General features: G+C 71.6%; 50 protein-coding genes and 4 tRNA genes (2 of these 54 only partly in view). 19 read left to right on the forward strand and 35 right to left on the reverse strand.

The window, feature by feature from the left end:
* The 3 genes in view from drmA to drmC are tightly spaced (each overlapping or abutting the next) and all read left to right on the forward strand, a layout consistent with a single transcriptional unit that may run on beyond the window.
* A protein-coding gene (gene drmA, locus ACGRHY_RS10525) for a DISARM system helicase DrmA (RefSeq protein ID WP_394635115.1) crosses the window boundary here: on the forward strand, positions 1-3,282 show its 3' portion. 345 nt of this gene lie to the left of the window's left edge; the window shows 3,282 of its 3,627 coding nt (coding positions 346-3,627); the start codon falls outside the window, past its left edge; its stop codon occupies positions 3,280-3,282.
* Positions 3,279-5,156 carry a DrmB family protein gene (gene drmB / locus ACGRHY_RS10530; RefSeq protein WP_394635116.1) on the forward strand — a complete coding sequence of 626 codons (1,878 nt, stop codon included), beginning with the start codon at positions 3,279-3,281 and terminating at the stop codon, positions 5,154-5,156. The genes drmA and drmB overlap by 4 nt, the downstream gene beginning before the upstream one ends.
* Positions 5,153-5,905 (forward strand): DISARM system phospholipase D-like protein DrmC, encoded by a 753-nt coding sequence (gene drmC / locus ACGRHY_RS10535; protein ID WP_394635117.1) that lies wholly within the window; start codon positions 5,153-5,155, stop codon positions 5,903-5,905. The genes drmB and drmC overlap by 4 nt, the downstream gene beginning before the upstream one ends.
* Before the next feature lie 36 nt (positions 5,906-5,941).
* On the opposite strand, the gene ACGRHY_RS10540 is transcribed toward drmC, so the two are convergent.
* Complete coding sequence (locus ACGRHY_RS10540; RefSeq protein WP_394635118.1) at positions 5,942-6,400, reverse strand: hypothetical protein; 459 nt, start codon at positions 6,398-6,400, stop codon at positions 5,942-5,944.
* Between the two features lie 388 nt (positions 6,401-6,788).
* Between ACGRHY_RS10540 and ACGRHY_RS10545 the strand changes: the two genes are divergently transcribed.
* Genes ACGRHY_RS10545 through ACGRHY_RS10555 form a run of 3 tightly spaced genes read left to right on the forward strand, consistent with a single transcriptional unit; the run spans position 6,789 to position 9,599 of the window.
* Positions 6,789-7,619, forward strand: coding sequence for a hypothetical protein (locus tag ACGRHY_RS10545; RefSeq protein WP_394635119.1), 831 nt, complete (start codon positions 6,789-6,791; stop codon positions 7,617-7,619).
* A complete protein-coding gene (locus tag ACGRHY_RS10550; RefSeq protein ID WP_394635120.1) occupies positions 7,616-8,371 on the forward strand; it encodes a DUF5819 family protein in 756 nt (251 codons plus the stop codon). Before ACGRHY_RS10545 ends, ACGRHY_RS10550 begins: the two co-directional genes overlap by 4 nt.
* Position 8,372: 1 nt before the next feature.
* Positions 8,373-9,599, forward strand: coding sequence for an HTTM domain-containing protein (locus ACGRHY_RS10555; RefSeq protein WP_394635121.1), 1,227 nt, complete (start codon positions 8,373-8,375; stop codon positions 9,597-9,599).
* A gap of 118 nt (positions 9,600-9,717) precedes the next feature.
* Here the strand turns inward: ACGRHY_RS10555 and tuf are convergent, their stop codons facing one another.
* From tuf to ACGRHY_RS10625, 14 genes are all read right to left on the reverse strand, one after another.
* Entirely contained in the window at positions 9,718-10,911 is a 1,194-nt protein-coding gene (tuf, locus tag ACGRHY_RS10560) for an elongation factor Tu (protein WP_394635122.1), read from the reverse strand.
* Between the two features lie 227 nt (positions 10,912-11,138).
* Complete coding sequence (gene fusA, locus ACGRHY_RS10565; protein WP_394635123.1) at positions 11,139-13,259, reverse strand: elongation factor G; 2,121 nt, start codon at positions 13,257-13,259, stop codon at positions 11,139-11,141.
* A 39-nt stretch (positions 13,260-13,298) separates the two neighbouring features.
* On the reverse strand, positions 13,299-13,769 hold the full coding sequence (rpsG, locus tag ACGRHY_RS10570; protein ID WP_394635124.1) for a 30S ribosomal protein S7: 471 nt from the start codon (positions 13,767-13,769) through the stop codon (positions 13,299-13,301).
* A 2-nt stretch (positions 13,770-13,771) separates the two neighbouring features.
* The gene (rpsL, locus tag ACGRHY_RS10575; RefSeq protein WP_003948652.1) at positions 13,772-14,143 is read right to left on the reverse strand and encodes a 30S ribosomal protein S12; all 372 of its coding nucleotides are present in this window, start codon (positions 14,141-14,143) and stop codon (positions 13,772-13,774) included.
* A gap of 398 nt (positions 14,144-14,541) precedes the next feature.
* On the reverse strand, positions 14,542-15,024 hold the full coding sequence (locus ACGRHY_RS10580) for a DUF1707 and DUF4190 domain-containing protein (RefSeq protein WP_394637987.1): 483 nt from the start codon (positions 15,022-15,024) through the stop codon (positions 14,542-14,544).
* 302 nt (positions 15,025-15,326) lie between these two features.
* A complete protein-coding gene (locus ACGRHY_RS10585; RefSeq protein WP_394635125.1) occupies positions 15,327-19,250 on the reverse strand; it encodes a DNA-directed RNA polymerase subunit beta' in 3,924 nt (1,307 codons plus the stop codon).
* A gap of 143 nt (positions 19,251-19,393) precedes the next feature.
* On the reverse strand, positions 19,394-22,879 hold the full coding sequence (rpoB, locus tag ACGRHY_RS10590) for a DNA-directed RNA polymerase subunit beta (RefSeq protein ID WP_394635126.1): 3,486 nt from the start codon (positions 22,877-22,879) through the stop codon (positions 19,394-19,396).
* Between the two features lie 479 nt (positions 22,880-23,358).
* Entirely contained in the window at positions 23,359-23,751 is a 393-nt protein-coding gene (gene rplL / locus ACGRHY_RS10595; RefSeq protein ID WP_394635127.1) for a 50S ribosomal protein L7/L12, read from the reverse strand.
* A 93-nt stretch (positions 23,752-23,844) separates the two neighbouring features.
* Positions 23,845-24,396: a 50S ribosomal protein L10 gene (rplJ, locus tag ACGRHY_RS10600; protein ID WP_093660556.1), complete on the reverse strand. Its 552-nt coding sequence runs from the start codon at positions 24,394-24,396 to the stop codon at positions 23,845-23,847.
* 456 nt (positions 24,397-24,852) lie between these two features.
* The gene (rplA, locus tag ACGRHY_RS10605) at positions 24,853-25,572 is read right to left on the reverse strand and encodes a 50S ribosomal protein L1 (protein ID WP_394635128.1); all 720 of its coding nucleotides are present in this window, start codon (positions 25,570-25,572) and stop codon (positions 24,853-24,855) included.
* Between the two features lie 160 nt (positions 25,573-25,732).
* A complete protein-coding gene (rplK, locus tag ACGRHY_RS10610; protein ID WP_394635129.1) occupies positions 25,733-26,170 on the reverse strand; it encodes a 50S ribosomal protein L11 in 438 nt (145 codons plus the stop codon).
* A 174-nt stretch (positions 26,171-26,344) separates the two neighbouring features.
* The gene (gene nusG, locus ACGRHY_RS10615; RefSeq protein WP_394635130.1) at positions 26,345-27,169 is read right to left on the reverse strand and encodes a transcription termination/antitermination protein NusG; all 825 of its coding nucleotides are present in this window, start codon (positions 27,167-27,169) and stop codon (positions 26,345-26,347) included.
* A gap of 75 nt (positions 27,170-27,244) precedes the next feature.
* The gene (secE, locus tag ACGRHY_RS10620; protein WP_093851483.1) at positions 27,245-27,526 is read right to left on the reverse strand and encodes a preprotein translocase subunit SecE; all 282 of its coding nucleotides are present in this window, start codon (positions 27,524-27,526) and stop codon (positions 27,245-27,247) included.
* 114 nt (positions 27,527-27,640) lie between these two features.
* Positions 27,641-27,713: transfer RNA gene (locus ACGRHY_RS10625), tRNA-Trp, on the reverse strand.
* Between the two features lie 242 nt (positions 27,714-27,955).
* Here ACGRHY_RS10625 and ACGRHY_RS10630 point away from each other — a divergent pair.
* Positions 27,956-29,194: a pyridoxal phosphate-dependent aminotransferase gene (locus ACGRHY_RS10630; protein ID WP_394635131.1), complete on the forward strand. Its 1,239-nt coding sequence runs from the start codon at positions 27,956-27,958 to the stop codon at positions 29,192-29,194.
* A 160-nt stretch (positions 29,195-29,354) separates the two neighbouring features.
* Positions 29,355-30,407 carry an adenosine deaminase gene (locus tag ACGRHY_RS10635; protein ID WP_394635132.1) on the forward strand — a complete coding sequence of 351 codons (1,053 nt, stop codon included), beginning with the start codon at positions 29,355-29,357 and terminating at the stop codon, positions 30,405-30,407.
* 19 nt (positions 30,408-30,426) lie between these two features.
* Here the strand turns inward: ACGRHY_RS10635 and ACGRHY_RS10640 are convergent, their stop codons facing one another.
* From ACGRHY_RS10640 to ACGRHY_RS10665, 6 genes are all read right to left on the reverse strand, one after another.
* Complete coding sequence (locus ACGRHY_RS10640) at positions 30,427-31,482, reverse strand: UDP-N-acetylmuramate dehydrogenase (protein WP_394635133.1); 1,056 nt, start codon at positions 31,480-31,482, stop codon at positions 30,427-30,429.
* Between the two features lie 96 nt (positions 31,483-31,578).
* Positions 31,579-32,013, reverse strand: a complete 435-nt coding sequence (locus ACGRHY_RS10645) for a MaoC family dehydratase (RefSeq protein WP_394635134.1) — start codon at positions 32,011-32,013, stop codon at positions 31,579-31,581.
* 5 nt (positions 32,014-32,018) lie between these two features.
* Positions 32,019-32,477, reverse strand: coding sequence for an FAS1-like dehydratase domain-containing protein (locus ACGRHY_RS10650; RefSeq protein ID WP_394635135.1), 459 nt, complete (start codon positions 32,475-32,477; stop codon positions 32,019-32,021).
* Positions 32,478-32,619: 142 nt separating this feature from the next.
* Positions 32,620-32,784 carry a 50S ribosomal protein L33 gene (gene rpmG, locus ACGRHY_RS10655; RefSeq protein WP_003948671.1) on the reverse strand — a complete coding sequence of 55 codons (165 nt, stop codon included), beginning with the start codon at positions 32,782-32,784 and terminating at the stop codon, positions 32,620-32,622.
* Between the two features lie 85 nt (positions 32,785-32,869).
* Positions 32,870-32,945, reverse strand: a tRNA-Met gene (locus tag ACGRHY_RS10660).
* Positions 32,946-32,992: 47 nt separating this feature from the next.
* Positions 32,993-33,065, reverse strand: a tRNA-Thr gene (locus tag ACGRHY_RS10665).
* Positions 33,066-33,287: 222 nt separating this feature from the next.
* Between ACGRHY_RS10665 and ACGRHY_RS10670 the strand changes: the two genes are divergently transcribed.
* Both ACGRHY_RS10670 and ACGRHY_RS10675 read left to right on the forward strand, forming a co-directional pair.
* The gene (locus ACGRHY_RS10670) at positions 33,288-34,709 is read left to right on the forward strand and encodes an amidohydrolase family protein (protein ID WP_394635136.1); all 1,422 of its coding nucleotides are present in this window, start codon (positions 33,288-33,290) and stop codon (positions 34,707-34,709) included.
* A gap of 48 nt (positions 34,710-34,757) precedes the next feature.
* Complete coding sequence (locus ACGRHY_RS10675; protein WP_394635137.1) at positions 34,758-35,438, forward strand: NAD(P)H-binding protein; 681 nt, start codon at positions 34,758-34,760, stop codon at positions 35,436-35,438.
* A gap of 93 nt (positions 35,439-35,531) precedes the next feature.
* Here the strand turns inward: ACGRHY_RS10675 and ACGRHY_RS10680 are convergent.
* Positions 35,532-35,613 (reverse strand) — tRNA-Tyr (locus ACGRHY_RS10680).
* Positions 35,614-35,793: 180 nt separating this feature from the next.
* On the opposite strand from ACGRHY_RS10680, the gene ACGRHY_RS10685 reads away from it, so the two are divergent.
* From ACGRHY_RS10685 to ACGRHY_RS10695, 3 genes are all read left to right on the forward strand, one after another.
* Positions 35,794-36,282, forward strand: a complete 489-nt coding sequence (locus ACGRHY_RS10685; protein ID WP_093851491.1) for a YajQ family cyclic di-GMP-binding protein — start codon at positions 35,794-35,796, stop codon at positions 36,280-36,282.
* 171 nt (positions 36,283-36,453) lie between these two features.
* On the forward strand, positions 36,454-36,846 hold the full coding sequence (locus ACGRHY_RS10690; protein WP_394635138.1) for a hypothetical protein: 393 nt from the start codon (positions 36,454-36,456) through the stop codon (positions 36,844-36,846).
* A 111-nt stretch (positions 36,847-36,957) separates the two neighbouring features.
* Positions 36,958-37,884 (forward strand): restriction endonuclease, encoded by a 927-nt coding sequence (locus tag ACGRHY_RS10695; protein WP_394635139.1) that lies wholly within the window; start codon positions 36,958-36,960, stop codon positions 37,882-37,884.
* Here the strand turns inward: ACGRHY_RS10695 and ACGRHY_RS10700 are convergent.
* The 12 genes from ACGRHY_RS10700 to ACGRHY_RS10755 all read right to left on the reverse strand — a co-directional run bounded on the left by ACGRHY_RS10700 (position 37,881) and on the right by ACGRHY_RS10755 (position 49,241).
* The gene (locus ACGRHY_RS10700; RefSeq protein WP_394635140.1) at positions 37,881-38,294 is read right to left on the reverse strand and encodes a YccF domain-containing protein; all 414 of its coding nucleotides are present in this window, start codon (positions 38,292-38,294) and stop codon (positions 37,881-37,883) included. The two genes, ACGRHY_RS10695 and ACGRHY_RS10700, sit on opposite strands and share 4 nt — an antisense overlap.
* Positions 38,291-39,154, reverse strand: coding sequence for a zinc metalloprotease HtpX (gene htpX, locus ACGRHY_RS10705; protein WP_394635141.1), 864 nt, complete (start codon positions 39,152-39,154; stop codon positions 38,291-38,293). The genes ACGRHY_RS10700 and htpX overlap by 4 nt, the downstream gene beginning before the upstream one ends.
* Positions 39,155-39,298: 144 nt before the next feature.
* Positions 39,299-40,819, reverse strand: coding sequence for an NADH-quinone oxidoreductase subunit N (locus tag ACGRHY_RS10710; RefSeq protein ID WP_394635142.1), 1,521 nt, complete (start codon positions 40,817-40,819; stop codon positions 39,299-39,301).
* Entirely contained in the window at positions 40,816-42,411 is a 1,596-nt protein-coding gene (locus ACGRHY_RS10715; RefSeq protein WP_394637988.1) for a complex I subunit 4 family protein, read from the reverse strand. Before ACGRHY_RS10715 ends, ACGRHY_RS10710 begins: the two co-directional genes overlap by 4 nt.
* A 27-nt stretch (positions 42,412-42,438) precedes the next feature.
* Complete coding sequence (locus ACGRHY_RS10720; protein WP_394635143.1) at positions 42,439-44,499, reverse strand: NADH-quinone oxidoreductase subunit 5 family protein; 2,061 nt, start codon at positions 44,497-44,499, stop codon at positions 42,439-42,441.
* The gene (nuoK, locus tag ACGRHY_RS10725; RefSeq protein WP_394635144.1) at positions 44,496-44,942 is read right to left on the reverse strand and encodes an NADH-quinone oxidoreductase subunit NuoK; all 447 of its coding nucleotides are present in this window, start codon (positions 44,940-44,942) and stop codon (positions 44,496-44,498) included. Before nuoK ends, ACGRHY_RS10720 begins: the two co-directional genes overlap by 4 nt.
* Complete coding sequence (locus tag ACGRHY_RS10730) at positions 44,942-45,586, reverse strand: NADH-quinone oxidoreductase subunit J family protein (RefSeq protein WP_394637989.1); 645 nt, start codon at positions 45,584-45,586, stop codon at positions 44,942-44,944. The genes nuoK and ACGRHY_RS10730 overlap by 1 nt, the downstream gene beginning before the upstream one ends.
* 8 nt (positions 45,587-45,594) lie before the next feature.
* Positions 45,595-46,188: a NuoI/complex I 23 kDa subunit family protein gene (locus tag ACGRHY_RS10735; protein WP_394635145.1), complete on the reverse strand. Its 594-nt coding sequence runs from the start codon at positions 46,186-46,188 to the stop codon at positions 45,595-45,597.
* The gene (locus tag ACGRHY_RS10740; RefSeq protein ID WP_394637990.1) at positions 46,188-47,150 is read right to left on the reverse strand and encodes a complex I subunit 1/NuoH family protein; all 963 of its coding nucleotides are present in this window, start codon (positions 47,148-47,150) and stop codon (positions 46,188-46,190) included. Before ACGRHY_RS10740 ends, ACGRHY_RS10735 begins: the two co-directional genes overlap by 1 nt.
* Entirely contained in the window at positions 47,147-48,226 is a 1,080-nt protein-coding gene (locus ACGRHY_RS10745) for an NADH-quinone oxidoreductase subunit C (RefSeq protein ID WP_394635146.1), read from the reverse strand. The genes ACGRHY_RS10740 and ACGRHY_RS10745 overlap by 4 nt, the downstream gene beginning before the upstream one ends.
* Positions 48,223-48,879, reverse strand: a complete 657-nt coding sequence (locus ACGRHY_RS10750) for an NADH-quinone oxidoreductase subunit B (RefSeq protein ID WP_394635147.1) — start codon at positions 48,877-48,879, stop codon at positions 48,223-48,225. Before ACGRHY_RS10750 ends, ACGRHY_RS10745 begins: the two co-directional genes overlap by 4 nt.
* Positions 48,870-49,241, reverse strand: coding sequence for an NADH-quinone oxidoreductase subunit A (locus ACGRHY_RS10755; RefSeq protein WP_206348948.1), 372 nt, complete (start codon positions 49,239-49,241; stop codon positions 48,870-48,872). Before ACGRHY_RS10755 ends, ACGRHY_RS10750 begins: the two co-directional genes overlap by 10 nt.
* A gap of 173 nt (positions 49,242-49,414) precedes the next feature.
* Here ACGRHY_RS10755 and ACGRHY_RS10760 point away from each other — a divergent pair, with 173 nt between their 5' ends.
* The 5 genes from ACGRHY_RS10760 (at position 49,415) to ACGRHY_RS10780 (ending at position 55,856) form a co-directional block, all read left to right on the forward strand.
* Positions 49,415-50,002 (forward strand): sensor histidine kinase, encoded by a 588-nt coding sequence (locus ACGRHY_RS10760; protein WP_394635148.1) that lies wholly within the window; start codon positions 49,415-49,417, stop codon positions 50,000-50,002.
* A gap of 73 nt (positions 50,003-50,075) precedes the next feature.
* Complete coding sequence (locus ACGRHY_RS10765; protein WP_394635149.1) at positions 50,076-51,986, forward strand: 2-oxoacid:acceptor oxidoreductase subunit alpha; 1,911 nt, start codon at positions 50,076-50,078, stop codon at positions 51,984-51,986.
* Entirely contained in the window at positions 51,979-53,070 is a 1,092-nt protein-coding gene (locus ACGRHY_RS10770; protein ID WP_394635150.1) for a 2-oxoacid:ferredoxin oxidoreductase subunit beta, read from the forward strand. Before ACGRHY_RS10765 ends, ACGRHY_RS10770 begins: the two co-directional genes overlap by 8 nt.
* 286 nt (positions 53,071-53,356) lie before the next feature.
* Complete coding sequence (gene rarD / locus ACGRHY_RS10775) at positions 53,357-54,334, forward strand: EamA family transporter RarD (RefSeq protein WP_394637991.1); 978 nt, start codon at positions 53,357-53,359, stop codon at positions 54,332-54,334.
* A 181-nt stretch (positions 54,335-54,515) separates the two neighbouring features.
* Positions 54,516-55,856, forward strand: a complete 1,341-nt coding sequence (locus ACGRHY_RS10780; protein WP_394637992.1) for a M28 family metallopeptidase — start codon at positions 54,516-54,518, stop codon at positions 55,854-55,856.
* A gap of 150 nt (positions 55,857-56,006) precedes the next feature.
* Here the strand turns inward: ACGRHY_RS10780 and ACGRHY_RS10785 are convergent, their stop codons facing one another.
* On the reverse strand, positions 56,007-56,603 hold the full coding sequence (locus ACGRHY_RS10785; protein ID WP_394637993.1) for a CGNR zinc finger domain-containing protein: 597 nt from the start codon (positions 56,601-56,603) through the stop codon (positions 56,007-56,009).
* A 73-nt stretch (positions 56,604-56,676) separates the two neighbouring features.
* On the opposite strand from ACGRHY_RS10785, the gene ACGRHY_RS10790 reads away from it, so the two are divergent.
* Positions 56,677-56,880: the start of a VOC family protein gene (locus tag ACGRHY_RS10790; protein ID WP_394635151.1), read on the forward strand. 309 nt of this gene lie beyond the right edge of the window; the window shows 204 of its 513 coding nt (coding positions 1-204); the start codon lies at positions 56,677-56,679; its stop codon lies off the right edge, out of view.

The raw sequence follows: 56,880 nt of genomic DNA on the forward strand, positions 1-56,880 counted from the left end.
GCCCTGGGCCTGACCTTCCGCGTCGACGGCTCGGTGGACGAACTGCGGGTGCACTGCTCGTGGGCCCGCTACGAGTCCGGCCCCTCCCACGACCCGGAACAGGCGGGCGGGGTCTGGCACCGGCGGCCCTTCTCCGGCCCCGTGACGGTGAGGCTGCGGGAGGAAGGACCCGTCGAGGCCGGGCCCGTGCTGCGCGAGGAGTTCCCCCGCGTCGTCGTCCGCGGCCGGGCCCGCAGACACGACGGGGACTGGCTCGTCTCCCTCTTCCTCGTCAACGGCCAGAACGGACAGGAGGACAGCGGGCGTCCGAGTCCGCGGAACTGGCTCTTCCAGGCCCGGATGTCCGTCCGCGGCGCTCCGGGGACCGCCCCCTTCCTCCCCCGCCGCGCCACCGGCCGGCCCGGCGGTGACACCGCCGACCGGGCCGAGCGCCGGTCGCTGGCGATGGCCTACCGCTTCCACCCGGAGTTCGCCGTCGGGCACGGCACCGGGGTGCACGTGGAGACCGTGCCCGGCGATCCGCTGCGCGCCGCGGAGATATCCACCGTCGCCGCCCCCTCCTACGAGATCCCGCACACAGACGTCCCGGACCCGCGCTCGGAGCAGGACGCGGACCTCGCCGAACTGCGCGGCCTCGTGCTGGACATGAGGGAGCTGTGCGAGAAGGACGGCCCCGCGGCACTGCAGGCCGCCCTGCGGCCCCTGGTCGAGGGATACCGGTCCTGGATCGCCCGCGCCGGGGAGAGGATCGCGGACCCCGCCGCCCGCCTCGACGGATACGGCGAGGAGGCCCGCGGAGCCCTGGAGCGCGCGGAGGAGGCCGCCGCGCGCATCGAGGAGGGCATAGCGCTCCTCGCGGAGCCGGCCGCGTTCGACGCCTTCCGGTTCGCCAACCGCGCCATGTGGCTGCAGCGCGTCCACACCCTCGCCGCCGCCGCCCGCCGCCGTGACCCCGGTCTCCCCCTGGACGCGGCCGTCGCGGCCGCGGACGTACCGGGGAACCGGAGCTGGCGGCCGTTCCAGCTCGCGTTCATCCTGCTCGGCCTCCCCTCCCTCGCCGACCCCTCCCACCCGGACCGCGCCGACGGCGAGCGCACCGAAGGCGAACGCGCCCTGGCCGACCTGCTCTGGTTCCCCACCGGCGGCGGCAAGACCGAGGCCTACCTCGGTCTCACCGCCTTCACCCTGGCCATCCGGCGGCGCAGGCCCCGCCTCGGCGGCCTGGACGCCGAGCACGGCGTGGCCGTCCTGATGCGCTACACCCTGCGGCTGCTCACCATCCAGCAGTTCCAGCGCGCAACCGCGCTGATCTGCGCCTGCGAGACGATCCGCCGCGAGGACCCGGACCGCTGGGGAGCGAACCCCTTCCGCATCGGCCTGTGGGTCGGCGGCGGCGTCACACCCAACACCACCGACCAGGCGGAGGCCTGGCTGAAGGACCGCCGCAAGGACGGAGGGCGCGGCTTCCATGGCCGCACCGGCTCCCCCCACCAGCTCACCAGCTGCCCCTGGTGCGGCACCAGGCTCGACGCCGGCCGGGACGTCGCCGTCGATCCCGCTCTCCGCCGCACCTTCGTCACCTGCCCCGACGTCTTCCACTGCCCCTTCGGCGAGGGGGCCTTCGGCGCGGCACCGGACGAACGGGGACTGCCCGTCCTCGTCGTGGACGAGGAGATCTACCGGCTGCCGCCGAGCCTGGTCATCGCCACCGTCGACAAGTTCGCCCAGCTCCCCTGGCGGGGCGAGACCCAGACCCTCTTCGGCCAGGTCGCACGCCGCTGCACCCGGCACGGCTACGTCACAGCCGACGCCGCGGACAGCGAGTGGGAGCGCGCCACCCACCCGGCCCGCGGCGGCCTCCCGGCGGCCCGCACCGTCGACGCGCCGCGCGTACGCCCCCCGGACCTGATCGTGCAGGACGAGCTGCACCTGATATCCGGCCCGCTCGGTTCCCTCGTCGGGCTGTACGAGGCCGCCGTCGACCGGCTCGCCACCTGGGAGGTCGAGCCGGGCCGCGCGGTGCGGCCGAAGGTCATCGCCTCCACCGCGACCGTCCGCCGCGCCCACCGGCAGATCAACGACCTCTTCAGGCGCCGCACCGCGGTCTTCCCGCCCCCCGGGCTCGACGCCGACGACAACTTCTTCGCCCGCCGCCGGCCCACCTCGGTCAGGCCGGGCCGCCGCTACGTCGGCATCTGCGCGCAGGGCGTGCGCACCAAGTCGGTCGCCATCCGCGTGTACGTCGCCCAGCTCGCCGCGGCCCAGCTCCTCCACGACCGCTACGGGCGCAACGAGATCACCGACCCGTACATGACCCTGGTCGGCTACTTCAACAGCCTGCGGGACCTGGGCGGCATGCGGCGCCTGGTGGAGGACGACATCTCCACCCGCCTGACCCGGACCGACCGGCGCGGCCTCGCCGGACGGCACGCCGACAACGTCGCCGAGCTGACCTCGCGCATGTCCTCGGACGCCATCCCCGGCATCCTGGAGAAACTCGAACTGCCCTTCGCCGACCGGCCCAAGGGGTCGCCCCGCCCCGTCGACGTGCTGCTGGCCACCAACATGATCGCGGTGGGCGTGGACGTCTCCCGGCTCGGTGTGATGGTCGTCAGCAACCAGCCCAAGTCCACGGCCGAGTACATCCAGGCGACCAGCCGCGTCGGCCGGCGGGCCCCCGGACTGGTCCTCACCCTCCTCAACTGGGCCCGGCCGCGCGACCTGTCGCACTACGAGACCTTCGAGTCCTTCCACGCCTCCGTCTACCAGCACGTGGAGGCCCTCTCCGTCACGCCCTTCGCCGACCGGGCCCTGGACAGGGGGCTCACCGGCGTGCTGGCCGCCCTCGTCCGCGACCTGAAGCAGGAGTACAACGGCAACCGCGGCGCGCAGTTCTTCGACACCCGCGGGGAACTGGCCGACCACGTGGTGCGCCACCTCCAGCGCCGGGCCGAGGGCGTCACCGGCGAACGGCAGGTGGGCGGCAAGGTGCACGACCACCTCGACCACCGTCTGGACCGCTGGGAGCAGCGCCGCAGGGAGCCCGGCGCCGTCCTCGGCTACCGGGCGGCGCGGCGCCGGGGCGATGTGGCCCCCCTGCTGCGGGAGCCGGACGGCACCCGCTGGCGTCTGATGACCTGCCCCACCTCGCTGCGCGAGGTCGAACCACCGGTCCGGCTGCTGTTCCTGGGCGACACCGGCCAGGAACACGCCGCGGAGCCGCCCTTCGCCCCCCGCCCGCAGGCCGGAGAACCGCACGACGACCCCCGGGAGCAGCCGTGACCACACCGGCCAACGGGCCGCTGCGCGTGGGCGAGCTCCGCCCCAGCCAGTTGCTGCACACCTACGGCATCGGCTCGGTCACCGACCTGCCCAACCTCTCCACCATGGTCCTCGGCCTCGACCACTGGGAGCTGGGGAAGGCCACGCCGCTCACCGAGGACCGGCTGCTGGCCGCCGTACGCCGGCGCCTGGGCCCTCAGGTCGCCACGCTGCGCACCCCGCCCCACCTGCCCGAGACCACCAGCCCCTTCGACGAGTGGGCCCGCGTCGGCGTCCCCGTCGCCCTCTTCCCCCGCTGGCTGCGCTGCTCCCGCGAGCGGTGCAACCGGCTGGCGCCGGCCTCCTCCGGCCTGTTCGAACTGGTCGAGAACTTCTTCCGGCCCGAGGAGACGCGCTACGTCCACAACTGCCACGGTCAGGGCCGCCGCAGGCCGACCGCGGTGCCCGCCCGCTTCCTGCTCGCCTGCCCGGCCGGGCACCTGGACGACTTCCCCTGGATGTACTTCGTCCACCGGGGTGCGCCGCACCCGGACGGCTGCACCCTGGAACTCCTCGAACGCGGCACCATGGGCGAGGCCGCCAACATCTTCGTCAGGTGCTCCTGCAAGGACGTCAAGGCGCGCTCCCTGGCCGAGGCGATGGGCGCGCGAGGGGAGCGGGAACTGCCCGCGTGCCGGGGACACCACCCCCATCTGGGCACCTTCGAGGAGTGCGGCGAGAAGGTGCGCACCATCGCGCTCGGCGCCACCAACAGCTGGTTCGCCTCCCAGCTGAGGGTCTTCAGTCTGCCCCGTGCCCGGGAGCCGCTGGCCCAGGCCGTACGCGAGCACTGGGGCCGGCTCTCCCCGCTGGCCGCCGTCCCCGCCGAAACCGCCAGGGCGCTGCTGCCCACCCAGACGTGCTGGCCCGACCTGGAGCCCTACGGCGTCGACAGGGTGTGGGAGGCGGTCGCCAGGGAGGCCGCGCACGTCGCCGCCGGACAGCCGGGACAGCCGGGCCAGCCCTCCGAGGAGGAGGAGTTCGACCTGGCCGCCCCCGAGTGGCGGGCCTTCACCAAACCCCGCCCCTACGACCTGCCCGACTTCACCACCGAGCACGAACCGGTGCCCGCCGGCGCCTCGGGCTGGCTCCACCGGGTCGTCCTCGTCCACCGGCTGCGCGAGGTCGCCGCGCTCACCGGCTTCACCCGCATCGACGCCCCCGAGTGGCTGCCCCAGAGCGACGACCCGGCCCAGGAGCGGAGGCGGATCGCCCCGCTCTCCCGCGAGGCGTCGACCTGGGTGCCGTGCGCCGAACTGCGCGGCGAGGGCGTGTTCCTGGCCTTCGACGAGAAACGGGTGGCCGCCTGGGAGGAGGACCCCGCCGTCCTCGACCGGGAGAAGGTCCTGCGCGGCGCCCACCGCACGTGGTGCCTGGCCCGCGGTATCGCCGAACCCCACTGGCCCGGCATCCGCTACGTCCTGCTGCACACCTTCGCCCACACCCTCATCCGGGAGCTGGCCCTGGAGTGCGGCTACGGGGCCTCCGGCATAGCCGAGCGCGTCTACGCCCGCACCGGGGACGAGCCCATGGCGGGCATCCTGCTCTACACCGCCGCGCCCGACAGCGAGGGCACCCTGGGCGGCCTGGTCTCACTCGGCCGGCACGAGAGCCTGGGGGCGTCCATCGAGCAGGCCCTGTCGGCCGCCCGGCTGTGCAGCTCCGACCCGATCTGCGCCGAACACGACCCCCGGATTCACGGACGCCTCCACGGCGCGGCCTGCCACGCCTGCCTCTTCGCCGCCGAGACCTCCTGCGAACGGGGCAACCACTACCTGGACCGCGCCCTCCTGGTCGAGACCCTCGCCGGCGACCCCGGAGCCTTCCTCCCGTGACGCCCGCCCTGGCCGGGCTCCTCGCCAAACTCGCCGGGCGGCTCCCGCGGGACCGGACCGGCGACTGGGCCGGGGCGCTGAGCGACGCCCGCGGCCCGGACGACCCGGCCCTCGACCGGTTCGCCGCGCAGCTCCTGGCCGCGGGGCTCGCACACCACCTGGACCGCGTACGGCGCGCCTGGCGGGAGGAGGCCCCGCAGCTCACCGGGGCGGCCCTGGCCCTGGCCCTGGAGGCATCCGCCGTCCAGTACGAGACCTGCCGTCCCGGCCGGCTCGTCGAACCGGTCGTCAGCGGCCCGGTGAGCCCGTCCGTACCGGTGCGGCTGACCAGCGGCGTGGCCGTCGACGTCATACGGTCCGCCCGGGAGACGCTGCTCGTCGCCAGCTTCGCCGCTTACGGCGTCGGGGATGTCGTGGAAGAACTGCGACGGGCCGTGCGGCGGGGCGTCACGGTCGATCTGCTGCTGGAGGAGTCCACGGCGGCCGTCCGGGCCTTCGCGCCGCTCCACGGGCACGTCCGGGTCTGGCACCGGACGGACGGCACCCTCCACGCGAAGGCGGTCGTCGCCGACCGGCACACCGCCCTGCTCGGCAGCGCGAACCTCACCGACCGGGCCCTGCGCGACAACATCGAGATCGGGGTGATCGTCCGCGGCCCGGAGGTCGTGGGCCGGATCGCCGACCACCTCCGCTGGCTCATCCGCCCCGGCGGCGGTCCCCTCCGGCCCGTCGGCACCGACGGCCTCTGACGGCTGCGCCTTACGGCACCGCCTCCGGCAGGGCCCTCACTTCACCCTGTGCTTGCAGCCCAGGACGTCCTTGCCGTCCTGGTTGTCGTCGACCTTCTCGCCGTCGACGGTGATGGTGCAGGGCGCGGGCCTGAGCATGCCGTCGTCGCCCGGGACCGAGCCGGGCACGACCGACACCAGGACACCGGCCTCCTGCTCGGCCTTGGTCAGGGAGAGCTCGACCGTCTTCTTCCACGGAAGCGTGGCCTGCTCGGTCCTGTTCCCGTCGGCGGCATAGGCGATCTGCGTCTTCCCGGTGCCCCGGACCTCAAGGGTCACCTCGCGCACCACCTCGCCGCCCTCGTCCGCACCGCCGCCCGTGCCCCCGCCGGGCTCCTCGCTCCCGGAGGCCGGCGGTGCGTGCTTCCCCTCGGCTCCCCCGTCGTCCCCGCCGCCGCATCCCGTCAGCAGCACACCGGACACGACCAGGGCCAGTCCGGCGGTCGCCCTGCGCATACCCACTCCCCCTCGCGGATCGAAAGCCGCCCGGAGCGTCTCCCGGACAGCGCCGACGATCCTAGTCAGCCGGACCGGCCAACGGCCTCGGGGGCAGTCCCGTTCACCGGCCGGAGCGGCCGTGGCGGCCCGCACGCACCGCTCGGGGGCCGCCACTTCGCGGGCCGTGGCGTCGTCCACGGTGCCGGGGACGGCATCTGATCGTTGTCGGGCACGGCCGGCGGGCGACCGCCGTTTGCGCCACCACCGGATACCCGGACGGATGGAAGCCCGCCGGACTCCGTGCGGTCCGCTTCCCCGCTCATGACGACCTATTGCTTTCATGCCTGTTTGAACCGATATTGCACAGGCGCTGTTCGCCTGTGCGGGTCAGGAAGGCGGGAGATCCATGAAAGCTGCGAAGGCCCTGCTCATCGGGTGCTCGGTGGGCACTCTGCTGCTCGGCGGCGTCACCGCCGCCGAGGCGATGGGCTGGGAGCACCCCGGCGCGAGGCAGGGCGGACAGAGCGGGCACAGCGGGCAGGACGGTCACCGGGGCGACCACGGAAACGACGGGCGCAAGCACACCGACGGCGCCGGCCTGCACCAGGACGACTCCAGGCACCACAACACCGACAACTCCAAACGCCACACGGAGGTCTCCAGGCACTCCGTCGACAACTCCCGCCGGGACATCAGGTCGAAGTCCAACCGGGTCGACGGATGCCAGGGCGTCAACAGCAAGCAGTGCACCCAGGACAACTCCAACCGCCCGGTCCTGATCGGTATGTCCGGCGGCGGTCTCATCGGCCTCATCGGCGGCTCCACCGGCATGACCACCGGCATGACCACCGGCACCGCGACCAACGGCATGACCACCGGTATGACGACCACCGGCACCACCACCAACGGCGGCGCGGCCCAGTGGTGCTCGCCGGGCTTCTGGAGGAACAACTTCCCCGAGGCATGGGGCCCGACCGGCTACACCGGCAACGAGACCTACAGCAGCGTGTTCGGCGCGCCGCCCCCGCGCTCGCCCCAGGGCATCAACCAGGACGCACCGACCGACCCGACGCTGTTCGAGGTCGTCGACAACCCGCAGTGGTACGGCGGCGGCGCCGCGAACAACGTGGCCGACCTGCTGAGCGACGCCCACCCCGACATCGATTACCAGGGCGTGCGCGTGGACAACTGCCCGCTCTCGGCCAACCAGGCGGCCGGTGGCGGAAACAACTCGTGACCGCACGTCCGCGGCAGGACACCGGCACACCGCCGGGCACGGCCTTCCCTCCCCCTCGCACGGCCACCGGCGAGGAGGAGGGTCCGATCCGCGGCGGACCGGACCACGGGGGGAGCGGCGGCGCCGACCGCCGCGCGCCGCTGTGGTCGGCGGTCGTGTCGGCGGTGGCCGCCCTCGTCCTGGCGGGCGTCACGCTGACACACCTGGCCATGCTCTTCCTGCACGTCGCCCCGCCCAACGCCGTCACCGCCCGGTACGGGGAGCGGATCGACGCCTACGTCCAGCCGGAGTTCGGCCAGGACTGGAAGCTGTTCGCGCCCAACCCGCTGCAGCGCAACGAGGTCGTCCTGGCGCGGGTGCGCACCAGGGACGAGGACGGCGCCCACCGCACCTCGGCGTGGGCGAACCTCACCGCCCGGGACATCGAGGAGATCAGGGGCAGCCTGGCCCCCAGCCACACGCACCAGAACATGCTCCGCCGCGCCTGGGACTCCTACGTCGCCACACACGGCACGAACGACCGGGACACCGGCGTCCGCGCGGAGCTGGCCACCGCCTACCTCAAGCGCGTCGTCCTCCAGCGGATCGGGCGCGAGTGGCGGGGGCGGCCGGTCGTCGCCCTTCAGGTCGGCGCCCGCTTCACGCCGGTGCCGCACCCCTGGCGGCCCGCGCAGGGAACCGGGCCGGGCTCCGTCTCACGCCGGACGCTGCCGTGGTGGCCCGTGACGGAACAAGACCACGAGGGGCTGTGAGTTGAACACCATCACGGCGACGGCCGCCGGTACCGGCGCCCCGGCCGCGCAGCGGCCCGCTTCCCCGGGCCGCCGGCCGCGTACCCGCCTCGCACGGGCCGCCGGCGCCGCACGCACCACCCTGGCCCCGTACCAGGCCGCGCTGTTCCGCATCGCCTTCGCCGCCGTCGTCACGGCCTTCCTCCTGCGGGAGTGGCCGCACCGCCGCGTGCTGTACGGCGACCGCAGCCCCCTGTCGTTCGACATGGCCCTCGCCCTCCTTCGGGAGGGCGGCGGCTTCACCGTGCTGAGCTGGTGGGGCGGGCGGACGTGGTTCGAGGCCGTCTACGCCCTGACGATCGCGGCGTCCCTCGCCGTGCTGGTCGGCTGGCGCACCCGGACCGCTTCGGTGTTCCTCCTGGTGGGCGTGGTGTCGCTGGAGAACCGCAACACCCTGGTGGGGGACGGCGGCGGCAACATCATCCGCATCATGGTGATCTACCTGGTGTTCGTCCGCTGCTCGCAGGTGTGGTCCCTGGACGCGCGCCGCGCACGCGGGCGGGGAGACCGGAACATCCCCGACCGGACGGGCGTCGCCCTGTGGTCGGTGGCGGGTCTGCTGCTGCTGTGGGCTTTCGGCCCGGGGACGCTCCTCGCGCCGGGCTGGCCGCTGCTGCTGTGGACGCTGTGGGCCGTCCACGGTCTGTGGTACACGGTGAACCGCCGGCTCCCTGGGCACCATCTGCGGACCCTGCTGGACGGCTGCGCGGCCATGGTCCACAACTGCGCGCTGCTGGTGATCGCGGTGCAGGTCTGCCTGATCTACTCCACGGCGGGCTGGTACAAGATCCAGGGCGGCCGGTGGCAGGAGGGCAGCGCCCTGCACTACGTGCTGCGCCTGGACTACTTCACGCCCTGGCCGTGGCTGTCCGGCGCCCTCGCCGCGAACGCGGTTCTCGTCGTACTGCTGGGGCACCTGACGGTCGTGCTCCAGGTGGCCTTCCCCTTCACGCTCTTCAGCCGGGTCAAGAACGTACTGCTGGTGGCGCTGATCGCCGAGCACCTGGGGATCGCGATCCTGCTCGGCATCCCCTTCCTGTCGCTGATCATGGTCGCCTGCGACGCACTGTTCCTGCCGAGCGCGCTCCTGCTCCGTCTCGGCCCGCGGTGCGCGGCCCCGCTCCGGTGGACCGCAGGACGCCTCAGGGGCCGGACGGCACGCCCTTCGGCAGGACCGGCCGGGCCCTGAGCCCGCCCCGGCGCCGGCGGGCACGGCTGCCGGGCAACGGAAAGGGCCCGTACGACTGACGTCGTACGGGCCCTTTCGCCGACCGAGAGGCCAGCGGTGCCTCAAGAGGCGGACCGGGTCACTTGACGATCTTGGTGACCTGGCCGGCGCCCACGGTCCGGCCACCCTCGCGGATGGCGAACTTCAGGCCCTCCTCCATGGCGACCGGCTGGATCAGCTCGACCTTCATCTCGGTGTTGTCGCCCGGCATGACCATCTCGGTGCCCTCGGGGAGGGTCACCACGCCGGTCACGTCCGTGGTACGGAAGTAGAACTGCGGGCGGTAGTTGTTGAAGAACGGGGTGTGGCGGCCACCCTCGTCCTTCGACAGGATGTAGGCCTGGGCCTCGAACTCGGTGTGCGGGGTGACCGAACCCGGCTTGATGATGACCTGGCCGCGCTCGACGTCCTCGCGCTTGATGCCGCGGAGCAGCAGACCGACGTTCTCACCGGCCTGGCCCTCGTCGAGCAGCTTGCGGAACATCTCGATACCGGTGACGGTGGTCGAGGTCTTCTCGGTCTTGATGCCGATGATGTCGACGTTCTCGTTGACCTTGAGGATACCGCGCTCGATACGGCCGGTGACGACCGTACCGCGACCGGTGATCGTGAAGACGTCCTCGATCGGCATCAGGAACGGCTTCTCGACGTCACGCTCGGGCTCGGGGATGGACTCGTCCACGGCCTTCATCAGCTCGAGGACGGAGTCGGCCCACTTCTGGTCGCCCTCGAGCGCCTTCAGCGCCGAGACGCGGACGACCGGAACCTCGTCACCCGGGAACTCGTACTCGGAGAGCAGCTCACGGACCTCGAGCTCGACGAGCTCCATGATCTCCTCGTCGTCCACCATGTCGGCCTTGTTCAGGGCGACGACGATGTACGGAACACCGACCTGGCGGGCCAGGAGCACGTGCTCCTTGGTCTGCGGCATCGGGCCGTCGGTGGCGGCGACCACGAGGATGGCGCCGTCCATCTGGGCGGCACCGGTGATCATGTTCTTGATGTAGTCCGCGTGACCCGGGCAGTCGACGTGGGCGTAGTGACGGGACTCCGTCTGGTACTCGACGTGCGCGATGGAGATGGTGATACCGCGCTGGCGCTCCTCGGGAGCCTTGTCGATGTTCTCGAACGCCGAGGCCTCGTTCACGTCCGGGTAGGCGTCGTGCAGCACCTTGGTGATCGCCGCGGTAAGAGTGGTCTTACCGTGGTCGATGTGACCGATGGTGCCGATGTTGACGTGCGGCTTAGTCCGCTCGAACTTCGCCTTCGCCACTGGGGTCCTCCTGTGGACTGGTGCTGTACTCCCCCGCGCTCTGCGGAGGGGTTCAGGTGGTCGTGCCGAACCGGTCAGGACCCCTGAGGGACGACCTTGACCGCTTCGTATCTGGGTGGGCGGGCTGCCGGGGCCCCGTCACCTGGCGGTGTGCGCCCGGTGACGGGAGACCCCGAAGGCCTTGTTGTGCTCCAGCCTAATGGGTGGATAGCGTCACGAAACGTGCGCTACTCGCCCTTGGCCTTCGCGATGATCTCCTCGGCGACGTTCCGGGGAACCTCGGCGTAGGAGTCGAACTGCATCGAGTAGCTCGCGCGACCGGAGGTCTTGCTGCGCAGGTCACCGACGTAACCGAACATCTCCGACAGCGGAACCAGGCCCTTGACGAGCTTGGCGCCGGCGCGGTCCTCCATGGCCTGGATCTGGCCACGGCGGGAGTTGATGTCACCGATCACATCGCCCATGTAGTCCTCGGGCGTGGTGACCTCGACGGCCATCATCGGCTCCAGCAGGGCCGGGCTGGCCTTGCGGGCGGCCTCCTTGAAGACCATGGAACCGGCGATCTTGAACGCCATCTCGGAGGAGTCGACGTCGTGGTAGGCGCCGTCCAGCAGCGTCACCCGCACGCCGGTGAGCGGGTAGCCCGCCAGCACGCCGAACTCCATGGCCTCCTGGCAGCCGGCGTCCACCGAGGGGATGTACTCCTTGGGGATGCGGCCACCGGTGACCTTGTTGACGAACTCGTAGCCGTCGCCCTCGAGGGGCTCGACCGCGATCTGCACCTTCGCGAACTGGCCGGAACCACCAGTCTGCTTCTTGTGCGTGTAGTCGACCTTCTCGACGGCCTTGCGCAGGGTCTCGCGGTAGGCCACCTGCGGCTTACCGACGTTGGCCTCGACCCTGAACTCGCGCTTCATCCGGTCGACCAGCACCTCAAGGTGCAGCTCGCCCATGCCCGCGATGATGGTCTGCCCGGTCTCCTCGTTCGTCTTGACCTGGAAGGACGGGTCCTCCTCGGCCAGACGCTGGATGGCGACACCCAGCTTCTCCTGGTCGCCCTTGGACTTCGGCTCGATGGCGACCTCGATCACCGGGGCCGGGAAGTCCATGGACTCCAGGATCACCGGAGCGGACGCGTCGCAGAGGGTCTCGCCGGTGGTGGTCTGCTTCAGACCCATGACGGCGACGATGTCGCCGGCACCCACGCTCTGGATCTCCTCACGCTTGTTCGCGTGCATCCGGTAGATCTTGCCGATGCGCTCCTTCTTGCCCTTCACCGAGTTCAGCACCTGGGTGCCGGACTCCAGCCGGCCCGAGTAGACCCGGATGAAGGTCAGCTTGCCGAGGTGCGGGTCGCTCGCGATCTTGAAGGCGAGCGCGGCCAGCGGCTCCTCGTCGGAAGGCTTGCGCTTGATGACCTCGTCGGCGTCGGAGGGGGCCTGCCCCTCGATCGCCTCGATGTCGACCGGCGAGGGCAGGTAGCGCACGACCGCGTCGAGCAGGGGCTGAACGCCCTTGTTCTTGAACGCGGTACCGGTGAACACCGGGGTGACGGTGGTGCCCTCGCCCTTGCCGGACTCGATGGTGATGCGGCGGATCGCCGAGTACAGCTGCTCCTCGGAGGGCTCCTCGCCCTCCAGGTACAGCTCCATCAGCTCCTCGTCGTTCTCGGCGACGGCCTCGAGCAGCTTGCCGCGCCACTCCTGGGCCTGCTCCGCCAGCTCGGCCGGGATGTCGACGACGTCGTACATCTCGCCCTTGGCGGCCTCCGCCGACCAGACCAGGGCCTTCATGCGGACCAGGTCCACGACGCCCTGGAAGTCGGACTCGGCGCCGATCGGGAGCTGCATGACCAGCGGCTGCGCACCCAGGCGGCTCACGATCATGTCGACGCAGCGGAAGAAGTCCGCGCCGGTGCGGTCGAGCTTGTTGACGAAGCAGATGCGCGGAACGCCGTAGCGGTCCGCCTGACGCCACACCGTCTCGGACTGGGGCTCGACACCGGCCACCCCGTCGAACACCGTCACCGCACCGTCGAGCACGCGCAGCGAGCGCTCCACCTCGACGGTGAAGTCGACGTGGCCCGGGGTGTCGATGATGTTGATGGTGTGGTCGACGTTCTCGAGCGGCCAGTGGCAGGTCGTCGCGGCCGACGTGATGGTGATGCCGCGCTCCTGCTCCTGCTCCATCCAGTCCATGGTGGCGGCGCCGTCGTGGACCTCACCGATCTTGTAGCTCACACCGGTGTAGAACAGGATCCGCTCGGTGGTGGTCGTCTTGCCCGCGTCGATGTGGGCCATGATCCCGATGTTGCGGACCCTGGCCAGGTCAAGTGAAGTGGTAGCCATAAGGCTCAGTCTTCTCTCGGTTCTCGATGGGGGAAGCGACTACCAGCGGTAGTGCGCGAAGGCCTTGTTGGACTCGGCCATCTTGTGGGTGTCCTCGCGCTTCTTCACGGCGGCGCCGAGCCCGTTGGAGGCGTCGAGCAGCTCGTTCATCAGGCGCTCGGTCATCGTCTTCTCGCGGCGCGCGCGGGCATAGCCCACGACCCAACGCAGCGCGAGAGTGGAGGAACGGCCGGGGCGGACCTCGACCGGAACCTGGTAGGTGGCGCCACCGACGCGGCGGGAGCGGACCTCGAGGGTCGGCTTCACGTTCTCGAGCGCGCGCTTGAGCGTGATGACCGGGTCGTTGCCGGTCTTCTCACGCAGACCCTCCATGGCGCCGTACACGATGCGCTCGGCGGTGGAGCGCTTGCCGTGCAGCAGCACCTTGTTGATGAGGGAGGTCACCAGAGGAGAGCCGTAGACCGGGTCGATGATGACCGGTCGCTTCGGGGCGGGGCCCTTACGAGGCATGCTTACTTCTCCTTCTTGGCGCCGTAGCGGCTGCGAGCCTGCTTGCGGTTCTTGACGCCCTGGGTGTCGAGGGAGCCGCGGATGATCTTGTAGCGAACACCCGGCAGGTCCTTCACACGGCCACCGCGCACGAGCACGATGGAGTGCTCCTGCAGGTTGTGGCCCTCACCCGGAATGTAAGCGGTGACCTCGATGCCGCTGGTCAGACGCACACGCGCGACCTTACGCAGGGCCGAGTTCGGCTTCTTGGGGGTGGTGGTGAAAACGCGCGTGCAGACGCCGCGGCGCTGGGGCGAACCCTCGAGTGCCGGCGTCTTGTTCTTCTCGACCTTGTCCTGTCGGCCCTTGCGGACCAACTGCTGGATCGTAGGCACCGTTTCTCCGGTTTCTGTGTGCCAGTCTCGGTACAACTAACCCGGGCCACTCGCCGACCCACGCGGTCGGGTGTGTCGAAGGCTGCACACTCCCGCGATGCGGGGCCCACTGGGTGAGAAGCATGCAGATTTCGGTGTCCCCGCCTCACATCCCGCGGCGTATTGGCGCACACGAGAGCGCAGGGGATACCCCAGGCACAAGGTCAGAGCGTACCTACCGCATCGGCTCCGGTCAAAACAAATGCCCATGCCACCGTAGTGGGCGCGGAGCGGGAGCGGAAGAGCACCCGAAGGCCCCCACGGCCTGCGCCGACCCGCCTCCCGCGGCTCCTTTCCCTACCTTTCCCCGCCCTTCCCCGGCCCCTTCTCGGCGCGGCGGGCGGACCCGCGAGGAACGCTCAGGCGGCCCCGGCCGCGAACACCACGATCCCCAGCAGCGCGAGCGCGACGAGCCCGATCGTCAGCCAGCCCAGGACCAGGCCGGCCATGGCCATCCCGTCACCCTTCTCCCCGGTGCGGCGGATCTCGGCGCGCGCCTTGTGCCCCAGGATCACCGCGGGGATGGCGGTGACCCCGTAGAACGGCGTGAGGACCCCGCAGACCAGGGCGCCGACCGCGGAGTTGTTCGTCTGGGGCGGGGGCGGCAGGAAGGTGCGCGGCACCGCCTGCTGGTACGGCTGCGCGTACTGCGGCGCGGGAGCGGGCACCGCCATCGGCCCCTGCGGCAGATCGGCGATGAGCGCGTGCAACTCACCGTACGTCTGCGCCTGGTGGGCACGGCCCATCCGCTGCTCGTACTCGGCATGGCTCAGCCGCCCCTCCGCGTACCCGGCCTTGAGCACGTCGACGGTGCGCTCCCGGTCCGCGTGGGACGCGCGCATCATCGGCAGCTGCGACGCCTGGTGCGCGGCCTGCGAGGGCTGCGGCAGATGCGGCGGATGCTGCCCCGCCTGCCCGGGCGGTCCACCGTATTTGCCCCGTTGCCCCGGCTGTCCCCACGGCTGGTACGACACCGGCTCCACCTCCCCACGTTCGGGCTGCCCCCATCATCCATGACGTCCGCACCCCTTGGGGAGTTCCGGGCACCCGGAACACGCCGCGCGCACCGGCGGGAACGCCGTGGGGCGGCCCCTCCGAGGAGGGGCCGCCCCACGAGCGTGTCCGGCGGACCGTACGGCCCCGCTCAGCCGTTGTACGGACCGTAGTCGTAGTCCTCCAGCGGGACCGCCTGGCCGGAGCCGGTACCGAAGGGCGAGTAGTCGATGTCGTCGTAGCCGACGGCCGAGTACATCGCGGCCTTCGCCTCCTCGGTCGGCTCGACCCGGATGTTGCGGTAGCGGGACAGGCCCGTACCGGCCGGGATGAGCTTACCGATGATGACGTTCTCCTTGAGGCCGATCAGGGAGTCCGACTTGGCGTTGATCGCCGCGTCGGTCAGGACCCTGGTCGTCTCCTGGAAGGACGCCGCCGACAGCCAGGACTCCGTGGCCAGCGAGGCCTTGGTGATGCCCATCAGCTGCGGACGGCCGGAGGCCGGCTGGCCGCCCTCCGCCACCACACGGCGGTTCTCGCCCTCGAACTTCGAGCGCTCGACCAGCTCGCCCGGCAGCAGCTCGGCGTCGCCGGACTCGATGATCGTCACACGGCGCAGCATCTGCCGGATGATGATCTCGATGTGCTTGTCGTGGATCGACACACCCTGCGAGTTGTAGACCTTCTGGACCTCGCCCACCAGGTGCACCTGCACCGCGCGCTGGCCGAGGATGCGCAGCACGTCGTGCGGGTTGGTGGCGCCGACCGTCAGCGGCTGGCCGACGTCGACGTGGTCGCCCTCGGAGACCAGCAGGCGGGCGCGCTTGGACACGCCGTAGGAGGTCTCGTCGGAGCCGTCGTCGGGGGTGACGACGATCTTCTTGGTCTTCTCGGTCTCCTCGATCCGCACACGGCCGGCGGCCTCGGAGACCGGGGCGACACCCTTGGGGGTGCGGGCCTCGAAGAGCTCGACGACACGCGGCAGACCCTGGGTGATGTCGTCACCGGCCACACCACCGGTGTGGAAGGTGCGCATCGTCAGCTGGGTGCCGGGCTCACCGATGGACTGGGCGGCGATGATGCCGACGGCCTCGCCGATGTCCACCAGCTTGCCGGTCGCCAGCGAGCGGCCGTAGCACATGGCGCAGGTGCCGACGGCGGACTCGCAGGTGAGGACCGAGCGGGTCTTGACCGTCTCCACGCCGTGCCGCACCAGCTCGTCGATGAGCACGTCGCCCAGGTCGGTCCCGGCCGGAGCCAGCACCTTGCCGTCGACGGTGACGTCCTCGGCGAGGCAGCGCGCGTACACGCTGGTCTCGGCGTCCTCCGCCTTGCGCAGAACGCCGTCCGCGCCCTTGGAGGCGATCACGAGCTTCAGGCCGCGGTCGGTGCCGCAGTCCTCCTCGCGGATGATCACGTCCTGCGAGACGTCCACCAGACGACGGGTCAGGTAACCGGAGTCGGCGGTGCGCAGCGCGGTGTCCGCCAGACCCTTGCGGGCACCGTGCGTGGAGATGAAGTACTCCAGCACGGACAGACCCTCGCGGAACGACGCCTTGATCGGCCGCGGGATCGTCTCGTTCTTGGCGTTGGACACCAGACCGCGCATACCGGCGATCTGGCGCATCTGCATCATGTTTCCGCGGGCGCCCGAGTCGACCATCATGAAGATCGGGTTGGTCTTCGGGAAGTTCTCCGCCATGGCCTCGGCGACCTCGTTGGTCGCACGGGTCCAGATGCCGATGAGCTCGTTGGAGCGCTCGTCCTTGGTGATCAGACCGCGCTCGTACTGCTTCTGGACCTTCTCGTCCAGCGCCTCGTAGTTCGCGATGATCTCCTTCTTGGCCTCGGGAACCACGACGTCGGAGATCGCGATGGTGACACCGGAACGGGTCGCCCAGTGGAAACCGGCCGACTTCAGGTTGTCCAGCGCCGCGGCGACGACGACCTTGGGGTAGCGCTCGGCGAGGTCGTTGACGATCGCGGAGAGCTGCTTCTTGCCCACGGTGTAGTCGACGAACGGGTAGTCCTCGGGCAGCAGCTCGTTGAAGAGCGCGCGGCCCAGGGTGGTGCGCAGCCGGAACGGGTCACCGGGCTGCCACTCGCCCGCGGCGAGGCCGCCGTCGGCCGCAGCGCCCTCCTCGGCGGCCGGCGGGGTCCAGCCGCGGGGCGGGACCGAGCCGACGGGGAAGCGGACGTCGATCTTCGCCTGGAGCGACAGCTCCCGGGCGTCGAACGCCATGATCGCCTCGGCGACCGAGTTGAACGACCGGCCCTCGCCCTTGACCTCGCCCTCCACCTTGTCGGTGGTGAGGAAGAACAGGCCCAGCACCATGTCCTGGGTCGGCATGGTGACGGGGCGGCCGTCGGCCGGCTTGAGGATGTTGTTCGAGGACAGCATCAGGATGCGGGCCTCGGCCTGCGCCTCCGCGGACAGCGGCAGGTGCACGGCCATCTGGTCGCCGTCGAAGTCCGCGTTGAACGCGGTGCACACCAGCGGGTGGATCTGGATGGCCTTGCCCTCGACCAGCTGCGGCTCGAAGGCCTGGATGCCCAGACGGTGCAGGGTAGGCGCACGGTTGAGCAGCACCGGGTGCTCGGCGATGACCTCTTCGAGCACGTCGTACACGACCGTGCGGCCGCGCTCGACCATGCGCTTGGCCGACTTGATGTTCTGCGCGTGGTTGAGGTCCACCAGGCGCTTCATCACGAACGGCTTGAACAGCTCCAGCGCCATGGCCTTGGGCAGACCGCACTGGTGCAGCTTGAGCTGCGGGCCGACGACGATCACCGAACGCGCCGAGTAGTCGACGCGCTTGCCCAGCAGGTTCTGGCGGAAGCGGCCCTGCTTGCCCTTGAGCATGTCGGACAGCGACTTCAGCGGACGGTTGCCGGGGCCCGTGACCGGGCGGCCGCGGCGGCCGTTGTCGAAGAGCGCGTCGACGGCCTCCTGGAGCATGCGCTTCTCGTTGTTCACGATGATCTCGGGCGCGCCGAGGTCGAGAAGCCGCTTCAGGCGGTTGTTGCGGTTGATGACGCGGCGGTACAGGTCGTTCAGGTCGCTCGTCGCGAAGCGGCCACCGTCGAGCTGCACCATCGGACGCAGGTCCGGCGGGATGACCGGCACGCAGTCCAGCACCATGCCCTTGGGGCTGTTGCGGGTCTGCAGGAAGGCGGAGACGACCTTGAGGCGCTTGAGCGCGCGGGTCTTCTTCTGGCCCTTGCCGGTCCGGATGATCTCGCGGAGCTTCTCCGCCTCCTCCTCCAGGTCGAAGGTCTCCAGCCGCTTCTGCAGCGCGGCCGCGCCCATCGAACCGTCGAAGTAGGTCCCGAAGCGGTCGCGCAGCTCGCGGTAGAGCAGCTCGTCGCCCTCCAGGTCCTGGACCTTGAGGTTCTTGAAGCGGTTCCAGACCTCGTCCAGGCGGTCGATCTCGCGCTGGGCGCGGTCGCGGATCTGCTTCATCTCGCGCTCGGCGCCCTCGCGCACCTTGCGGCGGACGTCCGCCTTGGCGCCCTCGGCCTCCAGCTCCGCGAGGTCGGCCTCCTGCTTCTTGGCCCGGGCCTCCAGGTCGGCGTCGCGGCGCTGCTCGATCTGCTGGCGCTCCACGGAGACATGGGCCTCCAGGGAGGGCAGGTCGCGCGTGCGGCGCTCCTCGTCCACCCACGTGATCATGTAGGCGGCGAAGTAGATGACCTTCTCGAGGTCCTTCGGGGCGAGGTCGAGCAGGTAGCCCAGGCGGGAGGGCACGCCCTTGAAGTACCAGATGTGGGTGACGGGGGCGGCGAGCTCGATGTGGCCCATCCGCTCACGGCGCACCTTGGCGCGGGTCACCTCGACGCCGCAGCGCTCGCAGATGATGCCCTTGAAGCGAACGCGCTTGTACTTGCCGCAGTAGCACTCCCAGTCCCGGGTCGGACCGAAGATCTTCTCGCAGAAGAGCCCGTCCTTTTCCGGCTTGAGGGTGCGGTAGTTGATGGTCTCCGGCTTCTTGACCTCGCCGTGGGACCACTGACGGATGTCGTCAGCGGTGGCCAGGCCGATTCGCAGCTCGTCGAAGAAGTTGACGTCGAGCACTCTCGTCAATCCCTCTCAGGGTTTGTGCCCCTCGCGTCGGTGGGACCGAGGAGCTCTGTGGTGGTCTGAACGGGGGTCGCGGGGAGGCCGGGGGCCGGCCCTGCCGCCTCAGGCGGGAGGGTGCGGCGGCCCCGGCCGGCCCGTCAGACCTCTTCGACGCTGCTCGGCTCGCGCCGGGACAGGTCGATGCCGAGCTCTTCCGCGGCGCGGAAGACGTCCTCGTCGGTGTCGCGCATCTCGATGGACATGCCGTCGCTGGACAGCACCTCCACGTTGAGGCACAGGGACTGCATCTCCTTGATGAGCACCTTGAAGGACTCGGGGATGCCGGGCTCGGGGATGTTCTCGCCCTTGACGATGGCCTCGTAGACCTTCACGCGGCCGGTGACGTCGTCGGACTTGATGGTCAGCAGCTCCTGGAGGGCGTACGCGGCGCCGTATGCCTCCAGCGCCCACACCTCCATCTCACCGAAGCGCTGGCCACCGAACTGAGCCTTACCGCCCAGCGGCTGCTGGGTGATCATGGAGTACGGGCCGGTCGAGCGGGCGTGCAGCTTGTCGTCGACCAGGTGGTGCAGCTTGAGGATGTACATGTAGCCGACCGAGATCGGGTCCGGGAACGGCTCGCCGGAGCGGCCGTCGTAGAGCCGGGCCTTGCCGGAGGGCAGAACCATCCGCTCGCCGTCGCGGTTGGGCAGGGTCGCGGTGAACAGACCGGCGATCTCGTCCTCGCGGGCGCCGTCGAACACCGGGGTGGCGACGTTGGTGCCGGGCTCGACGTCGTCGGCGCCGATCGAGGCGAGCCGCTTCTGCCACTCCTCGGCGATCCCCTCGACCTTCCAGCCCTGGGAGGCGAGCCAGCCCAGGTGGATCTCCAGGACCTGGCCCGGGTTCATCCGGGACGGGACGCCCAGCGGGTTGAGGATGACGTCGACCGGAGTGCCGTCCTCCATGAACGGCATGTCCTCGATCGGCAGGATCTTGGAGATGACGCCCTTGTTGCCGTGGCGGCCGGCGAGCTTGTCACCGTCGGTGATCTTGCGCTTCTGGGCCACGTAGACGCGGACGAGCTGGTTGACGCCCGGAGGCAGCTCGTCGCCCTCCTCGCGGTCGAAGACGCGGACGCCGATGACCTTGCCGGTCTCGCCGTGCGGCACCTTCAGCGAGGTGTCGCGGACCTCGCGCGCCTTCTCGCCGAAGATCGCGCGCAGCAGCCGCTCCTCCGGGGTCAGCTCGGTCTCGCCCTTCGGGGTGACCTTGCCGACCAGGATGTCGCCCGCCTCGACCTCGGCGCCGATGCGGATGATGCCGCGCTCGTCGAGGTCGGCCAGGACCTCCTCGGAGACGTTCGGGATGTCCCGGGTGATCTCCTCGGGGCCCAGCTTGGTGTCCCGCGCGTCGACCTCGTGCTCCTCGATGTGGATCGAGGAGAGGACGTCGTCCTGGACGAGGCGCTGCGACAGGATGATCGCGTCCTCGTAGTTGTGGCCCTCCCACGGCATGAACGCCACGAGCAGGTTCTTGCCGAGAGCCATCTCGCCCTGCTCGGTCGAGGGGCCGTCGGCGAGGACCTGGCCGGTCACCACGCGGGCTCCCTCGTCCACGACGACCTTCTGGTTGAAGGAGGTGCCCTGGTTGGAGCGGAAGAACTTGGCGATCCGGTAGGTGGTGTAGGTGCCGTCGTCGTTGGCCACGGTGACGTAGTCGGCGGAGACCTCCTGGACCACGCCGTCCTTCTCGGCCTTGATCACGTCGCCGGCGTCGACCGCGCAGCGGTACTCCATGCCGGTGCCGACCAGCGGGGCCTCGGCACGGATCAGCGGCACGGCCTGGCGCATCATGTTCGAGCCCATGAGCGCGCGGTTGGCGTCGTCGTGCTCCAGGAACGGGATCATGGCGGTCGCGACCGACACCATCTGGCGCGGCGAGACGTCCATGTAGTCGACCTCGTCGCCGGGGATGAGGTCGACCTCGCCGCCGCGGCGGCGGACCAGGACGCGGTCCTCGGCGAACCGCATGTCGTCGGTCAGCGGCGCGTTGGCCTGGGCGATGACGTAGCGGTCCTCCTCGTCGGCGGTCAGGTAGTGCACCTCGTCGGTGACCACGCCGTCGACGACCTTGCGGTAGGGGGTCTCCACGAAACCGAACGCGTTGACCCGGCCGTAGGAGGCCAGCGAGCCGATCAGACCGATGTTCGGGCCTTCGGGGGTCTCGATCGGGCACATGCGGCCGTAGTGCGACGGGTGCACGTCGCGGACCTCGAAGCCCGCCCGCTCACGGGACAGACCGCCGGGGCCCAGCGCGGACAGACGGCGCTTGTGGGTCAGGCCCGACAGCGGGTTCGTCTGGTCCATGAACTGCGACAGCTGGCTGGTGCCGAAGAACTCCTTGATGGAGGCGACGACCGGCCGGATGTTGATCAGGGTCTGCGGCGTGATCGCCTCGACGTCCTGGGTCGTCATCCGCTCGCGGACGACGCGCTCCATACGGGCCAGACCGGTGCGGACCTGGTTCTGGATGAGCTCGCCGACGTTGCGCAGGCGGCGGTTGCCGAAGTGGTCGATGTCGTCGGTCTCGACGACGATCGTCCGGCCGTTCTCCCCGACCGTCTCGGTCTCGCCGGCGTGCAGCTTGACCAGGTACTTGATCGTGGCGATGACGTCGTCGACGGTCAGCACGCCGGAGTCCAGCGGCTGGTCGCCGCCGAGCTTCCGGTTGATCTTGTACCGGCCGACCTTTGCCAGGTCGTAGCGCTTGGGGTTGAAGTAGAGGTTCTCCAGAAGCGTCTGCGCGGCCTCGCGCGTCGGCGGCTCGCCCGGACGCAGCTTGCGGTAGATGTCGAGCAGCGCGTCGTCCTGGCCCTGCGTGTGGTCCTTCTCCAGGGTGGCGCGCATGGACTCGTACTGGCCGAACTCCTCCAGGATCTGCTCGGTGGTCCAGCCGAGCGCCTTGAGGAGGACGGTGACGGACTGCTTGCGCTTGCGGTCGATGCGGACACCGACCATGTCGCGCTTGTCGACCTCCATCTCCAGCCAGGCGCCGCGAGACGGAATGATCTTGGCGGAGAAGATGTCCTTGTCGGACGTCTTGTCGATGTTGCTGTCGAAGTAGACACCCGGCGAGCGCACCAGCTGGGAGACCACGACACGCTCGGTGCCGTTGATGACGAAGGTGCCCTTGTTGGTCATGAGCGGGAAGTCGCCCATGAAGACCGTCTGGGACTTGATCTCGCCGGTCTCGTTGTTGGTGAACTCGGCGGTGACGAACAGGGGCGCGGCGTAGGTGAAGTCGCGTTCCTTGCACTCGTCGATCGAGTTCTTCGGCGGCTCGAAGCGGTGATCGCGGAAGGTGAGCGACATCGACCCGGAGAAGTCCTCGATCGGGGAGATCTCCTCGAAGATCTCCTCCAGACCGGACTTGGCGGGGACATCCTCACCGCGCTCCAGCGCCGCCTCGACGCGAGCCTTCCAGGCGTCGTTGCCGAGCAGCCAGTCGAAGCTCTCGGTCTGCAGTGCAAGGAGGTTCGGAACCCCGAGGGGCTCCTTGATCTTCGCAAAGGAGATACGCAGCGGGGCGGTGCTGGCGCCGTTGTTCGAATGGGCGGTCGAGGCGTTGCGCGAGGCGGCCAAGAGGGGGTCCTTCCGAGGGCTCGGACTCACTACGCGCATGCCGTGCCCCTGGTGACGGGCAGGGGGCAGTTAATAGGCAGCGCAAAGGGTCAGTGTAGCCACAAGGCCCACTGATGTCCAGTGCGGTATCCGGAGACCGGCACGCGGTACCAATCTCTCCCTCCGGAGGGGCTAGCCCCTCGTCAGTTGTTCAACGCCTGCCGCAAGGTTTCCCACATCGCCGACGATCCATGCCTCGGATTGTGGATCGGTGTGACGACGCGTCCTGAGAATTGCGCGCTGCGTTCGGTTCGTCAAGGCCCCACCCCCTCCGGAACCACAGGGAGCGTACGGCCGGACAGCGTTGATCACCATACCCGCAGGCCCTCGCCAGGCGATACGGCCATCGCGGAAACGCCCGAAGGCGACCACCCGCATGGGTGATCGCCTTCGGAAGGAGAGGAGTCAGCGGACTCCTGAAGTGACCTGGGTCACTCGGTTCACTTGACCTCGACGGAGGCGCCGGCACCCTTGAGGGACTCGGCGGCCTTGTCCGCGGCCTCCTTGTTGACCTTCTCCAGGACCGGCTTCGGGGTGCCGTCGACCAGGTCCTTGGCCTCCTTCAGGCCGAGGGAGGTCAGCTCGCGCACGACCTTGATGACCTGGATCTTCTTGTCACCGGCGCCGGTGAGGACGACGTCGAACTCGTCCTTCTCCGGCTCGGCCTCGGCGGCACCACCGGCGGCGGCACCACCGGCGGCGGCGGCGACGGCGACCGGGGCGGCGGCCTCGACGTCGAACTTCTCCTCGAAGGCCTTCACGAACTCGGAGAGCTCGATGAGGGTCATCTCGCTGAACTGCTCGAGCAGCTCGTCCTGGCTGAGCTTCGCCATGATGGCGGTCCTTCCACTAAGTCGGCTGGTGCCGGGTTGTTCATGTCGGCGGGCGTACAGGGGCCCGCTGCGACCGAGTGCGCCTGGAGCGGTTTACTCGGCCTCGGCGGGAGCCGGCGTACCGGCACCGCCCTGCTCCTGCTTGGCGCGAAGGGCGTCCGCGGTGCGGACGAACTTCGACAGCGGGGCCTGGAAGGTCGCCGCGGCCTTGGCCATGGACGCCTTCATGCCACCGGCCAGCTTGGCGAGCAGCACCTCACGGGACTCGAGGTCCGCGAGCTTCTTGATCTCGTCGGCGCTGAGCGCCTTACCCTCCAGGACACCGCCCTTGATGACGAGCTGGGGGTTGTCCTTGGCGAAGTCACGCAGACTCTTCGCCGCCTCGACCGGGTCACCGGTCACGAAGGCGACGGCGGTGGAGCCGACGAAGAACTCGTCGAGCTCGGTGACCCCGGCCTCGTTGGCCGCGATCTTGGTGAGCGTGTTCTTCGCCACACGGTACTGAGCGTTCTCACCGAGAGAACGGCGCAGGTCCTTGAGCTGAGCGACGCTGAGACCGGTGTACGCGGTCACAACGGCGGCGTTGGAGTTCTGGAACTTCTCCCTGATCTCCTCGACAGCTGCGACCTTGTCGGGACTCGCCATGAGCCTCGGCCCTCCTTTCCGGGTGATGCGATCCTCGACCGTGCCTTTCGGCAGGTCATGACGCCGGACCGCCCACGTCGGGCGCACGAGGAAGGGGTTTTGCGCAAAACGAAACGCCCCGGCGCAGGCGCACGGGGCGTGACTCGACCGGCACACACCGGGAGTCCTCCACTGTCACCTGCGCAGGTCGCCCGCTCCAAGCGGATCCTTCGGCCGCCGACCCCGGATCCGCGGGAGATCCGGAGCACGGCAACGACCAGCGGTCTTTGGCTTCGGTGGAAGCGTACGCGAACGCCGTCACGACAGGCAAATCCGGGGGGACTCCGCCGTTCCCCTCGCCCCGCCCGCCCCTCGTCCCGTCCCGCTCCACCCCCGCGCGAAGGGCCGGGCCCCGCCTCCCTCTCGGAAGCGGGGCCCGGCCGCCGTACTGGACCGCCCTCACGGGGTCGCGCCGGATCAGGCGGCGACGTCCTCCTCGGCGAGGAGGTTCCGGGTGCGGTTGGGGTCGACGGGGACACCGGGGCCCATCGTGGTGCTGATGATGGCCTTCTTGATGTAACGGCCCTTGGCCGCGGACGGCTTCAGCCGCAGGACCTCTTCCAGCGCCGCCGCGTAGTTCTCCACGAGCTGCTTCTCGTCGAACGAGACCTTGCCGATGATGAAGTGGAGGTTGGCGTGCTTGTCGACGCGGAACTCGATCTTGCCGCCCTTGATCTCGGTGACGGCCTTGGCGACGTCCGGGGTGACGGTGCCGGTCTTCGGGTTCGGCATCAGACCACGCGGACCGAGCACACGGCCGAGGCGGCCGACCTTGCCCATCAGGTCCGGGGTGGCGACGACGGCGTCGAAGTCCAGGCGGCCCTTGGAGACCTCGTCGATCAGTTCGTCGGAGCCGACGATGTCGGCGCCGGCGGCCTCCGCGGCCGCGGCACGCTCACCGGTCGCGAAGACCAGGACCCGGGCGGTCTTGCCGGTGCCGTGCGGGAGGTTCACGGTGCCGCGCACCATCTGGTCGGCCTTGCGCGGGTCGACACCCAGGCGCATGGCGATCTCGACGGTCGCGTCGAACTTGGTCGGGGAGGTCTCCTTGGCGAGACGGACGGCCTCCAGCGGGGCGTGGAGCCGCGTCCGGTCGACCTTGGCGTCCGCGTTGCGGAGAGCCTTGCTGCGCTTCACTTCTGCTCCAGTTTTCTGGTGTACGGAGTCGTGGTCCAGGGGGCCAGCGCCTGACCCTGCCACTTCCATCTGTGTGTGCTCGGCACGTCTGTCCGGCTCACCCGCCCCGGGGAAGGGACGAAAGCCGGGCGTGCCCGGCGGGTACCGCGAGCGGAGCCGCTCAGCCCTCGACGGTGACGCCCATCGACCGGGCGGTGCCGGCGATGATCTTCTCGGCGGCGTCCAGGTCGTTGGCGTTGAGGTCGGGCATCTTGGTCGTGGCGATCTCACGCACCTGCTCGCGCGTGATCTTGGCGACCTTCTTGGTGTGGGGCTCGCCGGAGCCCTTCTCCACGCCCGCGGCCTTGAGGATCATCTTCGCGGCCGGCGGGGTCTTGGTGATGAAGGTGAAGGAGCGGTCCTCGTAGACCGTGATCTCCACCGGGATGACCCAGCCTCGCTGCGACTCCGTCGCGGCGTTGTAGGCCTTGCAGAACTCCATGATGTTCACGCCGTGCTGACCCAGCGCGGGGCCGACCGGCGGGGCCGGGTTCGCGGCACCGGCCTGGATCTGGAGCTTGATCAGCCCCGTGACCTTCTTCTTCTTCTTGGGAGGCATGTTCTCTCCGGGTCCTGGTGAGAGGTGTCGAATCCTCCGGCGGGCTGATCCACCCGTACGGAGGCATACCGCACAACGATAGCCCGTATCGCGGTGCGGTCGGAAACCGGCCAGGCCGGGCGGCCCCGGAGGGCTGCCCGGCCTGGCCGGAAATCGGTGTCCGGAAGAACCGCGTCAGTTCTTCTGGATCTGGTCGAAGCTCAGCTCGACCGGGGTCTCGCGGCCGAAGATCTCGACGAGGCCCTTGACCTTCTTCGAGTCCGGGTTGATCTCGTTGATCGTCGCCTGGAGGGTCGCGAACGGGCCGTCGGTGACGGTGACCGAGTCCCCGACCTCGAAGTCCAGTACCTGGACCTCGACCTTGCGGCTCGGCGCCGGCAGGCCGGCCTCGGCGGCGGCCTCCGCGGCGGCGCGCTCCTCCGCCTCGGGGGCGAGCATCTTGACGACCTCGTCCAGGGTCAGCGGGTAAGGGTCGTAGGCGTTGCCCACGAAGCCGGTGACGCCCGGGGTGTTGCGCACGACGCCCCAGGACTCGTTCGTCAGGTCCATGCGCACCAGCACATAGCCGGGGAGCTTGTTCTGGCGGACGTTCTTGCGCTCGCCGTTCTTGATCTGGACGATCTCTTCCTCGGGGACCTCGGCCTGGTAGATGAAGTCCTCGACGTTCAGCGAGACGGCGCGCTGCTCCAGGTTGGCCTTCACGCGCTTCTCGTAGCCCGCGTAGGTGTGGATGACGTACCACTCGCCGGGGAGATGACGCAGCTCCTCGCGGAGGGCGGCGACCGGGTCGACCGGCTCCTCCGCCTCCTGTGCCGCCTCGGTCTCGGTCTCGCCGACGGACTCGGCCGCCGCCTCGGCCGGCTCGTCCCCGGCGGTGTCGGCAGCTTCGGCCTGGTCGACGCCGTCCGCCGCCGCCTTGTCCGCCGTCTCGACGGCGTCGGGCGCGGTGTCGTCACCCTCGACGGGGTCGACGGCGTCGTTGAGGTTCGGGTCAGACACGGTGGCTGCTTCTTCCTGGCTTCAAGGGGGTCGAACATGCGGAAAAGTGCCCCGGAGGGGCACTCCGCGGGCGTATCAGCCGAAGACGTACTTGACGACCTCGGTGAACCCCCAGTCAATCACGGTCACCAGCCCGATGATGACGAGGACGAAGATGATCACCACGGTCGTGTAGGTGGAGAGCTGCTTCTTGGTGGGCCAGACGACCTTGCGCAGCTCGGCGATGATCTGCCGGTAGAACAGGGCGAGACGGCCCAGCGGGCCCTTCTTCGCGCGCTTGCCACCGCGCCGGGGCTTGTTGTCGTCCTGCGACCGCCCGGGCTCGGGGACCTCGATGGAGTCCGTGATCTCCGCCACTCGTCCTCACCTGATCCGGGTCCTGGCCGCGTGCCGTGCCGCGTCCGGCCCGGCCGTACGGCGGTGCGTCCAGTTACGTACACGTGCACGCATCCCTGGTTCAGATGCGTGAAGCAGGGCCGGAGGGACTTGAACCCCCAACCGCCGGTTTTGGAGACCGGTGCTCTACCAATTGAGCTACGACCCTTCGCCGTTCCCAACCTACCGCATCCGGTCGGCGCCGCGGAGTACGCGGACCGCCGGTGATCGGCCGGGACCAACGACGGTGAGTGTACGTGCTTCCCGCGCCGCCGTCGAACACGTAACCCGTATCGCCCCCGATCCTCCCGTTCCTCCCGCCCGTCCGCCCGTGCTCTCCCCCGTCCGCTCCCCCGCCGGCCCCCTCCGGCCCGCGTGCCCGGACGACCCCCCGTCTGCGACGATGCCCCTATGACCGCTGCAACCCCTTCCAACCAGTCACCCACCGAGCGCCGGGTCTCGGCCCGCGTCGGCTCGATCTCCGAGTCCGCCACGCTCGCCGTCGACGCCAAGGCCAAGGCCCTCAAGGCCGCCGGGCGGCCGGTGATCGGCTTCGGTGCGGGCGAGCCCGACTTCCCGACCCCCGACTACATCGTCGAGGCCGCGGTGGAGGCCTGCCGGAACCCGCGCTTCCACCGCTACACCCCGGCCGGCGGGCTCCCCGAGCTGAAGGAGGCCATCGCGGCGAAGACGCTGCGCGACTCCGGCTACTCGGTCGAGGCGTCCCAGGTCCTGGTCACCAACGGCGGCAAGCAGGCCATCTACGAGGCCTTCGCCGCCATCCTCGACCCGGGCGACGAGGTCATCGTCCCCGCGCCGTACTGGACCACCTACCCCGAGTCGATCCGGCTGGCCGGAGGCGTCCCCGTGGACGTGGTCGCCGACGAGACCACCGGCTACCGGGTCTCGGTGGAGCAGCTGGAGGCGGCCCGCACCGAGCGCACCAAGGTGCTGGTGTTCGTCTCCCCCTCCAACCCGACCGGCGCCGTCCACTCCCGCGCCCAGGTCGAGGAGATCGGCCGCTGGGCCGCCGAGCACGGTCTGTGGGTGCTCACCGACGAGATCTACGAGCACCTGGTCTACGGCGACGCGGAGTTCTCCTCGCTGCCGGTGGTCGTGCCCGAGCTGGCCGACCGGTGCGTGGTCGTCAACGGTGTGGCCAAGACGTACGCCATGACCGGCTGGCGGGTGGGGTGGATCATCGGCCCGAAGGACGTGGTGAAGGCCGCCACCAACCTCCAGTCGCACGCCACCTCCAACGTCTCCAACGTCGCCCAGGCCGCCGCGCTGGCCGCCGTCTCCGGCGACCTGGAGGCCGTGGCGCGCATGCGCGAGGCGTTCGACCGCCGCCGCAGGACGATCGTGCGGATGCTGAACGAGATCGACGGCGTCACCTGCCCCGAGCCGGAGGGCGCCTTCTACGCCTACCCGTCGGTCAAGGACGTGCTGGGCCGGGAGATCCGCGGCCGGCGCCCGCGGTCGAGCGTGGAACTGGCCGAGCTGATCCTGGAGGAGGCCGAGGTCGCGGTCGTCCCCGGTGAGGCGTTCGGCACCCCGGGCTACCTGCGGCTGTCCTACGCGCTGGGCGACGAGGACCTGGTCGAGGGCGTCTCGCGGATCCAGAAGCTGCTGGCCGAGGCCAGGGCCTGACCCGGCCCGGTCCGGCCCCCCCGCCCGGGCCCCGGGACACGGGAACACGCACGGGCGGGCCCGCGGAACACGGCTTCCGCGGGCCCGCCCGCGTGTTCCGGTCCGTCCCCGATCGTGGCGGTGGCTTCCGGGCGTGTCGCGAGTACGGCAAAATCTTCGGATGGAAAGCGCTCGTGACGTCCGCAAGCTCCCGAAGGCCCATCTCCATCTGCACTTCACCGGGTCCATGCGCCCGGGCACACTGCTGGAGCTCGCCGACAGACACGGCGTCCACCTCCCGGACGCGCTGAGCAGCGGCCGTCCCCCGAGGCTGCGGGCCACCGACGAGCGCGGCTGGTTCCGCTTCCAGCGGCTGTACGACGCCGCGCGCTCCTGCCTGCGCACGCCCGACGACATCCGGCGGCTGGTCCGCGAGGCCGCCGAGGAGGACGTGCGGGACGGGTCTCGCTGGCTGGAGATCCAGGTGGACCCGACCTCCTACGCGCCGCGCCTGGGCGGGCTGATCCCGGCGATGGAGATCATCCTGGACGCGGTGGAGAGCGCGTCCCGGGAGACCGGGCTCGGCATGCGCGTGCTGGTCGCCGCGAACCGTGTGAAGCACCCGCTGGACGCCCGCACCCTGGCCCGGCTGGCCGTTCGCTACGCCGACAGCGGCGTGGTCGGCTTCGGCCTGTCCAACGACGAACGGCGCGGCTTCGCCCGGGACTTCGACCGGGCCTTCGCCATCGCGCGCCGGGGCGGCCTGCTGGCGGCCCCGCACGGCGGCGAGCTGTCGGGACCGGAGTCCGTCGCCGACTGCCTGGACGACCTGAGCGCGGGCCGCGTCGGGCACGGGGTGCGCGCCACCGAGGACCCGCGGCTGCTGGCGCGGCTGGCCGCACGGGGCGTCACCTGCGAGGTCTGCCCGGCCTCCAACGTGGCGCTGGGGGTGTACGACCGGCACGAGGACGTACCGCTGCGGACCATGTTCGAGGCGGGGGTACCGCTGGCGCTGGGCGCCGACGACCCGTTGCTGTTCGGCTCCCGGCTGGCCGCGCAGTACGAGATCGCGCGGCGGTACCACGGTTTCACCGACGATGAACTGGCTGAGCTGGCCCGCCAGTCGGTACGCGGCTCGCGCGCGCCGGAGGACGCCCGGAAGGCGATCCTGGCGGACATCGACGCCTGGCTGGTGGAGGAGCCGGAGCGGGCCCCGTCCCGAAGGCCCTCCTGAGCCCGTTCGGGACGGGCCCTCAGAGCGAGCAGCCGACGGTCACCGGCTCGTTGACCAGCGTCACGCCGAAGGCCTCGCGCACGCCGTCGCGGACCTCGCGGGCCAGGGCGAGGAGGTCCGCGGTGGTGGCCGAGCCCCGGTTGGTCAGGGCGAGGGTGTGCTTGGTGGAGATCCGGGCCGGGCCGTCGCCGTGGCCCTTGGCGAAGCCGGCCCTGTCGATCAGCCAGGCGGCGGAGGTCTTCACCAGGCCGTCCCCGGCCGGATAGGCGGGCGGGGCGGCGTCCGGCCCCAGCCGTTCGGCGACGCGGGCGAGGAAGGCGGCGTGCTCGGTCTCGGTGAGGACGGGGTTGGTGAAGAAGGAGCCGGCCGACCAGGTGTCGTGATCCTCCGGGTCGAGCACCATGCCCTTGCCCGCGCGCAGCTTCAGAACGGTCTCGCGGGCCCGCTCCAACGGCACCCGCTCGCCGGTCTCCACGCCCAGCGCCCGGGCGGTCTCGGCGTAGCGCAGGGGCGCCGAGAGGCCGCCCGCGTCCTCCAGGCCGAAGCGGACGCGCAGCACGACGAAGCGGGTGGGATCGGCCTTGAAGCGGCTGTGCCGGTAGGAGAAGCCGCACTCGGCGGCGGGGATGGTGACGGTCTCGCCGGACCGGCGGTCGTAGGCGACGACCTCGGTGATCGTGGAGGAGACCTCCTGACCGTACGCGCCGACGTTCTGGATGGGTGTGGCGCCCGCCGATCCGGGGATGCCCGCCATGCACTCGACGCCCGCGAGCCCGGCCTCGACGGTGCGGGCGACGGCCTCGGACCAGTTCTCGCCCGCCGCCAGTTCCAGGCGGGTGCCCTCCAGGTGGAAGCCGGTGGTGTCGATGCGCAGGGCGGTGCCGGCGAAACCCTCGTCGGCGATGACGAGGTTGCTGCCGCCGCCGACGACCAGCAGCGGGGTGCCGCCGGCGTCGGCGGCCCGTACCGCCTCGGTCACCTCCTCGTCGGTGGTGGCCGTGACCAGGCGGGCCGCGGGACCGCCCAGGCGGAAAGTGGTCAGCGGGGCGAGGGGCGCGTCGTGGAGTTCCTGCACGCGCCCAAGAGTACGAGAGCGGCCGTACGCGCATCCGTACGGCCGCTCCTCACCGGCGTGTGCCCCCGGCGTCGGCCCGGTGGCGGGACGGCGCGCTCAGGCGAGCCGGACCACCGCGCGGGACATGCCCAGCACCTTCTGCCCGGCGCTGGTGACCGTGAGGTCCACCCGGACGGTGCGGGCCTCGTCGTCGAGCTTGGCCGCGATCTTGCCCGAGACCTCGATCACGGCGCCCTTGTCGTCATCGGGGACGACGACGGGCCTGGTGAAGCGCACGCCGTACTCCACGAGCGCGCCGGGGTCGCCGGTCCAGTCGGTCACCGCGCGGGCGGCCTCGGCCATGGTGAACATGCCGTGCGCGATGACGTCGGGGAGACCGACCTCACGTGCGAACCGCTCGTTCCAGTGAATCGGGTTGAAGTCACCGGAGGCGCCCGCGTACCGCACGAGCGTGTCGCGGGTCACGGGGAAGCCCCGCGCGGGCAGTTCGGTGCCGACCTCGACGTCCGCGTACGCGATCCTCGCCGTCATCCGCCTCACTCCCCCTGTTCCCCGGCCGCGCGGGCCACCAGTTTGGTCCAGGCCGTCACCACGTGCTCGCCCGCCTCGTCGCGCACCTCGCCGCGGACGTCCAGGATGTCGTTGCCCGCCATGGACTTGACCGCCTCGATGGTGGAGGTCACCGTGAGCCGGTCACCGGCGCGCACCGGCCGCGTGTAGGCGAACCTCTGGTTGCCGTGCACCACCCGGCTGTAGTCCAGCCCCAGCTTCGGGTCCGCGACGACCTCCCCGGCCGCCTTGAAGGTGATGGCGAAGACGAAGGTGGGCGGGGCGATCACGTCGGGGTGACCGAGCTCACCGGCCGCCTCCGGGTCGGTGTACGCGGGATGGGTGTCACCGATGGCCTCGGCGAACTCGCGGATCTTCTCCCGGCCGACCTCGTACGGCGCGGTGGGCGGATAGCTCCGCCCCACGAAGGACTGGTCGAGCGCCATGGCCCGGTACCTCCATACGGCTTGCTGGTGGTTGCTGATCGGACGGCTCGGACGGGCGCAAAGCCGTGAGGCCGTCCCCGCGAACGGGGACGGCCTCACGGCTTTGCGTGTCTGTGCGCGGCGGCCCGGCAGGTCGCGGCGTTTATCGCGTCTCGCGGTGCGCGGTGTGCGCGTTGCAGCGCGGGCAGTGCTTCTTCATCTCAAGACGGTCCGGGTTGTTGCGCCGGTTCTTCTTGGTGATGTAGTTCCGCTCCTTGCACTCCACGCAGGCCAGCGTGATCTTCGGGCGGACGTCGGTGGCAGCCACGTGAGTGCTCCTTGACGGCTGGGACGGATTCAACGCAGAAAGAGTAGCCGATCGGAGGACCGACCCCGCAATCGGCTACTGGGTTTGGTAGCGGTGACCGGACTCGAACCGGTGACACAACGATTATGAGCCGTTTGCTCTACCGACTGAGCTACACCGCCGCGATGCGGGCGCTCCCCGTCTTTCGGCGGGGAGCCGCACACATCAGAGCCCCAATACGGAATCGAACCGTAGACCTTCTCCTTACCATGGAGACGCTCTGCCGACTGAGCTATTGGGGCGAGCGATGAAGACATTACACGCTCCGGGCGCCGAACGTGAAATCCGTATCGGCCACGCCTCCGTACGGCGGTGCCGACCGGGGCTCGCGCCCTCCTTCCGGCGTAGCGGAGCGGCCACCGGTACGACTATTGGGCTCCCACGTGATGGCGGCACGCCCCGGGCCCGCCCTGGTCCTAGGCTTCGGTGCACCCCAGCGATCATGAGCGAAACGCGGGAGCCCCATGCCCGACAGCCAGCCGCAGGAACCGGCGCAGCCCGATCGCGACGCACTCCCCTCCCCGGATCACCCGGATTCGCCGGATTCCCCGGGCGGCCCCTCCGGCACCGCCCCCGGCGCCCCTCCGGAGGGCGCCCCGCCCCCGGCGCCGGCCGCGCTCGTCCTGTGCGGCGCACGGCTCGCCGACGGCCGCACCGTGGACGTGCGGGTCGGCGGCGGTCGGATCGAGGCGGTCGGGACCGCGGGCGGCCTCTCCTGCCCCGCCCCTCCGTGGGCCACTCGGATCGACCTCACCGGCTATCTGCTGCTGCCCGCGCCGGCCGAGCCCCACGCCCACTACGACACCGCTCTGACCGCGGACGGTGACCCGCCCGGAGCCCCCGGCGCGTCCCCGTACGGTCCCTGGGACCCGTACGACCCCGGACGTGTACAGCGGCGCGCCGCCGAGGCCGCACTGCTCCAGCTCGGCCACGGCGCGACCGCGGTGCGCACCCATGTACGCGTCGGCGACGTCGCCGGGCTGCGCGCCCTGCGGGCCGTGCTGCGGGCCCGGCACGCCCTGCACGGGCTGGCCGACCTCACCGCCGTCGCCGTGCCCCGGCTGCTGACCGGCGCGGCGGGGGCCGACGGTCTGGCGATGCTGCGCGAAGCGGTGGACATGGGGGCCGCGGCGGTGGGCGGCTGCCCGGACCTCGACCCCGACCCGGCCGGCTACACGGAGGCCGTGCTGGAGGTGGCGGCCGAGCACGGCTGCGCGGTGGACCTGCACACCGACGGCTCCGACCCGGTCCGGCTGTCCCGCCTCGCCTCGGTGGCCGGCGGGCTGCGGCCCGGAGTGGCCGTCGGTCCGTGCGACGGGCTGGCCCGGCTGCCGCGGGAGACCGCGGCCCGCGCCGCCGAGTCCCTCGCGGCGGCCGGGATCACGGTGGTCTGCCTGCCCCAGGGCGGCTGCGGCCTGCCGCCGCGGGCGGCCGGCGGCCCCCGCACCGCGCCGGTGCGGCTGCTGCGGGCGGCGGGGGTGCGGGTCGCCGCGGGCAGCGGCGCCCTGCGCGACACGGCCAACCCGGTGGGCCGCGGCGACCCGCTGGAGGCCGCCTACCTGCTGGCCTCGCACGGCCAGGCCGGACCGGAGGAGGCCTACGAGGCGGTGAGCGCGCGGGCGCGGGAGGCCATGGGGCTGCCGCGGGTGCGGATCGAGGCCGGCTTTCCGGCGGAACTGCTGGCCGTACGCGGCCGCACGCTCACCGGAACGCTCTCGCTGGCGTACAGCCGCCTGGTCGTCCACCGCGGCCGGGTGGTGGCCCGCACCAGCGCGGTGCGCGAGTACTGCGACGCCACGGACCCGGGCGGCCCGGCGGACACGGCGGCCCCGGAACCGGGCGGCCCCGGAACCGAACTGGGGCTTCCCCGCCAGTCGCAGCGATGACGGCGGCGTACGCGGCGGAGGGAGGGTCCGGCGGCGTACGGTCGGAGTATGCGCACAGTCATCGCTGGAGGACACGGTCAGATCGCACTGCGGCTGGAGCGGCTGCTCGCCGCGCGCGGTGAGGAGGTCGCGGGACTCGTCCGGCGGCCCGAGCACGCGGACGACCTGCGCTCGGCGGGGGCCGAGCCGATCGTCTGCGACCTGGAGTCGTCGTCCGCGGAGGAGGTCGCCCGGCACCTGCGGGGCGCCGACGCCGCGGTCTTCGCGGCGGGCGCGGGCCCGGGCAGCGGCACGGCCCGCAAGGAGACGGTGGACCGCGCGGCCGCGGTCCTCTTCGCGGACGCCGCCGAACTCGCCGGAGTACGCCGCTTCCTGGTCATCTCCGCGATGGGGGCGGACGACCGGCCCCCCGCGGACATGGAGCCCGTCTTCGCCGCCTACCTGCGCGCCAAGGGCGCCGCGGACGACGACATCCGCCGGCGCGTCAACCTGGACTGGACGATCCTGCGCCCCGGCCGTCTCACCAACCACCCCGCCACCGGACGGGTGCGGCTGGAGCCCCGCACGGGCCGCGGCGAGATCTCCCGCGACGACGTGGCCGCCGTCCTCCTCGCCCTCCTGGACGACCCGCGCGCGGCGCGGGTGACGCTGGAGCTGGTCTCCGGAGAGGTCCCGATCGACCAGGCGGTCGCGGAACTGGGCTCGGAGGCGACGGAGGTGCCGGACTAGGCTCCGTACCTCATGGAACGGACGCGGGGCGGCAGCGGCGGAACGGCGAACGGCCCCCGACCAGTGGACTGGTCGGGGGCCGTCCCCCTCGTGTGGCGGCGCTAGGATTCGAACCTAGGAAGGCTGAGCCGGCAGATTTACAGTCTGCTCCCTTTGGCCACTCGGGCACACCGCCTGGGATTGCCGCCTCGGGGGTGTTCGCCCCCTGGCAACGCGCACAACCATACCCGATGGTGGGGGGTGGTCCGCCACCTCGTTGTCCGGCGGTGGATCACCGCGGCGGATGACTAGGCTGACGGCGCGGACCGAGCCGGACCGCACCCTGACGGATCTACGCACGAGGAGCCAATCCACGATGGCCGACTCCAGTTTCGACATCGTCTCGAAGGTCGAGCGGCAGGAGGTCGACAACGCCCTCAACCAGGCCGCCAAGGAGATCTCCCAGCGCTTCGACTTCAAGGGCGTGGGAGCCTCCATCGCCTGGTCGGGCGAGAAGATCGAGATGCGGGCCAACTCCGAGGAGCGGGTCAAGGCCATCCTCGACATCTTCCAGACCAAGCTGGTCAAGCGGGGCATCTCCCTGAAGTCCCTGGACGCCGGGGAGCCCCAGGTGTCCGGCAAGGAGTACAAGCTCTTCGCGTCGATCCAGGAGGGCATCTCCCAGGACAACGCCAAGAAGGTCGCGAAGATCATCCGCGACGAGGGCCCCAAGGGCGTCAAGGCCCAGGTGCAGGGCGACGAGCTGCGCGTCAGCCACAAGAGCCGGGACGCCCTGCAGGAGGTCATCGCCCTGCTCAAGGGCAAGGACTTCGACTTCGCGATCCAGTTCACCAACTACCGCTGAGAACGGGGCCGGCGGGGAGCGCCGGCAGCCGGTCGAGGACGGACGGGCACCCGCCGGGCGGCGGGTGCCCGTCCGTCCTCCGGGGCGGCGGGGAGGGGCCGGAGATTGGCGGCACCGCGCGTCGGGCACCCGGACACGGAACCTTTCACGCGTACGGGCCCAGGAGGACGTATGAGAAAGAAGACCGTGCGGGCCGCTCTGCCGGCCGCGTTGCTGTGCGGCGCGCTCGCACTCTCGGGTTGCGGGGACGGCGACACCGGGGAGGACGTCTCCGGGACCCTCGCCCGCAACAGCGCGGCCGAGGCCGGCGAACCCGCCTTCGGCCAGGCCGGGCACGAGATCGACGGTGACCTCACGTGCACCGACGAGGGCACCGGGGAGAACCTTCGGGTCACCTGCGAGGGCACCACCGTGGACGGCGGGGAGGCCCGGATGGTGGCCGACGCCGGCAGCGACCCCCGGATCGAGACGGAGGGCGGCGTCACCTTCGAGGGCTTCACGATCGTCGGCACGGTGGACGGCGAGCGGGTCTTCCGGGAGAACTGCATCGGCATCGGCTGCTGACCCCGTTGCAGCGGGCCGCTCCCGGCGGCCCGTTGAAAACGGGGAGGCGGGGCAGACGGCAGTGACGAGCAGTGGTGTTCCACGCCGAACCGCCAGGGGGGATCAGCACCGATGGCCGTATCCGCGCGCCGGAAGCGTACGCCGGACCGCAAGCCCGTCTTCGACCTGCGTGTGACGGCCCTGGCCTTCGTGCTGGCCGCCGTCGTCCTGTTGGGCGTGTGGTTCGCCGGACGGGTGGTGCTGGAGGCGGCCGGGCGGCATCCGGTCGCGGCGGTGGCCGTCTGCCTGATCGCCGTGCCGGCCGCCGTGGCCGGTCTGCGCGGCGGGCGCCGCTTCCGGGCGTCCAGGGCCGCACGGCAGGCCGCCGCGGTCCTGACCGGGGCCGCCGAGACCGCCTTGGACACGCTGGAGGAGGAGGTCCCCGGCGGCGGACCGGAAAGCGGTGGGCACGCGGAGCGTCCCGGGCCGGTGGAGGGCTCGGGGGCCGTCCGGCACACGGAACCGGTCGGGGCCGTCGGAGCCCGCTCCGGCGGCCCCGACCGTCCCGTCCGCCCGGATCCCGTCCGCCCGGACTACGAGGCCATGGAGGCGGAGGAGTTCGAGCAGGCGGTCGCGGCCCTGTGCGAGCGGGACGGCTGCCGGGACGTGGAGGTCGTCGGCGGTGCGGGCGACCTCGGTGCCGATGTCGTCGCCACCGCCCCGGACGGGCGGCGCGTGGTCGTCCAGTGCAAGCGTTACAGCGACACCAACAAGGTCGGCTCGCAGGACGTGCAGCGCTTCGGCGGCACCTGCTACACCGTCCACGAGGCCCAGGTGGCGGCCGTGGTCACCACCGGCGACTTCACCGCGCCCGCCGCCGAGTACGCGGAGCGGTGCGGGATCCTGTGCTTCGACCGGCACGCGCTGGCCGCCTGGAGCGACGGCACCGGCCCGGCCCCCTGGGAGGGCGCGGGCGAGCCGCCGACCGGGCCGGGCCCGTACGACGGCCTGTACGACGAGGGGACCGCCCGGGCCCGAGGCCCGGGCGGGACGGGCTAGCGAGGGGCCCGGTTCCAGCGGTACGACGGGTACGCGGCGTCGCTGCGGACGATCTCGCGGCCCAGCGGCATCAGGGAGACCGGCACCATCTTGAAGTGGGCGATGCCGAACGGGATGCCGATGACCGTCAGGCAGAAGCCGATGCCCGCGGCTATGTGCCCCAGGGTGAGCCATATCCCGGCGAAGACCAGCCAGACGACGTTGCCCGCGGCGGAGGCCGCGCCCGCGCCGGGCCGCTGGACGACGGTGTACCCGAAGGGCCACAGGGCGTAGACGGCGATCCGGAAGCAGGCGATGCCCCACGGGATCGTGACGATCAGCAGGAAGCAGACCAGGCCGGCGACCGCGTACCCCAGGGCCAGCCAGAGGCCGGAGAAGACCAGCCACAGGATGTTGAGGAGCGTCCTCACAGGCGCCTCCCGGCCATGCGCTCCAGCCGGGCGATGCGCTCGGCCATCGGGGGGTGGGTGGAGAACATCCTGGACAGACCGTCTCCGGGGCGGAAGGGATTGGCGATCATCATGTGGCTCGCGGTCTCCAGCCGGGGCTCGGGGGGCAGGGGAAGCTGCTTGGTGCCTGCCTCCAGCTTGGCCAGGGCCGAGGCCAGGGCCAGCGGGTCGCCGGTGAGCTGGGAGCCGGAGGCGTCCGCCTCGTACTCCCGGGAGCGGCTGACCGCCATCCGGATCAGGGACGCGGCGAGCGGGCCGAGCAGCATGATCAGCAGCATCCCGACCAGACCGGGGCCCTCGTCGTCGTCCGAGCGGCCGATCGGGATGAACCAGGCGAAGTTGACCAGGAACATCACCACCGAGGCCAGCGCGCCCGCGACGGAGGCGATGAGGATGTCGCGGTTGTAGACGTGGCTCAGCTCGTGCCCGAGGACGGCGCGCAGCTCACGCTCGTCCAGGATGCGCAGGATGCCGTCGGTGCAGCAGACGGCGGCGTTGCGGGGGTTGCGGCCGGTGGCGAACGCGTTGGGCGCCTGGGTCGGTGAGATGTACAGGCGGGGCATGGGCTGGCGGGCGGCCGTGGACAGCTCGCGGACCGTCCGGTACAGGCCCGGGGCCTCGAACTCGCTGACCGGACGGGCTCTCATGGCGCGCAGGGCGAGTTTGTCGCTGTTCCAGTAGGCGTAGGCGTTGGTCCCGAGCGCCAGGACGACCGCGACGACCAGCCCGGTGCGGCCGAAGAAACCGCCGACGACGATGATGAGTGCGGACAGTCCCCCGAGTAGCAGGGCGGTCTTCAGCCCGTTGTGCCGGCGGTGCACGGTACGCCCTCCAGGTGGTGCGGCAGGGGGGATTCCCCGTGTGGCCCTTCGTTGCGGCGGTGCCTCCGTCCGAAGGCGGATTCGTGGACCCTTCCTGTGAGGTCAACGCCGTGTGAAGGCGCCGGGTTCCCGGCCCGCCCCCGTCTAAAGCAGCACGTCGGCGGCGAAGCGCAGGGCGAGCTGGGGAGCACCCGAAAGGCCGACGGCGATCAGCCCCGTCAGGGCGATCGCGGCCGTGAGCGGCGCGGCGACGCGTACACGTGCGGCGGGGGCGTGTTCGGGAGCCCGGAAGATCTGCGCCGTCCACGCCAGGTAGTAGTACAGGGCGATCACGACGTTCACCGCCATCACCGCCGCAAGCCAGCCCAGTCCCGCGTCCACGGCCGTGGAGAAGACCGCGACTTTGGCGAACAGGCCGATGATCCCCGGCGGCAGCCCGGCCAGGCACAGCAGGAAGAAGGCGAGGGCGAGGGCGGTCAGGGGGTGGGCGGCGTACAGGCCGCGGTAGTCGGTGATCCGGTTGGCGGCGGCGGTCCGGCCGACGTGGGCGGCCACGGCGAAGGCCCCGAGGTTCACGGCGGCGTACATCAGGGCGTACGCGACGGTCGCGCCGACGGCCCGCCCCGGCTCGGCGGCGTACGCCGCCGCGGCGATCGGCACCAGCAGATAGCCCGCCTGGCCGACGGAGGACCACGCCAGCAGCCGTACCGCGCTGTGCGCGCGCTCCGGGCGCTGCCGCAGGGCGGCCGCGTTGCCCCCGGTCATGGTGAGGGCGGCCAGGACGGCGAGCGCCGGTCCCCAGACGTGGCCGTAGGAGGGGAAGGCCTCGACGGTCACCAGGACCAGCCCGGAGAGGCCGACCGCCTTGCCGATCACCGACAGGTAGGCGGCCACCGGCAGGGGGGCGCCCGCGTAGGTGTCCGGCACCCAGGAGTGGAAAGGGACGGCCGCGGTCTTGAAGGCGAAGCCGACGAGGGTGAGGGCGACTCCGGTGGCGGCCAGGGTCTCCAGGCCTGGGGCGGTCCCGCGCAGCCTCTCGGCGACCCGGTCCAGGTGCAGGGAGCCGGTCGCGGCGTAGACGAAGCTGACACCCATCAGGCTGACGGCGGTGGCGGTGACCGAGGAGAGGAAGAACTTCAGGGCCGCCTCGGAGGAGCGCCCGTCCGCGCGGCGCAGTCCGACCAGGGCGAAGGACGGCAGGGAGGCGACCTCCAGCGCCACGATCAGGGTCGCCAGATCTCGGGCGGCGGGCAGCAGCGCCGCGCCGGCCGCGGAGGCCAGCAGCAGGAACCAGTACTCGCCGCGCGGCAGCGCCTCGTCCCGTACGGCCGTCATCGACAGCAGGGCCGCGATCAGGGCGGCGCCCAGCACCAGGAACTGGACGGCCAGGGCGAACGGGTCGGCGGCGTAGGAGCACACCGCCGGGTCGGTGGTGAGGCAGAAGGTGGTGCGGTCGCCGTCCAGGAGGGGCAGCAGGCTGAGCGCGGCGAGCGCGAGGACGGCGACGGTGGCCGGGCCGAGCAGCGGCTTGCGGCGCTCGGGCAGGAACAGGTCGGCGACCAGGACGGCCAGCGCGCCCAGTGCGGCGAGGGCGGGCGGGGCGATGGTGAGCCAGTCGACGGACTGGACGACCGACCGGACGGGGTCCTGGGCGAGCGCGTTCATCGGCTGACTCCCGGCAGGAGGTTCTGCACGGCCGGATCGGTGAGCCCCAGAAGGATCGCGGGCCACAGTCCGGCCAGGACTGTGAGGACGACGAGCGGGATCCAGGCGGCGAACTCGTGGCCGCGTACGTCCGGCAGGGTCGTGCCCGGGGCGGGGGCGGCGCCGGGGGCGGACGGCGCCCCCGTGCAGACCCGGCGCACGACCACCAGCAGATAGGCGGCGGTCAGCAGGGTGCCGAGGGCCGCGAGGGCCATGAAGACCAGGTACACGGGCCGGCTGAGCCCGTCGGCGGGGTGGTACGCGCCGAGCAGCGCGAGCATCTCGCCCCAGAAGCCGGCCAGTCCGGGCAGTCCGAGGGAGGCGACGGCGCCGAAGGCGAGCAGCCCGCCGAGACGGGGGGCGCGCCCGTACAGCGCAGCGCCCCTGCCGCGCTCCCCTCCGCCGTCGAGCGCGAGCCGGTCCAGGTCGGTGGTGCCGGTGCGCTCCTTGACCGCTCCGGCGAGGAAGAACAGCAGGCCGGTGATGAGCCCGTGGGCGATGTTCGCGAACAGCGCGCCGTTGACGCCGGTGCGGGTGAGGGTGGCGACGCCCAGCAGCACGAAGCCCATGTGGCCCACCGAGGAGTAGGCGATGAGCCGCTTGAGGTCGCCCTTGGAGCCGGGAAGGGCCAGGGCGAGGCAGGCCAGCGATCCGTAGATGATGCCGGTGACCGCGAAGGCCGCCAGATACGGCGCGAGGGTGTGGATGCCGTCGGGGACGACCGGCAGGACGATCCGGACGAAACCGTAGGTGCCCATCTTCAGCAGAACGCCCGCCAGCAGCACCGAACCGACCGTCGGGGCGGCGGTGTGGGCGTCGGGGAGCCAGCTGTGCAGCGGCCACATCGGCGTCTTGACGGCCAGGCCGATGCCGATGGCGAGGGCGGCCATGAGCTGGGTGGTGTGGGTCAGCCCCCGGCCGCCGTCCTCGGCGAGCGCCGTCATGTCGAACGTCGGGCCGCCCTCGGCGCCCAGCCCGACCAGCAGCAGGCCCAGCAGCATCACCACGGAGCCGAGCAGGGTGTAGAGGACGAACCTCCACGCGGCCCGCTCCCTCCCCGCGCCGCCCCAGCGGGCGATGAGGAAGTACATCGGGACCAGGACCGTCTCGAAGGCCAGGAAGAACAGCATCAGGTCCAGCACGGCGAAGGTCGCCAGGGTGCCGGCCTCCAGCAGGAGCACGAGCGCGACGAACGCCTGCGGACGCGGGCCCTCGGGAGGCCGGTGGTAGCTGTACAGGGCGCACAGGAAGGTCAGCAGCGCCGTCAGGACGAGCAGGGGCAGCGAGACGCCGTCGGTGCCGAGGTGGACGCGGACGCCGAGCGCCGGGATCCAGGCGATGTCGGTCTCGGCCTGCATCGTGCCGGGCCGGTCGTGGTCGAAGCCGAGCGCGAGCACCGCGGTGGCGGCCAGCACGGCGCCGGTGACGGTGACGCCGTGGCGCAGCACGGCCTGCTCCGGGCCGCGGCCCCGCAGCCCGGGCGGGGCCGGCAGCAGGGCGGCGACCGCGCCGAGCAGGGGCAGGACGACGACGGCCGCCAGGAGCAGCCGCATCGCGGTGTCGTTCAGGGGGATCACTGGTCACGCTCCGGCGGCGACGAGGGCGGCGGCCACGGCCAGGACGAGGGAGCCGGCGAGCAGGAGGCCGAGATAGGTCTGCACGTTGCCGGTCTGGGCGCGGCGCACGGCCGCTCCCAGCAGCCGGGCGGTGCCTCCGGCGCCGCGCACGTAGGTCTCGACGACCTCGCGGTCCAGGAAGCGCACCAGACGTGCCGCGGCCAGGACCGGGCGTACGGCGACGGCCGCGTAGAGGGCGTCGAGGTGGAAGCCGCGGGCGGCGTGGCGGTGCAGCGGGCCGAGGAGGAGCCGGCCGGGGTCGGCCGGGTCGTCGGCGGCGGCGATGTCGCCGTAGGCCGCCCGGTGGGTGGCGATGGCCTCTGCCTCTGAGACCGCCGGCTCGGCCTCCGGGTGGGCGGCGACGGCGCCGAGCGGCGCGCGGGCGGCGGCGGTGGCGGTGCTGTGCCGCCAGGCCGCGTACATCACCACGATGCCGGCGGCGGCCAGGCCGGTGCCCAGGACGGAGGTGGTGAGGGTGGGTGCGAGGGAGCGGCCGTCGAACCAGTCGGGCAGGACGCCGTAGAGCAGCCCGACGACGATGGTCGGCCCGGCCAGCGCCCACAGCACCGCGTTCATGGCGACCGGCTGCCTGCCGTGGCCGGGCGCGGTGTTCTCACCGGGCACGGTGCTCCCGCCGGGCTCGGCGGAGCCACGGCCGTGGAAGGCCAGCAGCCACAGCCGGGCGGCGTACGCGGCGGTGAGCGCGGCGGTCAGCAGCCCGGCGAGCAGGACCGTCCAGCCCACGGCGGACGGGACGGCGTGGGCCGCCCCGCCGACGGGGTCGAGGGCCGCGTGCTCGGCCGCGGCGAGGACGGCCTCCTTGGAGAAGAAACCGGCGAAGGGGGGCACGGCGGCCAGCGCCAGCAGGGCGACGGTCATCGTCCAGTAGGCGTCAGGCACCCGCCCGGCCAGACCGCCGGTGCGGGACATCGCGGCCAGGGAGTTGGTGCCGGCCGCGTGGATGAGCACACCCGCGGCGAGGAAGAGCAGCGCCTTGAACACGCCGTGGGAGATGAGGTGGAAGACGGCCGCGCCGCGGTCGGCGACGGCAAGGGCGCCGGTCATGTAGCCGAGCTGGCCGACGGTGGAGTAGGCCAGGACCCGCTTGACGTCGTCCTGGGCGAGGGCGGCGAGCGCCGAGCCGACCATGGTGACCGCCGCCATCGCGGCCAGGACGGCGAGCGCGGCTGCGGAGGAGGTGAAGACGGGCAGCAGCCGCGCGACGAAGTAGACCCCGGCCGCGACCATGGTGGCGGCGTGGATCAGCGCGGAGACCGGCGTCGGGCCCGCCATCGCGTCCGGCAGCCAGGTGTGCAGCGGGAACTGGGCGGACTTGCCCGCGACGCCCGCGAGCAGCAGCAGCGCGACGACGGTGGGGTGCTCCAGCTCGAAGCCGGACAGCGGGGAGGTCAGCCGGGTCACGATCGTGCTGATCCGGAAGGTGCCGGCCTCGGAGGCCAGCGCCAGGATGCCGATGATGAACGGCACGTCGCCGAGCTTGGTGACGAGGAACGCCTTGAGCGAGGCGGAGCGCGCGGCGGCCGTCTCCCAGTAGTGGCCGACCAGGAAGTACGAGCAGATGCCCATGACCTCCCAGCCGACCAGCAGCACGATCAGGTCGTCGCTGTAGACGACCAGCAGCATCGCGGCCGTGAAGAGGGAGACCAGCGCGGCGTAGGAGGGGTAGCGCGGGTCGTCGCGGAGGTAGCCGGTGGAGTAGACCTGCACGCAGGACGCGACGGCGGCGACCAGGACCGCCACGAGGACGGCGAAGCCGTCGAGGTGGAAGGCGAGCTCGACGGGGAGTGCGTCGTTGCCGGTGGGGGCCAGCCGGGTCGCGCCGGTCAGAGCGCCCTCCCCGCCCTGGCGTACGGCGACGGCCGTGGCGAGGGCGGCGGAGGTGAGGGTGGGCAGGACGGCCAGGGGGCGGACGTAGGCGGGGGCGCGGCGGCCGAGGAGGAGCCCGGCCAGGGCGCCGAGGAAGGGCAGCAGCGGGACGAGGACGGCGAGGGTCGTGGTGCTCACGCGGTGGCCTCTCCCCTGGTCAGGCGCGTGTCGGCGGGTCTTCCGGCGGGACCGCCCGAGGAGTTGTCGGTTGGGTTGTCGGTGGCGCCTGCCACAGTGGTCTCGTCACTTTCGGTAGCGATTGCGTCGCTGCCGTCGGTTTCCGCGAGTTCGCGGAGCCGGTCGATGTGGGAGGTGCCCCGGTTGCGGTGGACGAGCAGCACGATGGCGAGGCCGATGCCGATCTCGGCGGCGGCGATGGTGATGGTGAAGAGAGTGAGGGCCTGGCCCGCGTGGAGGGTGTCGCGGAGCCAGACGTCGAAGGCGACGAGGTTGAGGTTGACGGCGTTGAGCATCAGCTCGACCGACATCAGTACGAGGATCGCGTTGCGCCGGGCGAGGACGCCGTACAGACCGGTGCAGAAGAGGAGGACCGCCAGGACGGCGGGGTAGGCCAGATGCATCAGCGCTCTCCCCCGTCCGTGGCCCGGGTTCCGTTCCCGGCGCCGGCGGCACCGCCGTCGCCGGTCCCGTTTTGTCCGCTTCCCCGGCGGGAGAGGACGATCGCTCCGACGAGGGCCGCGAGCAGCAGGACGGACAGGGCCTCGAAGGGGAGCACCCAGTGCTGGAAGAGGATCCTGCCGGTGACGTCGGTGGTGCCCTGCGGTGCGCCGCTCTCCAGGTCGATCCAGGTGGTGCGGAAGGCGTCCACCACGACGGTGACCAGGACGGCGGCGGCGGTGACGGCGACCGCGAGGGCGACGGGGCGGTTGCCGGAGTCGGCGTCCGGCGAGCGCCCGATGGGCGCCCTGGTGAGCATCAGCCCGAACAGGAGGAGGACGACGACGGCCCCGACGTAGATCAGAACCTGCACCCAGGCGATGAACTCGGCGGACAGCAGCAGGTACTCGACGGCGATCCCGCCGAGTGCCACCACCAGCCACAGGGCGGCGTGCACCAGTTGCCGGGTGGTGACGGCGGTTATGGCGGCGCCGAGGGTGAGCAGGCCGACGAGCAGGAAGAGGATCTCGACGCCGGTGGGCGACAGGAAGCCGGGGGTGCTGGAGGCTGTGGAAGCGGCGGAGGCGGCGGAGGCGGCGAGGCTCATGGTGGCGCTCACGCGTCACCGTCCCGCTGCTCCGTCTCGGGCCGCGAGGTCCCGTGCCGCCCGGCCTCACGGCTGCGGGCTTCGGCTGCGAGCTGCTTCTCGGCGGCCTTGCGTGCGGCGGCGATCTCCTTGGGCTCCTCCGCGGCGGGGTCGAGCGGCGGCGGGGCGGGCGCGGTCCACATCCACTCGCGCAGCCGGTCCCGCTCGTGGACGAGATCGCGGATGTCGGTCTCGGCGTACTCGAACTCCGGTGACCAGAACAGCGCGTCGAAGGGGCAGACCTCGATGCAGATACCGCAGTACATGCACAGGGAGAAGTCGATGGCGAAGCGGTCCAGGACGTTGCGGCTGCGCTCGCGCCCTCCCGGGGCGGCGGGCGGCACCGTCTCCTTGTGGGAGTCGATGTAGATGCACCAGTCGGGGCACTCACGGGCGCACAGCATGCACACCGTGCAGTTCTCCTCGAACAGCCCGATCACCCCGCGGCTGCGGGCGGGCAGCTCGGGCTGGACGTCCGGATAGTGCGCGGTGACCGAGCGCCGGGTCATGGTGCGGAGGGTGACGGCCAGGCCCTTGGCCAGGCCGCTGCCGGGAACGGCCATTACTGGATCACCACCTTGACGACGCCGGTGAGCGCGATCTGGAAGAGGGCGAGGGGGACGAGCACGGTCCAGGCGAGCCTCTGGAGCTGGTCCTCGCGCAGCCGGGGGTAGCTCACCCGCAGCCAGATGACGACGAAGGCGAGCACGGAGGTCTTCAGCAGGGTCCACAGCCAGCCGAGGTCGGCGGCGAACGGCCCGTGCCAGCCGCCCAGGAACAGCACCGTGGTCAGGGCGCACAGGATGACGATGCCCGCGTACTCGGCGAGCAGGAAGAGCGCGAAACGCAGACCCGTGTACTCGGTGTACGCACCGAAGATGATCTCGGAGTCGGCGATGGGTGCGTCGAAGGGCGGGCGCTGGAGCTCGGCGAGTCCGGCGGTGAAGAAGACCAGGGCGCCGATGATCTGCCACGGCACCCACCACCACTCGAACGCCTCCAGGATTCCGGGCAGCGAGAGCGTCCCGGCGGCCATGGCGACGGAGGCGGCGGCGAGCAGCAGCGGCAGCTCGTACGCCATGAGCTGGGCGGCGGTGCGCAGGCCACCCAGGAGGGAGAACTTGTTGGCCGATGCCCAGCCGCCCATCAGGGAGCCGAGCACGCCGACGCCCATCACGGCGAGCACGAAGAAGATCCCCGCGTCGATCGCCTGGCCGACCATGCCGTCCGGGCCGACCGGGATGGCGACCAGCACGAGGAGGTAGGGGATCAGGGCGACGGCCGGCGCGAGCTGGAAGACCCGGCGGTCGGCGTCGGCCGGTACGACGTCCTCCTTCTGCGCGAACTTCACGCCGTCGGCGACGAGTTGGGCCCAGCCGTGGAAGCCCCCCGCGTACATCGGGCCGACGCGGCCCTGCATGTGTGCCATCACCTTGTGCTCGGCCTGGCCCACCACCAGGGGCAGGACGAGGAAGGCGAGCAGGACGGCCAGCAGCCGCCAGGCGACGTCGAGCACGTCCATCAGGCACCGCCTCCCGTCGTTCCGCCGTCGCCGGAGCCGCTGTCGCTGTCGCTGTCGGCGTCGGCGTCGGCGTCGGCGGTGCCGGGCTTCCGGGTGGCCTCGCGCTCCGGTCCCGGGGCCTCGCCCTCGGGGCCGTTCGCCACCGAGGCGCCGCCGCCCTCGCCGGGCGGGACCTCCGTCCGCTCGTCCGTCCCGTGGACACGGCGGGCGGCCTCGGCCGATGTCTCGCCGGACGGTTCCGCCGGCTTGAGCCAGGGTGCGTCCGTACTGCGCCGCCCCGGCTCCGCGGCTGCCCGCTGACTGGCCGACCCCTCCGACGCGCTGCGGGAGCGGCGCGTCGCGGCGGCCTCCGGGGGAGCCGCCCCGGAGGCGCGCTGGCTCGCGGAACCGGCGCTCGCGCTGCGTGTGCGCCGCGGCGGGCGCTCCCCCGCGGCACCCGCCGCACGGCCGCGTGCCGGTCGGGCGGGCAGCGCGGGGAGCTGTCCCTTGAGCGGACCCCACTCGTTCGGGTCGGGCACGCCGGGCGGCAGCGTCTGCCGCCGCCTCGGGCCGCCCTCCGCGGGCTCGCCGGGCTCCTTGGCGCCGGGCCACGCCTTGGCGACACGGGCCGCCAGCACGAAGTCCTTGCGCAGCGGATGCCCCTCGAAACCGTCGGGCAGCAGCAGCGGAGCCGGGTTCGGGTGACCGGTGAAGGAGACGCCGAACATCTCGTACGTCTCCCGCTCGTGCCAGGCGGCCCCGGCGTACACACCGGTGGCGGTGGGCAGTTCGGGCGCCTCGTGCGGCACGGTGGTCCGCAGCAGCAGCCGCCGGACCGGTGTGCCCAGCGCGGCCAGGTGCGCGCAGATCCGGAAGCCCTCGCCCGGCTCGTCCACGGCACTCAGCCAGTCGAAGAACGTGCAGCCCAGCCCGTCGCGCGCGGTGGTCAGCGCCTCGGTCCAGCGGGCGGCCGGCACGTCGACGGTCAGCAGCCCGTACGCCTCGGCCGCACTCGCGCCCTCGCCGAAGATCTCCCCGGCGGGCCGGGGCAGCCATCCGGCGGCGGACGGCCGCGGGTCCTGTGGGTCCGGCCCGGTCATGCGCGCCCCTCCCCCGCTGCCGGGCCCGAAGGCGGAGGCGGGGGCGGGGTGACCAGGCCACTGGTCAGGGCCGCCCCCGACGGGCTCGACGGCACGGATCCGGAGGCGTTCCCGTACCGCTCGGCCGTCGACTCGCCGGCGATCTTCTCCTGGAGCTTGAGGATGCCCTGGAGCAGCGCCTCGGGCCGGGGCGGGCAGCCGGGCACATAGACGTCGACCGGGATGATCTGGTCCACGCCCTTGGTGACGGAGTACGAGTCCCAGTAGGGACCTCCGCAGTTGGAGCAGGCGCCGAAGGAGATCACGTACTTCGGCTCGGGCATCTGCTCGTACAGCCGCCTGATCGCCGGAGCCATCTTGTCGGTGACCGTGCCCGAGACGACCATCAGATCGGCCTGGCGCGGTCCCGGGGCGAAGGGGATGACGCCGAGGCGGATGAAGTCGTGGCGGGACATCGACGCGGCGATGAACTCGATCGCGCAGCAGGCCAGCCCGAAGTTGAAGACCCACAGGCTGTAGCGGCGGCCCCAGTTGAGGACCACCTTCATCGGCTCCGGGGCGAGCCGGGCCAGCCCGCCCAGGCGGCGCGGCTCCGGCCGGGCGGCCGGAGCGGGGGTCCCGGGGGCTTCAGGGGTCTCGGGGTTCACGTCCATGCCAGAACACCCTTCTTCCAGGCGTAGAGCAGTCCCACGGCCAGGAAGCCGAGGAAGACGAACATCTCCACCAGTGTCACTCCGCCGAAACCGGGCTCGGCGAAGACCGTCGCCCAGGGGAAGAGGAAGATCGAGTCGACGGCGAAGACGACGTAGAGGAAGGCGTACACGTAGTAGCGGATCCGGGTGTGCGCCCAGCCCTCGCCGACGGGGTCAACTCCGCACTCGTAGGTCAGCAGCTTCTCCGGCGTCGGCACCACGGGCCGCAGCAGCCGCCCGGCGCCGAAGGCCACCGCCACGAAGAGCACCCCGACGACCGCGACCAGCCCGACGACCGCGTAGCCGTGGAAGTAGTCCGGCACGTCCGCCCCTCGCTCCGTGGTGTTCGCATCGGTTACGACGCTCCGTTCGGAAGGGGAGTCTAGGCCCTGGGCCCACGCGCGGAAGGCGGGCCTCCGTCACACCATCGCCCGGCCTCCGCCGCATCGGGCGCGACCTCCACGACGGAGCGCAGGCCCGTCTGGTCGCCCTGGCCGTGGGCCTCGGCCTGGCCGGGGAGAAATCGCCGGAGGGCCCGCAGGCCGCCGCCAGAATGGTCGACGAGGCCCACGGCGAGGTGAAGCTCGCCCTCTCCGAGCTCCGCGACCTCGCCCGCGGCATCCACCCCGCCATCCTCACCGACCGCGGTCCGGGCCCCGCGCTGTCCAACGTCGCCGCCCGCTGTCCCGCCCCCGTGACCGTCTCCGTGGACCTCCCCACCCGCCCGGCGCCCGCCATCGAGGGCATCGCCTGCTTCACCGTCTCCGAAATCCTCCGGAACGTCGGCAAGCACAGCGGCGCCGCCCGGGCCTCGGTGGATCTGTGCCGCTCCGGCGACCGCCTGCTCATCCGGGTCGCCGACGACGGCCGCGGTCGGCGCCGGCGCCGACCGCGGCAACGGGGCGGTGGAGAAGCACGTCGGCAACATCTTCCCGAAGCTGGGCCTGGCACCGGACGGCGAGGACCACCGCCGGGTGCCGGCCGTGCCGACGTACCTCAGGTCATAGTCCGGCGGGGCTCCGGAGCCCCGCCGGAATATACGCACGCCCCCGAGTGTCGTCTCATCCGAACGTCCACCATGTGACCGGCCGCGGGAAGGTCACCCTTACCCACGTACGATGGCTGACGAGCCGCCGCCTCAAGGGAGGTCCAGTCCAGTGACCAGCCAGGTCAGTAGCCCAGCCGATCAGCAGCGCTCGCCCGGCTCACCGGCCAAGGAGGTTCGGCGGCTGGAGCGGGTCGTCATCCGCTTCGCCGGCGACTCCGGTGACGGTATGCAGCTGACGGGTGACCGGTTCACCTCGGAGACGGCGGCGTTCGGCAACGATCTGTCCACGCTGCCGAACTTCCCCGCCGAGATCCGGGCGCCGGCCGGGACGCTGCCGGGGGTGTCGTCGTTCCAGCTCCACTTCGCCGACCACGACATCCTCACTCCCGGGGACGCGCCCGACGTGCTGGTGGCGATGAATCCGGCCGCGCTGAAGGCGAACCTGCCCGACCTGCCGCGGGGCGCGGAGGTCATCGTCAACACCGACGAGTTCACCCGGCGGGCGATGGCCAAGGTCGGCTACGCGGCCAGCCCGCTGGAGGACGGCTCGCTGGCGGCCTACCGGGTGCATCCGGTGCCGCTGACGACGCTGACGCTGGAGGCGCTGAAGGACTCCGGGCTGGCCCGCCGGGACGCCGAGCGGGCGAAGAACATGTTCGCGCTGGGCCTGCTGAGCTGGATGTACCACCGGCCCACCGGGTCCACCGAGTCCTTCCTGCGCCGGAAGTTCGCCAGGAACCCGCAGGTGGCCGAGGCGAACGTGGCCGCCTTCCGGGCGGGGTGGAACTTCGGGGAGACCACCGAGGACTTCGCCGTCTCCTACCAGATCGCCCCGGCGTCGGCCGCGTTCCCGCCGGGCACCTACCGCAACATCTCCGGCAACCTGGCACTGTCCTACGGGCTGATCGCCGCGTCCCGGCAGGCGGACCTGCCGCTGTATCTGGGCTCCTATCCGATCACCCCGGCCTCGGACATCCTGCACGAGCTGAGCCGCCACAAGAACTTCGGGGTGCGCACCTTCCAGGCCGAGGACGAGATCGCCGGGATCGGGGCGGCGCTGGGCGCCGCCTTCGGCGGGGCGCTGGCGGTGACCACCACCTCCGGCCCCGGGGTGGCGCTGAAGTCGGAGACGATCGGGCTGGCGGTCTCCCTGGAGCTGCCGCTGCTGATCGTGGACATCCAGCGCGGCGGCCCCTCGACCGGGCTGCCGACCAAGACCGAGCAGGCCGACCTGCTGCAGGCGATGTACGGGCGCAACGGCGAGGCGCCGGTGCCGGTCCTCGCCCCGGCCACCCCCGGCGACTGCTTCACCGCGGCGCTGGAGGCGGCCCGGATCGCGCTGGCCTACCGCACCCCGGTGTTCCTGCTGTCCGACGGCTACCTGGCCAACGGCTCCGAGCCGTGGCGGATCCCCGAGCCCGGCGAGCTGCCCGACCTGCGGGTACGGTTCGCCACCGGCCCCAACCACACCCTGGCCGACGGCACCGAGGCCTTCTGGCCCTACAAGCGCGACCCGCACACCCTGGCGCGCCCCTGGGCCGTGCCGGGCACGCCGGGCCTGGAGCACCGCATCGGCGGCATCGAGAAGCAGGACGGCACCGGCCACATCTCCTACGACCCGGCCAACCACGACCTGATGGTCCGCACCCGCCAGGCCAAGATCGACCGGATCGAGGTGCCCGACGCGCCCGTCGACGACCCCACCGGCGACGCGCGGGTGCTGGTGCTGGGCTGGGGCTCCACCTACGGGCCGGTCACCGCCGCGGTGCGCCGCCTGCGCGCCGCCGGCGAGAAGGTCGCCCAGAGCCATCTGCGCCACCTCAACCCCTTCCCCGGCAACCTCGCCGCGGTGCTGGACCGCTACGACAAGGTGATCGTCCCCGAGATGAACCTCGGACAGCTGGCCACCCTGCTGCGGGCGGAGTACCTGGTCGACGCCCAGTCGTTCACGCAGGTCACCGGCCTGCCGTTCAAGGCCGAACAGCTCGCCACCGTTCTGAAGGAGGCCATCGATGGCTGAGACCACACCGCCGGCGCCCGCCGTCGAGGCGCTCTCCCTGGTCCCCAAGGCCGACGGCCGGCAGACCATGAAGGACTTCAAGTCCGACCAGGAGGTCCGCTGGTGCCCCGGCTGCGGCGACTACGCCGTCCTGGCCGCCGTCCAGGGCTTCATGCCCGAGCTCGGCCTGGCCAGGGAGAACATCGTCTTCGTCTCCGGCATCGGCTGCTCCTCCCGCTTCCCGTACTACATGAACACCTACGGGATGCACTCCATCCACGGCCGCGCCCCGGCCATCGCCACCGGCCTGGCCTCCTCCCGCCCGGACCTGTCGGTGTGGGTGGTCACCGGCGACGGCGACGCGCTGTCCATCGGCGGCAACCACCTCATCCACGCCCTGCGCCGCAACGTCAACCTGAAGATCCTGCTGTTCAACAACCGGATCTACGGGCTCACCAAGGGCCAGTACTCCCCCACCTCCGAGATCGGCAAGATCACCAAATCGACGCCGATGGGCTCCCTGGACGCGCCGTTCAACCCGGTCTCCCTGGCGATCGGCGCCGAGGCGTCCTTCGTGGCCCGCACCGTCGACTCCGACCGCAAACACCTCACCGGCGTGCTGCGCGCGGCCGCCGCCCACCCGGGCACCGCCCTGGTGGAGATCTACCAGAACTGCAACATCTTCAACGACGGCGCCTTCGAGGCCCTCAAGGACCGGGAACAGGCCCGGGAGGCCGTCATCCGGCTGGAACACGGACAGCCCATCCGCTTCGGCGCCCCCGCGGCCGACGGCCTGGGCACCAGGGGCGTGGCCCGCGACCGGGCCACCGGAGACCTGAAGGTGGTCGACGTCACGGCGGAGGGCACCGACGGCGTCCTGGTCCACGACGCCCACACCGCCTCCCCCACCACCGCCTTCGCCCTCTCCCGCCTCGCCGACCCCGACACCCTGCACCACACCCCCATCGGCGTCCTGCGCGACGTGCGCCGCCCGGTCTACGACACCCTGATGACCGAGCAACTGGAACAGGCCGTCGTCCAGCACGGCAAGGGCGACCTCGGCACCCTCCTGACCGGCAACGACACCTGGACCGTCGTGGGCTGACGGCACGTTCGCCCATGTGAGGGGCCGACCCCGCCTGGCGGGACCGGCCCCTCCGCCGTTCGGGCGACGCGGGATCCGGCCGGAGTGCGCCGAGCGTACGGGAAGGGGAACGGCACGTAAGCACCGTACGCCAGAACGGGAATGACAGCGGGGGTGTACGGCGCTACCGTCTTGAGGTCGGCCAGCCAGGCCGGTCCGGCCGGACCGGCCACCCCCCCGAGGAGGAACGTTGGAGTCGCAGGGCGAGCAGCGCACGGGACTGTTGTTCGGCTTCGCCGCCTACGGGATGTGGGGTCTGCTACCGCTGTACTGGGCACTGCTGGAGCCCGCCGGCGCCACCGAGGTCCTGGCCCACAGGATGATGTGGTCGCTGCCCACCGCCCTGGTCATCCTGGCCGCGCTGCGCCGCTGGGCGTGGGTGCGCCCGCTGCTGCGCGATCCCCGCAGGCTCGGACTGATCGCCCTGGCCGCCGGACTGATCTCGGTCAACTGGGGCCTGTTCATCTGGGCGGTGGGGACCGGGAAGGTCATCGAGGCGTCGCTCGGCTACTTCATCAACCCGCTGATATCCATCGCCTTCGGCGTCCTGCTGCTGCGCGAGCGGCTGCGGCCCGCCCAGTGGGTGGCCGTCGGCATCGGGGCACTGGCGGTGGGTGTGATGACCGTCGCATACGGCCGGCTGCCCTGGCTCTCGCTCGTCCTGGCCGTCACCTTCGCGCTCTACGGGCTGATCAAGAAGGGCGTCCGGCTGGACGGGGTGGCGAGCTTCGGGGCCGAGACGGCCGTTCAGTTCCTGCCCGCCGTCTTCTTCCTGGTCTTCCTGGGCTCGCGGGGCGAAGCCACCTTCGCCACCGAGGGCGCCGGGCACGCGCTGCTGCTCTCCTTCGCCGGGCTGGCCACCGCACTGCCGCTGATCTTCTTCGGCGGGGCGGCCGTACGGCTGCCGCTGTCCACGATCGGCCTGCTGCAGTACCTGGCGCCCGCCTCGATGTTCCTGCTGGGCCTGCTGGCCTTCGACGAGGAGATGCCGCCCGAGCGCTGGGCCGGCTTCCTGCTCGTCTGGACCGCGCTGTGCCTGCTCACCTGGGACGCCCTGCGCACCGCGCGCCGTTCGCGGGCACGCCTGCGGGCGGCGGCCGCGGCGGCGGCATCGTCCGCACGTGCGGGCGGCGGGAAGACCGGAGACGCGGTGCCCGGGCAGGACGGTCTCCCGGCGGACCGCCCGGCGGTGGCCGGTACGCCGTCGGACACCGCGAAGAGCTGACCCCCGAAGGGCCTCCGAAGGGGGAGCGGCCGGAATCGGCCATTTCACAGCGCACTGCGGGCCGGTGGCACGTCAGCGCGATATCGTCCGATATTCGGACACTTATGTCCGGATTCCGCCCTTGACGGCGCACCGGCACCCTATCAACATCATGCCCACGTCAATCCCCACAGGAGGCATGATGCCCACTCGCGCTGGACGACGGCTCCCCCGAAGATCCCCCTTTCGCCGCGCCGTTCTCGGAGCCGGACTCGCCGGTGCGCTCGCCGCCGGACTGCTCACCGCGACGACCGCCCCGGCCACGGCCGAGGCCGCCTCGGCCGCAGCGGCACCGGACATCCCGCTCACCAACGTCAAGGCCCACCTCTCGCAGTTCCAGACGATCGCGAACGCCAACGGCGGCAACCGCGCCCACGGCCGCCCCGGCTACCAGGCGTCGATCGACTACGTCAAGGGCGAACTGGACGCCGCCGGCTACACCACGACCCTCCAGCAGTTCACCTACAACGGGACCACCGGCTACAACCTGATCGCCGACTGGCCCGGCGGCGACACCGGCGCCGTCCTCATGTCCGGGGCGCACCTGGACTCGGTCAGCAGCGGCGCCGGTATCAATGACAACGGCTCCGGCTCCGCCGCCGTCCTGGAGACCGCCCTGGCCGTGGCCCGTGCGGGATACCAGCCCGACAAACACCTGCGGTTCGCCTGGTGGGGGGCCGAGGAACTGGGGCTGGTGGGCTCGAAGCACTACGTCAACAACCTCTCCTCCACCGAGCGGTCGAAGATCGACGGCTACCTCAACTTCGACATGATCGGCTCGCCGAACGCCGGCTACTTCGTCTACGACGACGACCCGGCCATCGAGAAGGTCTTCAAGGACTGGTTCGCCGCCAAGGGCGTCCCGACCGAGATCGAGACGGAGGGCGACGGACGGTCCGACCACGCCCCGTTCAAGAGCGCGGGCGTCCCCGTCGGCGGGCTGTTCACCGGTGCCGGACGCGTCAAGACCAGCGCCCAGGCGCAGAAGTGGGGCGGCACCGCCGGGCAGGCCTTCGACCGCTGCTACCACTCCTCCTGCGACACGACCGCCAACATCAACGACACCGCCCTGGACCGCAACAGCGACGCCGCCGCCCACGCGGTGTGGACGCTGAGTTCGGGCACCACCCCGCCGCCGGACGGCGACGTCTTCGAGAACACGAGCGACTACCAGATCCCGGACCCGGGCACCGTGGAGTCACCGATCTCCGTCACCGGCCTCTCCGGCAACGCGCCCAGCACGCTGAAGGTGGACGTGGACATCGTCCACACCTACCGCGGTGATCTCGTCATCGACCTGATCGCACCGGACGGCAGTAGCTACCGGCTCAAGAACTCCGGCTGGGACTCGGGCGACAACGTCCAGGAGACCTACACCGTCGACGCCTCCTCGGAGGCGGCCAACGGCACCTGGAAGCTGCGCGTCCAGGACGTCTACAACTACGACTCCGGCTACATCGACAGCTGGAAGCTCACCTTCTGAGCCGTCCGGCTCCCCCGGTCCTCGCCTCCCGGCCTGTCCGGACCCCGAGTCCGCCCAGCCGGGCCGAGCACCACCGCCCGCCGGCGCGATCGCGCCGGCGGGCGCGGCCGTCCGTGCGGGGCGGGGCGGACGGCCGCCGCGAGCCTCGGTTCACTCCCCTTCCTCGCGGCGGGCGCGCAGCGCCCGGACCTTGTGGCGGTTGCCGCAGCGCTCCATCGAGCACCAGCGGCGGCGGCCGGGGCGCGAGGTGTCCACGAAGACCAGACGGCAGTCGTCCGACGCGCACTCCCGTATCCGGGGGGCGTACGGGCCGCCGAACAGGTCGACGGCGTCGCGCGCGACGGTCGAGAGCAACTGTGCACCGGTCGCCCCCGGCCCCCATTCCCTCACCCAGCCCCGACCGCCGTCCTGCCGCAGCCGCACCGGCAGCGGCGGACAGGACGCGGCCTCGTTGACCGCCGCCACATCCTGCGGGCGCGGCGTACGGCCGTGCGCCCGGTCCACCGCCATCCGCCACAGCGCGGCGCGCAGTTGCCTGGCGGCGGCCAGTTCCGCCTCCGTCACCTCGATCGAGGGCGCGGGGCGCAGCCGGGAGCGGGCGGCCCAGACCGCGAGGTTCGTCGGCTCGTGCAGCACCTCGCAGCGCGCGTGACTCCCGGACCCGCCCGTCGGCAGCAACTCCAGGCACAGGGACCCCGGGTCGAAGCGGTAGGGCACCCCTTCGGGTGAGTGCAGCACCAGACCCATTGCGAACTCCGTCACGTAACCAATATAACCGGTTACCGGCAAGAGGGAAGACCGGCGGGCAGGAGGCGGGGCGATGACGGAGGCACCGGGTACGGCGGACACGGCAGGCGAGGCGGGTTCGGCGGGCAGGGTGCGGGAGGTGCTGGGCTGGAAGCTGGTGATCGACTGTGCGGACCCGCACCGGCAGGCCGACTTCTGGGCCGCGGCCCTGGGTTACCGGGTGGAGGACAACAACGCCCTGATCGAGCGCCTGCTCGGTCTCGGTGTCGTGGGCGAG

Origin of the sequence: Streptomyces shinuiensis, from assembly GCF_043660855.1 — a bacterium.
Classification (GTDB): domain Bacteria; phylum Actinomycetota; class Actinomycetes; order Streptomycetales; family Streptomycetaceae; genus Streptomyces.

What these genes read in the sequence shown, in the direction of transcription:
- ACGRHY_RS10540 (WP_394635118.1), bottom strand. Translation starts at nt 6,400, where the DNA reads ATGCGCAGGGCGACCGCCGGACTGGCCCTGGTCGTGTCCGGTGTGCTG.
- ACGRHY_RS10545 (WP_394635119.1), top strand. Translation starts at nt 6,789, where the DNA reads ATGAAAGCTGCGAAGGCCCTGCTCATCGGGTGCTCGGTGGGCACTCTG.
- fusA (WP_394635123.1), bottom strand. Translation starts at nt 13,259, where the DNA reads ATGGCTACCACTTCACTTGACCTGGCCAGGGTCCGCAACATCGGGATC.
- rpsG (WP_394635124.1), bottom strand. Translation starts at nt 13,769, where the DNA reads ATGCCTCGTAAGGGCCCCGCCCCGAAGCGACCGGTCATCATCGACCCG.
- ACGRHY_RS10580 (WP_394637987.1), bottom strand. Translation starts at nt 15,024, where the DNA reads ATGCGCGCGTCCCACGCGGACCGGGAGCGCACCGTCGACGTGCTCAAG.
- rplL (WP_394635127.1), bottom strand. Translation starts at nt 23,751, where the DNA reads ATGGCGAAGCTCAGCCAGGACGAGCTGCTCGAGCAGTTCAGCGAGATG.
- rplJ (WP_093660556.1), bottom strand. Translation starts at nt 24,396, where the DNA reads ATGGCGAGTCCCGACAAGGTCGCAGCTGTCGAGGAGATCAGGGAGAAG.
- rplK (WP_394635129.1), bottom strand. Translation starts at nt 26,170, where the DNA reads ATGCCTCCCAAGAAGAAGAAGAAGGTCACGGGGCTGATCAAGCTCCAG.
- ACGRHY_RS10630 (WP_394635131.1), top strand. Translation starts at nt 27,956, where the DNA reads ATGACCGCTGCAACCCCTTCCAACCAGTCACCCACCGAGCGCCGGGTC.
- ACGRHY_RS10635 (WP_394635132.1), top strand. Translation starts at nt 29,355, where the DNA reads ATGGAAAGCGCTCGTGACGTCCGCAAGCTCCCGAAGGCCCATCTCCAT.
- ACGRHY_RS10645 (WP_394635134.1), bottom strand. Translation starts at nt 32,013, where the DNA reads ATGACGGCGAGGATCGCGTACGCGGACGTCGAGGTCGGCACCGAACTG.
- ACGRHY_RS10650 (WP_394635135.1), bottom strand. Translation starts at nt 32,477, where the DNA reads ATGGCGCTCGACCAGTCCTTCGTGGGGCGGAGCTATCCGCCCACCGCG.
- ACGRHY_RS10670 (WP_394635136.1), top strand. Translation starts at nt 33,288, where the DNA reads ATGCCCGACAGCCAGCCGCAGGAACCGGCGCAGCCCGATCGCGACGCA.
- ACGRHY_RS10675 (WP_394635137.1), top strand. Translation starts at nt 34,758, where the DNA reads ATGCGCACAGTCATCGCTGGAGGACACGGTCAGATCGCACTGCGGCTG.
- ACGRHY_RS10685 (WP_093851491.1), top strand. Translation starts at nt 35,794, where the DNA reads ATGGCCGACTCCAGTTTCGACATCGTCTCGAAGGTCGAGCGGCAGGAG.
- ACGRHY_RS10690 (WP_394635138.1), top strand. Translation starts at nt 36,454, where the DNA reads ATGAGAAAGAAGACCGTGCGGGCCGCTCTGCCGGCCGCGTTGCTGTGC.
- ACGRHY_RS10695 (WP_394635139.1), top strand. Translation starts at nt 36,958, where the DNA reads ATGGCCGTATCCGCGCGCCGGAAGCGTACGCCGGACCGCAAGCCCGTC.
- ACGRHY_RS10710 (WP_394635142.1), bottom strand. Translation starts at nt 40,819, where the DNA reads ATGAACGCGCTCGCCCAGGACCCCGTCCGGTCGGTCGTCCAGTCCGTC.
- ACGRHY_RS10715 (WP_394637988.1), bottom strand. Translation starts at nt 42,411, where the DNA reads ATGCGGCTGCTCCTGGCGGCCGTCGTCGTCCTGCCCCTGCTCGGCGCG.
- nuoK (WP_394635144.1), bottom strand. Translation starts at nt 44,942, where the DNA reads ATGCATCTGGCCTACCCCGCCGTCCTGGCGGTCCTCCTCTTCTGCACC.
- ACGRHY_RS10730 (WP_394637989.1), bottom strand. Translation starts at nt 45,586, where the DNA reads ATGAGCCTCGCCGCCTCCGCCGCCTCCGCCGCTTCCACAGCCTCCAGC.
- ACGRHY_RS10735 (WP_394635145.1), bottom strand. Translation starts at nt 46,188, where the DNA reads ATGGCCGTTCCCGGCAGCGGCCTGGCCAAGGGCCTGGCCGTCACCCTC.
- ACGRHY_RS10745 (WP_394635146.1), bottom strand. Translation starts at nt 48,226, where the DNA reads ATGACCGGGCCGGACCCACAGGACCCGCGGCCGTCCGCCGCCGGATGG.
- ACGRHY_RS10750 (WP_394635147.1), bottom strand. Translation starts at nt 48,879, where the DNA reads ATGGACGTGAACCCCGAGACCCCTGAAGCCCCCGGGACCCCCGCTCCG.
- ACGRHY_RS10770 (WP_394635150.1), top strand. Translation starts at nt 51,979, where the DNA reads ATGGCTGAGACCACACCGCCGGCGCCCGCCGTCGAGGCGCTCTCCCTG.
- rarD (WP_394637991.1), top strand. Translation starts at nt 53,357, where the DNA reads ATGTGGGGTCTGCTACCGCTGTACTGGGCACTGCTGGAGCCCGCCGGC.
- ACGRHY_RS10780 (WP_394637992.1), top strand. Translation starts at nt 54,516, where the DNA reads ATGCCCACTCGCGCTGGACGACGGCTCCCCCGAAGATCCCCCTTTCGC.
- ACGRHY_RS10785 (WP_394637993.1), bottom strand. Translation starts at nt 56,603, where the DNA reads ATGGGTCTGGTGCTGCACTCACCCGAAGGGGTGCCCTACCGCTTCGAC.